The sequence below is a fragment of the Psychrobacter fulvigenes genome (assembly GCF_904846155.1).
GTDB classification, from domain to species: domain Bacteria; phylum Pseudomonadota; class Gammaproteobacteria; order Pseudomonadales; family Moraxellaceae; genus Psychrobacter; species Psychrobacter fulvigenes.
Map to the genome: position 1 here is coordinate 1,037,321 of NZ_CAJGZP010000001.1, position 57,671 is coordinate 1,094,991.

A 57,671-nucleotide genomic window follows, 5' to 3' on the forward strand; every position below is an offset into this window, starting at 1 on the left:
CGCTTGCTCAAAGCTCGGCAGACGAGTCAGAGCCGCACGTTGACGCTCTTGACTCAGGTAATGACTGACGCTCTTATCACGAGCGAGAGCGTCCGCCTTGACCGTGTCAAACACCGTATTATTATTTTTATTAAGCATGACGCGCTCCCTTATTGGTTTGTTTAGCAGTGTCTTTTTCGGCTTGATGCGACGGTGGCAAAGGCGTTTCGGGGTCATACACGATCATATCCAGATTGCCGTCATAGACCTTCTTACCGCGCTTGACTTGTGGCGCTTTGGGGCCAGTGTCTTGCAGTAGTTGATAGACTGCCAGTTGCTTGGCTTGACCTGCGACGCGCAGTTGTAGGTATCCTGCCAGATAGAGCTGACGCAGATACTGACGCACACCGCTAGGCTTAAGCACCATGTCAGGCGTGTTGCCAGAGGCGATGATTTGATTGGCATTGAATGTTTTTAGGATGCGAGCCGTACGCCACACCACCTCATTCATCGATTGTCCGCGGGCAGCGCCCTTGCTGTCGATACGGGGTGGCTCTTGTCCGATATCACGGATGAGCGTATAGCGATAGGTTGGCAGTTTACGAGTCAGCTTTATTTGCTTGCGAGACACATAGCCTGCGCTGTCGAGCGCCGCAAGCCATGCTTTTGCCTTATCGTAGCTGATACTAGGGATAGTGCGTGGCACATCACGAACGATGATGCCATCTTCAGCATGACGCAGCATATCCCAGAGTTTTTCGTAGTCGCTGCGCTTGATAGCAGTGCCTTTGCTAGGCTTTAGCAGCGGGTTTTCAAAGTGATTATTACTCATACAGTCACTTTCGATAGAGTTTTGATAAGCAGTTTTTTGACAACAACACATAATGATTATCCTAAATAGCAAATGAGCGCGGTTTTGGTGATTGACCAGTGATAAAGCCTTGCGGTAGCAGGGTCGCAAGATCATTCATAGTGACCGAGCGCATACCGCACTCCAGCGCGCGCTGTCCGAGCATCTCAAGGTTAGTACAAGTTCGACGAGTGGAGCCGCGTACTGCACCGACCAGCTGCTCTAGCACCTGCGACTCGATAGTGATTTTTGGCGCATATACTTTTGCCAGTAGCGCTGCATCATTAGCCGTCGCTGGCTGTGCAGGCACCCAGCTGTGCACGCGGCCATGAAACCGCTCCCAGCGCTCAAGCTTCTTCGGCAGCATCTCCTCACCGATGATCAATATCGTCCCCTGACTGCTCTCGTAGATATCACGCACCAGCTCGATTTTATTCCCCTTCACCAGATGGTCGGCCTCATCGATGATGAGTGGACGGCCCGACTTGGCCAGCTCCTCCGCGATTTGTCCCAGCATCTCACTTGCCGTTTTGGCAGGCGGTATCGTCATCTCCCGCAGCACCGACTCAAGGAAGCTTTTCTTCGTCCCGATACTCGTCGCTTGCACATAATAAGCGCGGGTACGGTTGGCGATATAGCCCGCGGCTACTGACTTACCATCACCGCTACGACCATAAAACACCCCAATACCTGGCAAGCTTGGATGACGGCTTTGGATACGCTCGATCGCCTCAAAGCACACCGCCACATTCGTGACTTGCGCCACACCGACCGCGCCTATAGCGCCACTATTGACATTATTACTATCGTGATTCATGATTGAATCTCCTTTGATTGAGTCTGATGACTCGATTAAGACGGCGGTCACTCCACATGACCGTCGTCACCTTTTGAGCTAATTAAAGCTAGCCCAACTTAAAAAACACTCTGGTACCATGCTCATCTTCATGAGCCGCCTGATACGCCTTCATTTTTATCTTAAAAATATTAGAGTCTGGATACAGCTCATAAAAATCCTGATCCGCTGTATCCAGTACAATCCCAGTCTTTACCTGCTCAGCCAGACCAAGCCAACGCTCAAACCGCTCATCCTGCGTCGGCTGTGCACTTTGCTCAGATTTCACCTTTGGCGTAGGCTGAGGCTGTGTTGTAGGCTGTGGCTTTAGCCCAGCATCTAACTTATTCAACTTATCAAACGTCGCCTGATTTGCCGTTGCTGCACTTGGCACACTCTCAACGACCTGTGCATCTTCCATCGCCAGCCGCTCAGACAGCAGACTTTGCGCACGCTCAATATCAGCCATCGGCATCATCTGGTCTTGCACATGTTCCAGCACTCGGTGCGGACGCATATTTTCCAGCGCGGCATCCACATGCACTTGCGCCCGTTTCACCTGATTCTTAGCACGGTTTTCACGCGCATCACCCAGTGCCGACTGTGCAAAATAACCCTTCTTATTCGCTTCAAACTCAGCGATACAGATCAGTCGATGCGTCGTATCACGCACCCAAATCTTAGAGCCGTCATGGATGTCATAGCCGACCAGCATCGTCTCACCGTGGTATTGTTCCAGCGCGCGGCTGAAGTACTTATTACTAAACAAATTGATCTCACCGCGCAGACATTTACGCTCAAGATAAGGACGATACAAATCATCACGCTCATGCTCTGACACCGTCACCAGACCAGTGCCAGCGTTAGACATAGCCGTCACTTGCTCATTCCACATCATTTGTGGCGTCAGATGCTCGCGGCGACCAGTGGTAGCGTTATAGCGTCTAGGCAGACCACTGTGTGGCTCATTGTTGTAGGCTTCTACGGCATCATGAGCGACTTGCAAAAACTCATTCCAGCCGATCAATGCCTTCGACTCACCGAATTCTCTAATCTCTTTCCGCGTTTTCTTAAACACCGCTTGTTTCGCTTGGCTATCCATATCTGCCCCTATATAAGTAGGCAGCTTTTTAGCCAGGCGTATCCATACCGTTTGATGCACCCGCTCAATCATCCCGCGTGCCTGTGAGTTATAGGCAATAGAGTGCTTTACCTCAGTGCCCATCCGCGTCATCACCCCCACAGATTCATCCTTCATCATCGCGTTTTTATAACCCGAGCCGTTATCCACATAAAATATCGCAGGGATACCATAGTCAGAGGCCGCGCTCGATATCGCGTCTAACACCGCAAGGCCACTCTCTGCCAGATCTACGCTATACCCCACGATCATACGAGTATGCACATCCATCACCGTCGTGATCTCAGGACGGAACGGCTTGCCTGTATCAGGGTGTGCCACCTCCGCATCAAACGTATGCCCATCTGCCGTATACACATCAGACGGCAGCAGTACTGACGCATCACGGCGCACAAACGGCTTAATATTCTTAATCTCACGGCTACCCATACGGCCGCGCGCGCGTTCAACATTACCGATATGATTTTCTAGGAAATATCTAGCCTGATGGTAGCTTGGCACCTCCACATCACTATCAGCATAGGCCGCTTCGATACGGCGCATCACCTCAGCCAGCTCAGGCTTAGCAGGATCACTCCATAGCTTGAGCAATATGCCAGCCCATGGCGGTATCTCAGTCGTACGTGACTTAGGTGCCAGTAGCGCCACCGCGCTAGCATTGCCATCAGCCTCCGCAGTCTCAAACGCCTTTACCCAATCAAACAGCGTGCGACGGCTCACATTACCGCGCCCATCCTTACCACCTGATTTTGCATTGGCACGTTTGATAGTGGTGATCAGCGTATCGTCTAAGCGTTTTTCCTTACTCGCTTTCGCAAACGCTTCAATAGCTTTGGTTTTACCCGTCAGCTCAGCTGCCTTTAGCACATAACGCACCACAGCCAATCTTGCGATAGCACAGTCACGCTGCCAGTCAGCCAGTAGTGCGGCATTGGCAACGGCGTGAGTAGTCGTGGTCACCAGTTCAGTTGATGCAGGTTTTACAGCATCTGGTACCACCGCCGCGTCCGCTAACTTTTGCAGCGCTTGCAGCTTGACAGTCTCAAACAGCTCAGCAGGTAATACATACTCACGGCGCACACCGCCACGACCTGAGCTAGGCACTTCTACAAATTGCCAGCCATTCTTATCAGCATACTTATCCATACCACGGCGTGATTTTGGCAGCCCTGATAGTTCGAAGTTCATAATTTCAGACATAGTGAACTGATTTTTCATGACAACATCTCCGCAACCGTGGTATATTTGTCGGCATACCTTGGTCTAACGCGCTTTTTGTCCACCGTCCAGCGCGTGGGGAACAGCAATTGCACTGGTACCTCAAGGTATTGCGCAATAGCGATTTCGCCTTGAGTAAAGGGTTCAGCCAGCGCCTTACTAGCCGAGCTTTTAGGTACACCCACTGCTTGACACAGCTCAGCCATCGTCACCCCAGTTTTACGGATAGCAGTTTTGATATCCTCTGGGTGCCAGCTACCATCAGGCAGGCGTTCAAACTGTTTAAATAATGGATACTGCTCAAAGCTCAACATAGTAATAACTCCAATCAGTCCTGCTGATTTATTTTTATAGGGTTCGATTTAGAGTTCGCCCTTTCAACTTGTAAACATCTTAGTTCATAATTGGTTCAATGTAAACAGTTCATAATAGAAATATTGAACTTTTTTATAACTATTTTAATTTAACTATATATATCAACGGCTTATGAATATGGAACTAAATAGGAGTATTTGGCATGAGTTCCGAATTAAACGAAAATAATATGGAACTGGATACGCCACTTAAAAAACGGCTATACCAGCTTATGACCGACGAAGAGAAACGACAGCCATTTTCTTTTGCTACTCGCATTGATATAGGCAAGTCCACTTTTCATAACATCTGGACAAAGGGCAGCACCAGCATTCATAGAGGCACAGCCAAAAAAATAGCCGACGCTACAGGAGTAGACGTCGACTGGTTACACAAGGGTATTGGTGAGCCATATAAGAGTAGCGATACAGCAGAGAAGGGTATTGACCATAACGTTGAGAGTCAGCCGCAGCCAGTCACGCCCTCGCTTGCGACAGTAGACACAGACGGTATCGACATGCAGATGATGATAGAAGCCCTGACTATAGTGGACAACTATCTGAGTGAGCACCAGAAGCGCATGGCACCTGAGCGCAAAGCCGAGCTGGTAGTCGCCATCTATGACCTGCTTTGTAAAAGCCCCGAGGCAGGCAGCACCATTGCCACCATGCTCAAATTTGCAGTTTAAGGGCACCACGACAAGCACTGTCGCATGTTTTGCCAATCCCTATTGTTGATAGTGATTTAAGCAGTTACCATAGCAGCCTCATCACTCAACCCAATAGAGGAGGACAACACAGCATGACCCTATCATTCCCAAAGCCCATTGATCAGCCCTGTAGCAGCACCAATGCCACCAGCGCTGATTTTCAGGCACAAAAAAAGGGCATAGCCGCCTTATTAAGCAACCATACCCAACCCAATCACAATACGACTGTCACCCTGTCTGACCGCTCAGGCAAGACCGTCAGCATCAACTGCAACACTGACGACCCAGCCCAGCTGCTGACCTTAGCCATAGACTACCTAAGGATATAGCACCTCTCAGAGCCGACGCATAGTATAGATACCGATAATAATAGCCAAAAAACCACTATATCAGCGAAACAATAATTCTAGCCAAATACCATCTATACTATTTGCACTATATATAGGTATCGATATCGCGATTCTATATCACCCAGCGCCCGAGCTTTGCACATTCAACCAAACCCACTCGTTCCGATTTAGTGCAGAATAACTTACAACTATCTTTAAATCCTACTTGCACCACCATTTTAGTGCAGAATAACTTACAAACAGCCCTTTTTAATCCCAACCAACTTCAAACCGTCTTATCCCTTGTCATTACTGACCTTCATCCCACTCCAGCCCGTTTTATCTCATCTAGTCTCACTTCCTTCTAGTGCAATATAAAGTACTAACTCACATTGGCTTCTGTAGAGACTGCTTATTCATAGAAGCGACTGATATAAATATTGCCTGCAAATGCTACTTCGAAAGGTTGTTGGTGAATTTAATCTTTTGACCATCAGCTAAGGTGATGACACCGTCGCTGATTTCTATTTTCACGTCTTGTGCATTTCTAATGGCACGCATGACGTTAATATCTTCAATACTGCTTTCAATCACAATCTTACCTGATTGTTCAGGCGCTATGGGCGGTTCGAACCTTGTGAGCGGTATATTGAAACGTTTGCCTTTGGTCAGCTTGGCATCCTTCATCAGCAGTGAACCTCTAAAGCTGTTAATGGCAACCGTGCCATCATTAGACAGCATAAATTGTAACTTCACTTGATTCAAACTATCACTACTGCTGGTCTTCACGGGAAGTAGAGCGACAGAATAGGTTTGTGCCTGATTAGTACCAGTTTGTTGATTGATGATGACGGGGCTTTTTTTACCGGTTGGATTGTTAGGGTGCCGGCGTTCATATTCACGCTGTTGTATCAACGCTTGCTTGATAGTGATGCGCGGCATCGCTCCTGACTCGTATGCACCGCTAAGCTTCATACGCAGCATATAGCGGCTAAGAAGCTGTCTGTCGCTCTCAGGTAGCTGCTCAAAAGTATCCCCTAGCTTTTTTTGCCAGTGATCAGAGTCAGTGGGTATGGTTCTTTTGCTAGGATCAACTTGAGGCTGTGAGCAGCCATGCACGATCGGCAGAGCTGCTAACATGATCGTTAATAATAAAGCCTTATGAAAACGCTGATACAAACCCGCCATCGTATACCTCCTTGTATACTCATTAACAACAACGACTGCTTTGTTAATATACCTCGTTTGATAGCATGTTGGGTTTAATTATAGCTAAATATAGTCTTAAACTTAATGTAGGGTGAGAGACAGTTATATTTGAGCATAAAAAAAAGGGCTAATAAGTAGAGAAATGATAAATAAGAGAATATAAAAATAACAAAAAAGACCAAGCGCAATTAAGCAAACTTGGTCTTTCAATATTGGAGCGTGTTCTAAAAATAAAAAGTTTTAATCGTTGTTTTGAAGTTCAGACAATGGGTGAGTAATGCTATTGTCGTGTGTCACTACGATAGCTTTATCGATGATATGCTGGCTAACACCGCTTTTGCGCAGGGTCTCAATGAATAGCTCATCATGCGCTAAGGTATAGTCTTGATGGTCACGGTCGAGACCTTGACGAATGTAGAGGCGGATTAGGCCTTGAATGCGTTTGAAACCAAGCTCTGATGAGGTTGATTCTAGTAACTCAATCATCTCTTCAGAAAGACGAATACTAACTGGGCGCGTGACTTTTTGCGGATGATCAGAAAATTTATTTTTTATGCGTACAGGTATCATAGTAAACCATTACTTATAGTGAGTAGGAATAAAGGGTTTTGATAAAAATGATGGGCAACCTGTCATATGTCTTTATGATACGAATGATTGCTCAAGAGTATTCTAGATAAGTACTATAAACTGGAATTTATCAACACCTCTTACCATACAACAAAATCGTCTAAAAGAATACCAGCGCCCGCAAAAACAGTTAGCCATAAAAAAACCTTCATCAATATAGATGAAGGCTTTTTATAATATGGCTCCCCAACCTGGGCTCGAACCAGGGACACACGGATTAACAGTCCGACGCTCTACCAACTGAGCTATTGGGGAATAAATTGTTATAACGGTAAACTTGCTAAGCTTGTTTGCGTTATGTGGAGCGTATTTTAGCCAAGTAGTTAGGGTCTGTCAACCTTAATAAGCGATTAAAGGCAGTTTTTTCTTTTAATGCCTTATTATCAGGTGTTTGGTGCTATTTATTAGCTCGTTAGTTGCCAGAGACAGAGGGTTGGCTGATAAAAGACAGCGTCATGAAAGTGACAGACATAAAAAAACCCTCAACAAACTGATGAGGGTTTTGGCAAATGCCATAATTGAATCTAAGATGATTCAAAGTACTTATGTTCGCAGAGATAGCTGAGCATATATAAGGCAGCTACTTGCTAAAATATGGCTCCCCAACCTGGGCTCGAACCAGGGACACACGGATTAACAGTCCGACGCTCTACCAACTGAGCTATTGGGGAATAAGGCGTGAGGGTTAATAATCTCACAGTTACTTAACGTAGACGCTTGAGAATAGACTCTTCGAGTTGTTGCTAAGTGGGGCGTATTCTAGCAAAGATAAAAAATACGTCAAGCCTTTTTTGTACAATCTCTTAAAATTAGAAGTTTTTGCTTAAATAAGCGCCATTAATAGCATATTTACTATTAGTAGACCTAAAAGAGCAGACCTAAAAGTTGTGTAAAAAGACGACTATGATAAAAGTGGTGAATTAGAAGTGGGAAGGCAGTTTTTGGCTTTAAGTGCTTTTTAGCTTTAAATACTAAGCGTCAATCATGAAGGCTGTATGAAAATGGCACACTTACTTGCGAAGTCACAACATTAATTATAGAGCGTTATATTATAATTATTTTGATTTTATCAATATAGATAACGTCAAGATAGCTAACGGAAAGGCGTATTAAATATGCACAAGATAGCCCTCTGATTGCGAAAATTGATATCCGATAATTCTATGTCAAAACTATTCCTAATAGAACATTAATAAAAAGGACATTTCTAATGACTGACTCTCCTGAAAAATCACACATCCTCATCACTGGCGCGACTTCTGGCATTGGTTATCAACTGGCTAAAGATTACTTAGCAGCAGGCCACGAGGTGTACGCGGTTGGCCGTGATGACGACGCCTTATCTGAGCTAAAAAAACTAGGCGCCATACCAATCGACTTGGATCTCATGGATCGTGACAAAGTCATTGAGGCCTTTGATAAAATCGACCAGATTGATTTAGCGATTTGTGGTGCGGGGATGTGCGAGTATTTAGACATGCCAAATTTTGATAGCAGTGTCTTTATGAAAGTGATGTCTGTCAATATGGGCACGTTATCGCATGCCATTGAAGGGGTATTACCCAAGCTGATTGCGTCACAGGGGCGTTTGGTTGGCCTTGGCTCTGCATCGGCCTATGTCCCATTTGCTCGTGCCGAGGCCTATGGTAGCTCAAAGGCAGCGATTCATTATTTGATGAAAACCTTACAAATTAGCTTAGCGCCACATAACGTCGACGTCAGCCTGGTAGTGCCAGGGTTTGTAAAAACGCCAATGACCAAGCAAAACGACTTCCCAATGCCATTTATTCAAACCACCGAGCAGGCAAGCCAAGCCATTCGTGACGGCATCGAAAATGGTGATGAGGTGATTGAGTTTCCCAAAAAGCTTACCTTACCTCTTAAAACGCTGGGGCTGCTACCAGACCTGCTATGGCAGCAAGTCAGTGAAAAGCTTTATAAAGATAATTAATAGATTTTTTGGCGTAGGCTGGGTTTTTAACCCAGCATTATTACTTGTAAACAACCAAATAGAAGAAGCTGCAAATATGTCATTCATCCGTCGTAAACATTCAGCAGATAAAAATAATAATCAAAATAGTAAGATTGCAAATGCTACTACCAATGCTGATGAAGTACCTGCCAAAAAACGCATCGCTATCATAGGCTCTGGTGTATCTGGATTGACTTGTGCCCATTATTTATCTAAGCCGCCTTTGGCCAGTCAATATGCAGTGACGATATTTGAGGCCAATGATTATATCGGTGGCCATGTAAATACCATCGATGTGACGCTGCAGTATGGTAAGAAGGCAAAAGCCAAACACGTAGAAAAGAGTGCGATAGATACGGGGTTTATCGTTTTTAATGAGCGTACTTATCCTAACTTTTTTCGTCTGCTTGATGATTTGCAAATACCCTTTCAGGCAACGGACATGAGTTTTTCAGTTAAAAACAGCGCCCAAAAATTTGAATACAACGGACATACAATCAATACGCTGTTATCGCAGCGCAAAAATGTATTGAGTCCTAAGTTTTGGCGGTTTATTAATGACATTTTGCAGTTTAATAAGCATATCAAACAGCTACGTCAAGAGTTTGAGACCGCGCGTATAGAAGGGCAAGACACCAGTGTTTTCACCGAGCAAACCCTTGGTCATTATTTGGCAAGTAAGCGTTATGGGCGGTTGTTTACCGATAACTATCTGCTACCCATGGTTTCCGCGATTTGGTCGACCAGCCTGGAAGAAGTACAAGACTTACCCTTGATATTCTTTGCACGATTCTTTGACAATCACGGTCTACTAGACATTGTCAATCGTCCGCAGTGGTTTACGATTAAAGGCGGCTCCAAGCAGTATGTCAATAAGCTCATTCCACGCTTTGTTAAGGCAGGGGGCACGGTTCGAGTCAATACTCCTGTGCAGTCGGTGGTGCGTCATGAGAGTCATGTCACACTAACCGTCACAGATAATAATATGACGACTGCTAAAGATAAGGTAGATGCGCAAGAGTTGATTTTTGATGAGGTTATCTTTGCTTGCCATGCCGATATGGCGCTGAAGCTATTAAAAGATGCAAGTGTAGATGAGGCTGAAGTATTGGAGAAGTTTCGTTTTACTAAAAATACGGCGGTGCTACATACGGATAGTAAGGTGTTACCGAAAAAGCCGTTGGCATGGGCAAGTTGGAACTACTTGCTTGATGATGAGCTGCTTGATGGCGAGCTGCTTAATAGTAAGTTGGACAAAGAGCAGACGCTAAAAGATCAGCAACTAGCTTCAAAGCCAACAGCATCAAAACAAGCAGCTGCAAAGCAGACAGCGTCAAAGCCAGTACTGACGTATCATATGAATATCTTGCAGCGTCTGACCAAGCAGCATAACTATCTGGTTACTCTCAATCCGTCTACACTCAACAGCAGTATTGACGAAGTACAAGCCATTAAAAGCATTCATTATAGTCATCCGATTTTTGATAAAGAGATGATTGCTGCGCAAAATGAGTGGTCACGCATCTCTGGCAATGGTTTACAGACGCATTTTTGTGGTGCATATTGGTTCAATGGCTTTCATGAAGATGGAGTGCGTAGCGGATTGCGAGTTTGTCAGGCGCTCGGTAGCGCAATTGACATCAAAGAGACAGTAGATCCAAGCCATTTGCCTGATGGCGATAGCGCACATACGCCATTTCGTTATAAAGATATGCCTGTCAAAGCAGACAGAAATACTCGTAAGCTGCAAAAGCGCCAAGTGATGAGTGCGACTACCAACCAAGGGCTCAATGACTATGTAGCTAGCTTGCAGCAGGAGCCACAGGCGCCGATCAAGCAAAAGCGTGGTCTCTTTGGTCGCCGTAAAGTGAAGAGTTAATGAGGTCAAATTGTTGGGTGTCGAAGGATGAGACCCAACAAATTATCCATAAAAGAGAACGTTATGCCCACCAAAGAGCAGTCGTCTGACCCTACAAAAACTAAAACAGCAACCTTGATGCCGCATCAAATATTTCATGGCACGACATGGCATAGTCGTTTATTGCCAAGTGTGCATAAGTTTGCGTATCCGTATCGCTACTGGGGCATCAATATCAGTGCTTTGGCAGCAGGGCAGGCATTACCTGAAGTGAATGCAGCAGTCGATAAAAGCAAGTTTCTAAAAAAACTGCCCTTTAATAAAATGCTAGCAAAAGCGTTGCCGCTGTTTTCTGCTCAGCATAAAGCTTTGCAGCAATTTTATCCTGATGACTATTTGCAACAATTAGAGCAAAAGGATGTAGGTAGTACTGATGATACGACTAATGAAAGTAGGGTTAATCCAATCAATGACGACGTTAATCCTATGCAAGCTTTGCAGCAGCGGCTAATTCAGGCATTTATTGAGCAGACGGGTAGTGCGCCTACAGGTGATATGATCGGTATGATGGTTTGTCGCAATGCGGGCGTGTACTTTAGCCCAGTCAATTTTTATTTGGGCTTTGATAAGCAGCGAGTGCCGACTCATCTTTTGGCTGAGGTATCTAATACCCCTTGGGATAAGCGTCATTATTATGGGTTTTTACTTGATGGCACGGACACAGAGTTTTGTCATGATAAAGACTTTCATGTATCACCCTTTAATCCTATAGACCAGCTATATCGCTGGCAGGTAAAAGTGACAAAACAAGCAGATGACTGCCTACAAGTCCGTATCGCCATCAATATCAGTGATGTGCGTGGTGAGGTGCTTAAAACAGGTATTAAGATGACAGGCGTACCCATGAGCGCGGATACGGTTCGTGACAGTCTACGGAAAAACCCGCTAATGAATATCACCTCACTGACACGAATCTATTGGCATGCGCTTAAGCTCTATGCGATTAAAAAAGTACCTTATATTAACTATGATGAAAAGCTGGTAGACAGTCAGCAGGATGACTCAAAAAGTCCCAGTTAGCTATTTGGTTTTAGCATAGCAAGCGCAGTTAAGAGAGTTTTAAACAGCAGGTGAAGAAATAAAAACGTATGAATAAGGATGTTAATACCATGCCAACTAGGCCAACCGACCGCACACCTAACTCAAAGCTAGAGAAGCTTAGTGCTCATGTGAGCAAAACAGTGAATGACAGCGCTTTTGCCAAGCCTGTAAGTAACAGTGTGAACTATTTGGCGAGACAGGCGATATGTCGCGCATTAAAAAACTTACAGTTTGGGAGTTTGACTCTCATTGAGGCCTATGGCAAAGGTACTGCCAATCGTCAAACCTTTGGTGAGGACGTCAAAAAATCTAATGGAAAAACCCCCGCTCACCTTAGTAGCTCAGCGGTAGGCCGACATCCACTACATGTCACTATGAAAATTCATGATGCCAATGTTTATCGCCGACTGTTATTTGGCGGCTCGATTGCGCTTGCCGATAGCTATATTGAGGGTGAGTGGGATACGGAAGATTTAACAGGTTTGATACGACTGGCTGCACGTAATCTAGCCGTGTTTAATGGTCTGGAGAATCGCTTCGCTGGGTTGAGTAAAGCTCTAGAAAAAGCCAAGCATCGACTGCGCGGCAATGACAAGGCAGGGTCAAAGTCCAATATATTAGCGCATTATGATTTGGGTAATGCCATGTACGAGCGTTTTTTGGATCCGACCATGATGTACTCATCAGCGGTCTATGTAACGCCTGATACGTCTCTAGCGCAGGCACAGCAACATAAATTGGCGCTCATCTGTCAGCGCTTGCAGTTGAGGGAAAATGACCATGTCATAGAGATTGGTACTGGCTGGGGAGGCTTTGCTATTTATGCCGCCACCCATTATGGCTGTCAAGTAACCACGACGACCATCTCTGATGCACAGTATACTGAGGCGCAGCGCCGTATCGAAAAAGCAGGACTGTCGAGCAAAATCAGACTGCTCAAGCAAGACTATCGTGAACTAACAGGGCACTATGACAAACTGGTCAGTATTGAGATGATTGAGGCCGTCGGTTATGAATATCTACCGACGTTCTTTGCAAAATGTAATAGTTTACTTAAACCAACAGGGCTGATGGTGCTGCAAGCCATCACCTTTAACGATCAAAACTATGAAGACTATTTAAAGTCAGTGGACTTTATTCAGACGCATATTTTCCCTGGTGGCTGCTTACTGTCCAATCAAGAGCTAACTAAGCAGTTTACTGAGCAGACTGATATGGTTATCAAGCAACTACATGATTACGGCTTTGATTATGCTCATACCTTGCGTGATTGGCGTGCTGACTTTTTGGCACAGCGCGACGCTATCCGCGCCCTCGGTTATGATGAAGCCTTTATTCGTTTGTGGGCGTTTTATTTTGGCTACTGTGAAGGTGGGTTTTTGGAACGGACGATTGGCGTTGTACAAGTCACTGCGGTGAAGCCAGATAACACCGACACGCTGCATTTTTCTGATTTACCAGCTGCAGATACGTTGACCGCTTGATCAATGAATAAGTTAACTTAATGATAAGCATAAGTAGACAATAGATAGATAGGCAATAAGTAGGTGATAAACAGGTGCAACCGTCATCGATACTTAGCTGCCATTATAAAACAATGTTGTAAAAGGAGACTGTCATGGGTTATGTATTTGTCTATCTAGCAGCTGTCGTTATATTTTTGGGTATTGATGCGGTCTGGCTCAAAACTATGACAGGGTTATTTTACGAAAAGCGCATCGGCCACTTGTTGGCTGATGAGCCAAACATGATAGCTGCAGGCGTGTTTTATATGTTTTATTTATTCGCTCTCTGCATATTGATCTTGTATCCGCAAATAAAAGCAGGCAGTTCGATCGGTTATATATTTTTATTAGGCGGTTTGATAGGTTTGATGGCTTATGGCACTTATGACTTTACCAGCTTAGCATTATACAAAGGCTTTACTCTAGACACGGCACTAGTGGACTTTGTGTGGGGCGGACTGCTCACAGGGACGGTCAGTGCGGTTGTGGCATGGTTGGCATATCAGTTTAACTGGCTCAACTAAACCTTGTAAGCCTCTTTAGTATACTAATTACAGTCGGCTCACTAGTGCTGACTGGCGAATAATGACCAACAAGACACTGTGATAAAATGCGTGATTCGCGCTACACTAGGGCGTGTCCTCATTTTGAAAATGATGATAAAAATGAGATAAATTGAAGTCAAAAAAGGAAAATAACGCAGATAATATCGGGATATTAGCCAGTTATTTGACGCCGTTTGGCAAAATTTAGCCATTTTTAGCCCATTTAGATGCAATAGCTCAGATTGAGGACAGGCCCTAATGATCTATCGTTTATACAGCCCTAACAGAGCACTGCTAAATAAGGAATACTATGGCACAGTCCAACACTTCTTCAACCGCTAAAAAAGCCCCTCTAAACCACGAATTATATATGTCAATACTGATGACGCCTGACATGGCAAACTTCATTGGTAATGTCCATGGTGGCGATCTACTGAAAATGCTCGACCAAGTCGCTTATGCCTGTGCCAGTCGTTATAGTGGTAACTATGTAGTGACGCTATCGGTTGACCAAGTCATGTTTCGTGAGCCTATTTATGTCGGTGAATTGGTGACTTTTGCTGCCAGCGTCAACTATGTCGGTACGACATCGATGGAAGTAGGGATACGTGTTGAGGCCGAAGATGTGCGCGCGCGTACCATTCGCCACACCAATAGCTGCTATTTCACCATGGTCGCCATCGATGACAATGGTAAACCAACGCCTATTCCACCGCTAGATATCAAGACACCACTACAGCAATGCCGTGCTGATGCGGCACTTGAGCGTAAAAATATGCGTATGGGAAGCTCAAAGCGCCCCAGCTGTGATCTCGATAATGCAGATAATGAGCACGAGTGATGTTCTGAATAAGAGTCGATGCCAAAGATGCAAGCAGAGATTGAGGCGTTAGCGCTTGAGAACTGAGCATATCGTCTGGTTATTATTTATCCGATAGTGCACAAACAAAAGCCACCTTCATGGTGGCTTTTTGGTGGCATCTGCTGTTTTTATATTGGTTGTTAATAGGCTGAGATGAAGGATGAAACCTGCAATTATCCTTTAAAAAGAGCAGCTTGACCCCCATACTGTTGTAAACCTTACTTCATTATAACCTTTTATAAATACCAGGAAGAAAGCCATTATGCGAATGCCTGAACCGCGCTCGTCGCGTCAGTTAAACCAATTGGCCACTCAGCTGCAAGACGAAGCTGAAATCAGTGGTGTCAATGCCTCAGGGACACAAATATCAAGTCGTGCTTTTGAGATGGTCACCGACTTTGAGCCAGCTGGTGATCAGCCGCAGGCGATAGAAAAGCTGGTAAAAGGTATCAATGCTGGCATGGATGAGCAGTTGCTGCTTGGGGTTACTGGCTCTGGTAAGACGTACACCATGGCAAAAGTCATCTCTGAAAGCCAACGTCCTACCATTATCATGGCGCACAACAAAACGCTTGCCGCGCAGTTATATGGTGAGTTCAAAGCCTTCTTTCCGAACAATGCGGTTGAGTACTTTGTCAGCTATTATGACTATTATCAGCCTGAAGCTTATGTCGCAGCCAGTGATACCTTTATCGAAAAAGACAGTGCCATCAATGATCATATTGATCAAATGCGCCTATCAGCCACGCGGGCACTGTTAGAGCGCCGTGATGCCATTATCGTCGCATCGGTATCTTGTATTTACGGTCTGGGTGATCCAGAAAGCTATTTGAAAATGCTATTACATATCGTCGTCGGTGATCGCGTAGATCGCACGGCAATGATTAAGCGCTTAGTTGAGATGCAGTATACGCGTAACGAGCTTGACTTTGGCCGTGGTACTTATCGTCTGCGTGGTGAGATTTTGGATATCTATCCAGCAGAGTCTGAGCAGCTGGCTGTCCGAGTGCATTTGTTTGATGATGAAGTCGAGAAGATCACTTGGTTTGATCCCTTAACTGGCAAAACAGTGCGTAGTGTGCCACGTATCACCCTGTATCCGAAGTCGCACTATGTGACTCCGCGTAATAAGCTCGAGGCGGCAAGCCATACGATTCGTGATGAGCTTGAGCATCGTTTAGAGTATTTCCGTGACAATAATAAGCTGATTGAGGCGCAGCGTATCAAAGAGCGTACTCAATATGATCTCGAGATGATTCAACAGCTCGGCTACTGTAACGGCATCGAAAACTATTCACAGCACCTGTCTGGCCGTCCGTCAGGAGAGGCGCCGCCGACCTTGTTTGACTATATTCCAGAGGATGCGCTGCTATTTATCGATGAGTCGCATGTCACTGTGTCACAAGTTGGGGCAATGTATAAAGGGGACAGATCGCGTAAAGAAAACCTCGTCAATTATGGCTTTCGTTTGCCAAGTGCCATGAATAATCGCCCAATGAAGTTTGAAGAATGGGAGCGTATCAGACCTGCCACGATTTATGTGAGCGCCACGCCAGCGTTATACGAGCTTGAACGTAGCGAGCAAGTCGTCGAGCAGGTCGTACGTCCGACGGGTTTGATTGATCCTGAGATTGAGATACGCCCTGTACTGACGCAGGTAGATGATGTGTTGTCTGAAATTACCAAACGTCGTGAGCTCGATGAGCGCGTACTCATTACCACCTTGACCAAGCGCATGGCAGAGGATTTGACCAGCTATCTCAAAGAATATGATGTCAAAGTCGCTTATTTGCATTCAGACATCGATACCGTTGAGCGTATGCAGATTATTCATGAGCTGAGGACTGGCGTTCATGATGTATTGGTTGGCATTAACCTACTGCGTGAAGGTCTTGATATGCCTGAAGTGTCACTGGTTGCTATCTTTGATGCGGATAAGGAAGGCTTCTTGCGTTCTGAGCGTTCTTTGATTCAGACCATTGGCCGTGCAGCGCGGCATTTGAATGGTAAAGCCATTCTTTATGCTGATCGTATTACACCTAGCATGCAAAAAGCCATCGAGGAGACTGATCGTCGCCGTGAAAAGCAAGTCGCCTTTAACCTTGAACATGGCATTACGCCAAAAGGGGCGCGCCGAAATGTCACAGACAAAATCGATACTGGCGAAGACTTGGACGCCAACGACAATCAAGCCATTCCAGTCAAAAGTCATCTGCCTGATGTCGATATTAGCATATTACGTAGCCCTGATTTGCTTGCCAAAGAGATTAATCGTCTTGAGAAGCTCATGAAACAGTTCTCACGCGATTTGAAGTTTGAGGATGCTGCTAAGACAAGGGATAAGGTGCTAGAGCTAAAGGCACATTTGCTTTAGTCATAAATAACTTAGACTCTCATGCATATTAAAAAGGTGGGTTGCATATTTTTTTGCAGCTCACCTTTTTTATTTGATTAGCGCTTGAAAAAAATAGCTTTTTATCTATTCATATTAATAACTAATATTTGGCGTTTAGATAACTTGTAATTATAGTAAATGCCACTTAATATGATATCAATCAGCTGCATGGGCTTTATTACTCACGGACGACTTAGGCGGATTATATATCATGCTTACTAATACCAATAATAATACCAATAATAATACTGATAAATTACTCAAATTAGACTTCAATGAAAACTCCTTAGGCATGTCAGACTCTGCCAAAGCAGCCATCATCAACGCCTTAGGCAGCGCTGCTCGTTATCCAGATAAACAGCGTAGAAAACTATTGACCAAAGTAGCCGCTATAAATGGCGTGCCTGAAGAACAAGTTCTATTGGGTAATGGGTCCATTGAGAGTATCAGGGCTGTCGTACAAATGCTGCATGACAAAGCATTAAAGACAAACGTAGCGTTCCAACTGGTCATTCCAGACCCAACCTTTGGGTGTGCAGCGCTGTATGCAGTTTCCCTTGGCGTACCAGTGGTAAAGGTACCGTTGACTACCGATAACTATGATTTTGACTTTGAAAGATTGCAGGAAGCTGCCGATGAATTTGCCGGTATCAGCCTGTTTTATCTTTGTAATCCCAATAACCCAACAGCAATCATTACCGCAACGGATAAGCTGAAAAATTGGATAAAAAACGCCCCAGAAAACCATTACTTCTTACTGGATGAAGCCTACTTTGGATATGTCACAGACCCAAGTTTTGAGAGTGGGGTTGAGTGGATAAAGCAGGAGTTGTCAGATAACCTGGTTGTCGTTCGTACCTTTTCAAAATTATTTGGGCTTGCAGGTTTGCGAGTAGGCTATGCGATTGCAAATCCGCAAACTATTTTAGAAATTGAATCCTTAATGTCTACGGATAATATTAATTTATCAGGTGCCGTTGCCGCGATAGCCACACTAGAAGATGAAGCGTTTTTGGCGCACAGTTTGCAAACCACCAATCAAGCAAGGCAGATGATGGAGGCGACACTCGATGAGTTGGGACTGCGTTATTTGCCATCGCAAACTAACTTTATTTTTCATGAAATTAAAGGCGATGTACAGACATATATAGATAGAATGAGGGAGCATGGCATTGCGGTTGGTCGAGAGTTTCCTTCTATCCCAAGTTTCAATCGTATCACGCTTGGTACGCCTGAAGAGATGACGGTTGTTATTGAAGCATTGAAGTTATTTCGGGAGAAAGGTTGGGTCTGACTGGTGGATTAAAGGATTAGTGGGTTAAAAAAGCTATTTTTACCTATTGAGAAAACTGCTGAGACAATGGCCTAAATAGTATCTGATGTTTGTTTGTGAGAACCCTTGTAATCAAATCCAATGCCACTTAATATGGCACCCATTAATCCCATAAATTACTTACCAATTAGGCTTATTACCCATTGTGCATACTCATAACTTACTAGAGTTAAACTCTAACGAAAACTCACTTGGCATGTCAGACTCTGCCAAACAAGCCATTCTAGACTCTTTAGATATCGGCTTTCGCTATCCAGATGATCAACGCGCTGCCCTCATTAGCAAAATAGCCGAGATAAATGGCGTGACAGAAAGCCAAGTCTCGCTAGGTAACGGCTCAAGCGAAAACATCCGAGCCGTCGTGCAAATGCTACAAACCAAAGCATTAAAAGACGGCAATCAATTCCAAGTGGTGGTACCTGATCCTACCTTCGCTTACGCAGAATTGTATGCACTCTCTCTCGGCGAGTCTGTTGTAAAAGTACCTCTGACAGCTGAAAACTATGATTTGGATTTTGACAACTTGCAAAAAGCCGCCGATGAGTTTGACGGTATCAGTCTATTTTATCTTTGTAATCCTAACAATCCAACGGCAACCATTACCGCGACGCATAAGCTGAAGGCTTGGATAAACAACGCCCCTGCGAACCACTATTTCTTATTGGATCAAGCTTATTCAGAATACATTACGGATCCAAGTTTTGAGAGTGGGGTTGAGTGGATAAAGCAGGAGTTGTCAGCGAACCTAGTCGTCATTCGTACCTTCTCAAAGCTATGTGCGCTAGCGGCTATGCGCATTGGCTACGCTATTGCTAGTCCACAAACCACCGCATCTATCGAAGCCTTTATGTCGATAGACAACACCAATTTGTCAGGTGCAGTTGCTGTGCTAGCGACCTTGGACGATGAAGAGTTCTTGGCACACAGTTTGCGCACCACCAACCAATCACGGCAAATGATAGAAGAGACGTTAGGTGAGCTGGGGCTGCGTTATTTGCCTTCACAAGCCAACTTTATTTTCCATGAGGTCACAGGTGATGTAAAAACTTACATCGATAGAATGCGAGAGCATGGCATTGTGGTTGGTCGCGAGTTTCCACCTATTGAAGGTTTCAGTCGCCTCACGCTTGGCACACCCGATGAGATGGCAGTGTTCATTAAAGTGTTAAAATTATTTCGCGAGAAAGGCTGGGTTTAGTTGATAGGCTAAAAGAGGCTAGCGAATACTAAACCAGCAGTATATGTCTCAACACTAATTCTAATCTTACCAACCATAAACGCAGTTTTACACATCTAATCTTCAATGACAGTCGTTTTTCTTATAGGATAAATCAGTGGCACAGCAAGTGATCTGAGATCAAAAAACCTATAAACCTGAATCACAAGGATATAAGAATGGATGTCAAAGCGTTATTCAAAAAAGGCATAGAAAAGCAACTACTGGACGTTGAAGACTATATTTTTACCCCCAAGCGTATGGATATGAGTGTCGATGAAGGCGAGCTGGCTTGCATCTTGAACAGTGATGGCAGTGTCAATATCTTCTATAGTAAGCACGGCATAACTGACGTTAGAGCCGCGGCTCGTAAGCATCCGTTTACTGACTTTGAGACAGAGTTACATCATGGGATATATGATGATGTTATCGAAGACTTGATTGATAGCGTAAATGAGATCATAAACAGTCATTCTAAATACTTTCGCAGCACCAAAGTCTTGCCGACAACTGCTCCATTACCAGATAGCTCAGTGATTACAGAAGCAGACAAGTAATAAGACGTCACTCTAAAAAACCTATCAATATTCACTCTTCATAAAGTTGTTATTTATATAAAAAAGACACCAAGCGCAGCGTTGAATAATGTGCTCTGTGTCTTTTTTAGTGAATTTACGCCTATGACTGCACAATGCTACCGTAGCAGCTCTGTAGCGATTTGGCGACAACTCTCGTGACCAGTTGTGCACGATACGCTGGGTCTATTGCTGCATTGCCCATATCAACGAGAGTTACTTGTTGCGGTGCTTGCTCACTGACGCAGCCACACACCTTACTTTGTATCGCTTCTTGTTGTGCATCTGTCATGGCAGCACTGGCAATGCGCCACGCACTTTGCTTTTCAATCTCGATGCGACACTGATTATCGACTGCCGCTTTGAATACGTTCATACCGATCTCGTTTGCAGTGCCGATAGCATTGCCAGTATTGTTGTTGACGCCGCCTGTGGTGGTACATCCAGCTAGGGCAAAAGTAGCAAGCATAGCGCTAGAAAGTAAGATTTTCTTCATGATTTAGTCCTTTAGTAAATGTCATAGTTTGGGTGTCAAGATATTCACAAGAATCTGTGATTATACATTTTTATAGCATTGACTCACATAACAAATAGCTAAGGCGAGGCCTATTTATGAGTTACCTTATCGGCGAGTAAATGAGTAAATGATTGATGCTAGAATTAAGTAAGCAAGTCTATCGATTATTCTAAGTTCTTAACAGATTGGCTAACCATGCGACCAACTCACGAGCAGGGGCGTCAATCAAGCACTGTGGACAATTAAGATAGGTCATGACGCAATCATTTAAATCGGTCAGCATATGTAATATGAGCCCTAATCCAATGATCCGATAGGGTTTCTTTAAAAACAACATGCCTACATAAACCAGCATCGCATAATAAGTATGCAATGGATGAAAGTTAATACTACAGCGATTGGGTGAGAAGATGGGGGTGGCGAATAGATGGTCTAAATCGACCAACATGGTGGCTAGCAATATCAAATAAACGCGTTTATAGTCGCTACGGAAAAACACATAGGCAATGATCAAAGGCATACCAAAGTGTAGGAAATAATGCACAAGCGTCTGAGTCATTGGTTTTCCGATTCAAAATAGGGCTCTGAGTGAATGCTATTTAACGATAATAAAACAAAAAATCCAGTTAAGAAAATCATCTTAACTGGATTTATTTGTATAGCACGAATATTTGGATTTAGATATTCTTACCATGCTGTTTTTGCTGAATGTCTTTTGCCAGATTGTAGCATTCGTTGATGTGGTCAGTCGCAATCTTTTTAAAGATCATATAACCCATGGTTGCTGCAACCATTTGCCCACCAAGCGGGATGAACTTGGTCACTTGTTTGGCAGCGATACGGCCACCGAAACCTTGCATGGTTTTTTTGATGATGCCACGTGTCGCCATTAAGCCAGCAAAGTCTACCGTACGGTCTTTTAGCGCTTGCCAGTGAATCGCGCGTGACTCTAGATCGACTGCTGACTCACGACCTTCAATTAGGCCAAAGCGTTCGCTAATATCAGGTAGCAGTTGGGTTAACATGCCCGCATCGACAGCCACATCAAAAAAAGGCACTGGTACGATAGCCACACCGGCAGAGTACTTGGCGCGTTTTTTGACCAGTTTTTGACATTCTTTTTTTACTTGATCTAAATCCAAGTTTGGATCGATGGTGTTTGGGAGTTTTTCAGCTGCTGGAGTGGTTTTCATAAAGCTTCCTTATCTAAGGTTAAATACAAAAATATTAATTTTATTAAAATAACAAGTCTTTCAGATGGTTACTATTTTATGGATTTATAGATGACATACAATCATTGCTTTGTAGCAAAATGCAGAAAAATACTATGGCTATGCAGAGTTTTTGTAAATTTAGAGCGGTTTGGTTAAATATAGCATTGTTTGATATTTTTTGGCGTAGCCATCTAATAGGTATAGTACGCTTCAAGCTTCAGCCCACTCATAAGCATACTCTCCAAAGCAATGTGATGCAATGATGAAGGCTATACCGAGACGCTATAAATTGCCATTGTGACCCTGCGACAAAGCCAGTAGAATACGCTCATGCTAAATTTGATTCCCCGTTATACTGGCACTCGCATTGACGAGTTGCCCGCCGCATTGCAACCCCTTGCCGCTCAATCAGTGACGCTTGCCAGGCTTTATGCTGGTCGCGGTATCACGACGCCTGATGAGCTTGAAACTGGACTGTCAGGTTTATTGCCCGCTGAGATGCTGCACGGTGTCACGACCGCAGTGCGTCTACTAGATGCGGCGATTGATGAGGCTCAGCGAATTTTGATCGTCGGTGACTTCGACTGTGATGGTGCGACCAGTACCGCGCTGATGATGCGTGCTTTGACTGCCATGGGCGCGGTCGTTGATTTCCTAGTCCCTGATCGCTTCAAATACGGCTATGGTCTGACGCCTGAGATTGTCGAGTTGGGCATTGAAACCTATCAGCCCGACATGATAGTGACGGTGGATAATGGTATCTCAAGTCGTGAAGGCGTCGCCCGTGCACAGGCTGATGGTATTATCGTCATCATTACCGATCATCACCTCACCACCAAAGAGACACCGCCTGCTGAGGCCGTGGTCAACCCAAACCAGCTTGATTGCAACTTTACCAGTAAGGCATTGGTTGGAGTGGGCGTGGCGTTTTATGTGCTGGGGCGACAGGCAAAGCTGCGCCGTGAGGCGGGCAAGTCCACTGTACAGGTCAGTCAATATCTCGACTTGGTCGCGCTTGGGACGATTGCAGACGTTGGCGTACTCGATAAAAACAACCGCATTCTAGTACATCATGGGCTGAACGCTATCCGACAGGGACGCTGCGGCCTAGGTATATTAGCACTGCTTGAGCAAGCAGGCCGTGACCCCAAGCAACTGCATGCGCAGGATTTTGGTTTTGTCTTAGGGCCGCGTATTAATGCCGCGGGACGCATGGATAATATGCGCATCGGTATTGAATGCTTATTGACGGAAGACTGGAGCACAGCTCAGCGTCTGGCGCAGGAGCTTGAGCAGCTCAACCGCACGCGCCGTCAGGTAGAAGGCGAGATGCGTGCGCAAGCGGATAGTATCGTGCAGGCGTTGGCTGCTGATGACTCTAACAGCAACTGTTCTGACGACAGCCATTCTGACGCCAATAATGATGAAATAATTAGCCATGCTCGCTCTGTTAACCATAAACCTAACAGCCAACCTAATAATAATAGCAATCGCAGTATTATTTTATATCAAGACGATTGGCATCAAGGCGTCATCGGTATCGTCGCTGGACGTCTAAAAGAAAGTCATTATTTGCCAAGTATCGTCTTTGCGCCAGCAGACACACAGCGAACGGGTGACGACGATGCGATTAAAGGCTCAGCACGCTCTATCGCTGGCGTGCATATCCGTGATGCGATTGAGCAAGTTGCTGAGCGCCATCCTGACTTAATCAGTCACTTTGGTGGTCATGCGATGGCAGCTGGCTTGACTCTTAAGCGTGGGAACTTCGATGGCTTTGTGCGTGCTTTTGATGAAGTCATGGCAGAGATAGATGATGAAGTGTTTGCCGAGCAAAAATTCACCGATGGGGCGCTACAAGCCAGTGACTTTAGCTTATGGTTCGCTGAGCATTTAGCCAATGCCAGCATTTGGGGGCATGGCTTTGCGCCGCCGATATTTGATGGAGTGTTTGAGGTGCTTAGCTTTAAAGTTTTAAAAGATAAGCATCTCAAACTTTCACTGCGCTATCCTGATGTGCAGTATCCGATAGAGGCGATTTATTTTAATTTTGATAGTGAAGTTTGGGACTATCGCGCTGAGCAAGTGCATGTATTATTTGAGCTTGACATCAACGAGTGGAATGGCAAACAAAGCTTGCAGCTGATGGTGAAGGATTTAGCAGTCGTTAAACCTTAATCCACTAAGCGGATAGACGGCAGATGCCAGTCGAAACGCAATGCCAACATACGTACCCAAAAAATAATACCGAGCATGATAAATTCATTGACGCCTGCATGCACACCCAAGTAATCCAGCAATAAGTACGCCACTGAGCCAACAATGCTGGCGGTGATATATATTTCACGCTGCAGTACCAGTGGTATCTGATTACAGATAATATCACGTAATAAGCCACCGATAATCGCCGTCCAGACGCCCATCATAATGGCAATCAGTGATGACATGTCTTGGTTCAAAGCTACTTTAAAACCGATAACGCTAAAGGCAGCAAGACCAATAGCATCAAACAATTTAACCGCTCTATCAATTTTATGATAAAGATGGAAAAAGGTCTGCAGGATAAGAGAGGTTGCCGTGATGACAAACATGTAGTTAAGATCTGTCATCCAAAATAGTGGATGGCGCTCCAGTGCCAAATCGCGCAAAGTACCGCCGCCAACAGCATTGGCCATGGATACTAAGATACAACCTGTGACATCAAAGCCTTTATGCTGCGCCAGTAAAGTACCGGCAATAGCGCAAGCAATCACGCCCACCATATCCAGTAGATACAATAAGATGTCAGGGAATATTAAATCATTAACCATGGTTATATTACCAAGTAGTGACCGTTAAAATGGATGGGTGCTTGAAAATTCTATAATGATTTGGAAGGCGTCGACTTAACATGAGAATGCTGTTTAGCCATCTTTTGCAAACAATATCAGTCCCAGCATAATCAGAGCGATACCAACCAGTCCCATCGCTGAAGGTAAAGCATTACCTAAGAGCAATATACCACCAATCAACGCAAATACCACTTCGCTGGCTTGGGTTGAGTCAACACCCGCAACTTCACTTGAAGTCTGTGCTTGCTCACGCGCGTACAAAAAGATGGTCGTCGCTGCAACCCCTGCCAGTAACGCGATAAGCAAGGTGTTAAATAGCTGTGAAGTATCGGGCGCTTCAGGTCGCACTATCATGCCCAAAAGCAACCAGAAAGGCAAACTACCAACAGTCATTAGCCATACTTTATTAAAGGCATTTTGCAATAGTGGCGTTTCGATGGTAGGAACGCGTGCGATGAGTGTTTGCAGTAAAGACTGAGGTTGGACAGCAAGGGAGTTGCTAGACTGCATGGTGTCAGTTTCGCTTGCTTGCTGCTGCATAGCATTGATTTTCTTGGCATTAAAAGAGACTTGCCAGACCAATTGGTTACCGATGGGATAGCTAAAAGCCGCTACTAACGCAGGCAATGCACCATAAAGCAGTACTTCTGCCATTGGCGCAGCATTGATATCGGCCAGAGCAGAGGCACGGAGGCCTTCGCTGACATTGACCAGTACCACACCAATGAAGACCAGTAGCGCGTAACCAATAAACTTTTTATCGAAGCGCTGGCCAAACGCCAGTAGCACGAGCAAGCTGGCGACGACAGTGAACATAAAAGTCGCGGCGACCACCCAACCTGCGACATGGTCAGCTGCATAGCAAATGCCAGTATAAAAAACCCCAAAGCCAATACTTCCGGTCACGCACCAAAATCGCCAATGCTGCCAAAAAATAGTCGCTAACTGTTTAATGCGCGCAAAGCCGTGTTGCTTAACGATAATGGCAGTGAGGATGAGCCACATAAATACATAACGTAGACTTGCAGACCAGAACCAATGGCCACCTGCTGCGCTCATGAGCTCGTTTAAAATAAAGGTTGAGCTAAAAAACGCGCCAGCCAATAAGCCCAGTAAAATCAGTCTGACCATTTTGCATCCTTGTAACGATTTTGAGGTGAGCAGCGATATTTATTTGTATTTTCTGCGCTCGTTATTTGCCTTTGGCATCTGCCCAAATGATTTTGTGCAGTTGCAATTGGAAACGCACAGGCAAAGCATCAGCCAACATCCACTCTGCAAGCTCTCGTGCCAGTACGGGCACGTCAGGGCTGGTTATTTCTTTACTAGTAGTGACATCCTCTGTAACATTGAACATCGGCGAAAACCAAACGGTACCGACGAGTTCATTTAGCTTATGCTCAAACAGCTTTTCTTTCGCCCAGTCATAATCGGTGCGATTCATAATGACAAACTTGATTTGGTCATGTTGAGTCAGGTAGTCGAGATTTGACCATAGGTTTTTATCTGCTTCGCCAGAGCTTGGGGTTTTGAGATCCATCACTTTACTGACGGCTGGCGGGACGTTTTCGACAGTGAGTGCGCCTGCGGTCTCAAGCGATATCTCATAACCGTCGGCCAGTAAGCGTTTCATAAGTTCAATAGCGTTTGGCTGGGCAAGGGGCTCGCCGCCAGTCAGACAGATGCGCTTACACGGGTAGCTTTTGATGATGTCGATAATGGCTTCTAACGACTGGCGCTCACCGCCACTAAAGGCGTATTCGGTGTCACAATATACGCAGCGTAGCGGGCAGCCTGTTAGGCGTACAAATATCGTTGGCAGACCTGAGGTCAAGGCTTCACCTTGCAATGAATAAAAAATCTCAGTCAGGCGAAGACCAGCTTCAGGATCAGTGACGGGGATGGTAGCGTTGCGTAAAGATAGCTCAGTCATAATATTTTCAAATACGGTTAAGGGTTGATAAAGCGTTTAAACATTTATCAACGAAGATAAGAGGGGAGCTCATTTTGATAGCAGGTATAAACACTTAGTGCTTATCTATAGTCATACCATTTCCAAAAATTAGAGTAACGCGGAAAACCTGCGCAAGCACTACACCTAGTAGGCTTAGCAAGTTTGACAAAGTTAATCGCACTTTTTGGGTTTGGTGTCAATTCGAAATAAAATCGATACATTGATATTGTCGTGCTACTGGTACAAATTTTCCTTGCTTGCTGTGCACTTCGCGCTGTTCGATGCTGCGCAAAATTTATCCCAGTAGCACTGTATCGGTTTTAAAGTGTATCAACTATATGCTTAAATACTGTCATGTTTAAATAAAAGAGAGATTATAACGTAAGCGCTCATATTAAACCCAAAAAGTCTCTGTCAGTACCATGGTCGCATATACAAACGTCTTAAGATTAGATGATACTGGCTCTGATGCTTATCAATGCGTCATGACTTCTCTGACAATATATTCGGCAATCGCTAAGGATGAGGTTGCACCTGGCGATGGTGCGTTACGAATATGGGTAATATTGCCCTGTTTTCTAATAACAAAGTCGTCCACTAAAGAACCGTCAGCCTCCATTGCTTGGGCACGGATTCCTCTGGTAGCAGGTGTTACGGAAACTTTCGCTAGAGAAGGTACATATTTAGCAGCTTGTTCGACGAAGTTCGTTTGACTCAACACCGTACGTAGCTCACGCATGGCCGCAGGCATATTTTTCGACGAAAATTTCCAAAAGCCTTTATAAGTAAGAAAATCATAAATATCTGCAGCATTATAATCTTTACCACTGTAGTTTTCACGACCCAAAGAGATAAATGCGTTTGGCCCTATAGTCATTTGGCCATCAATGCGCTTGGTAAAGTGGACGCCTAAAAACGGATAATTAGGATCGGGCACAGGATAAATCAAACCTTTGACATGGGCTTTGTAAGTTTCATCAATCACGTAATATTGACCAAAAAAAGGCACTATTTTGGGTGTTTCTGTATCACCTGAGCCAGCTGCTAACCGATCAGACTGTAAGCCGGCACAACTAATCACCTGATCGAAATCATTATCGTACCGTTCATTGTTTGAAGGACTACCTGATAAATGCACAGTAACCTTATTATTTTTCTCCGTTAAACGAACGACTTTTTTTCCGAGAATAATATGCCCGCCTTTTTGCTGAATCTCTTCAGCAATTTTTTTGGCAATATCCCCATAACTTACGATAGCGGTACGCGGAGAGTAGAGGGCTTTAGTACCAATACAATTGGGCTCAATCTCTTTAATCTCTTCGGCATTTAGCATGCGAACATCTGGCACCTGATTGGCGATCGCTTTTTGATAAATGCTCTCTAACCTAGCTTCTTCGACTACGTTTAATGCTACGACTACTTTTCCGCATTCATCATAGGCAATATTATTTTCTAAGCAATATTGTTTGACTAGTTCAGCACCTCGGCGACATAAGCGCGCTTTAAGACCACCAGGTTCATAATAAAGGCCAGCATGTACGACGCCAGAGTTATGGCTTGATTGATGCTGAGCTACGCCATCTTCTTTTTCAAACACTGTGACTTTAGATTCTGGAAAATCCAAAAGTAGTTGCCGTGCTACAGCAAGTCCATTGATGCCTCCCCCAATGATGGCATAGTGCTTGTTTATCATATCAATTCCCCTGATGAGCCGTTTGAAAGTAAATGATCAGCCGTTTAAAAGTAGACAGTAGGTAACGTATATAACCACCAATAACTTAGAAAAAAGCCGACTTGGCGTAAGTCGGCTTTTTTAAACTATATTTAACAGATTCTATATTTATGCCAGGCGTAATAGCTCATTCACTGAAGTTTTTGCACGGGTTTGTGCATCGACCTTCTTTACAATAATAGCAGCATACAGGCTGTGCGTACCATCTTCTGATGGCAAGCTACCTGGTACCACAACTGAGCCAGCTGGTACACGGCCGCGATGGATCTCGCCAGTTTCACGATCATAGATACGCGTAGATTGGCCGATGTAGACACCCATAGAGATGACTGCACCTTCTTCTACGATTACGCCTTCAACGATCTCAGAGCGCGCACCGATGAAGCAGTTGTCTTCAATAATAGTTGGGTTGGCCTGCAGTGGCTCAAGTACGCCGCCAATACCGACGCCGCCTGATAGATGGACGTTTTTACCGATTTGAGCACATGAGCCAACGGTTGCCCACGTATCAACCATCGCGCCTTGATCGACATAAGCACCAATGTTGATATATGAAGGCATAAGTACTGCACCCGCTGCGATATAAGAGCCTTTACGTGCAACAGCTGGTGGCACAACACGTACGCCAGCTTCTTTGAACTGTGCTTCAGTCCAGTCCGCAAACTTAGTGGGTACTTTGTCATAGAACTGCACATGTTCGCCAGCTGGTTGGACGTAGTTATCATTTAGGCGGAATGATAATAATACTGCCTTTTTTGCCCACTGATTGACGACCCATTCACCCTCTTTCTTTTCAGCGACACGCAAGCTACCATTGCCTAGTTGTTCAAGCACTTCATTAATGGCGTCGCGTACGTCTTGTGGCATAGTAGCCGGGCTGTAATCGTTACGGTTTTCAAAGGCTTGTTCGATGGTTTGTTGCAATGACATAAATATTCCTAATAGGCAGTGGGTAGGGGTAAATGAACGTGAACTTTATATTTAAATGAATCGTACGGCTTAGACTAAAAAATGGCTTGCTGTATTGTCATTAATTTAGCAAGTTTAGCAAACCATCACAGTAACCGCTACTTACTTAGATGATGTAGCCAGCTTAAGATATCTTGGTAGACCATGGTATGGTGCTGCTCGTGTAGAGGTTCGTGACGCATGTTAGGGTATAAGCGCGCGTCTGTTTTGTTAAATCCTTGCTTGTGCAAGTGGTTGATTATATTACGAATACCGCGCCCCATATTACCGATAGGATCGTTTTCACCGCTGACAAACAGCATCGGGAAGTCCTTGTTAATGGTACTTGCCCAACCTTTATGAACGCCTGCTTGCATTAGAGTGAATAAAGTTAAAAAGCCATTATTGGTAAAGTCAAAGCCTGTTAAAGGATCGGCTTCATAAGCTTCAATAGCAGCAGGATCTTCATTGAGCCACGCAAACTTCGAGGCAGAGATGCGATTATCAAGCTTGCTATTGAGTATCTTATTCATGAGATCGGCAAACACGCTATTGGGCTTTTTCGGTGAGGTTTTTGCTAGGATACCATTGATAGGTAATATCGCCTTTATCAAGGGATTGGCATCGGACGTACCCATCAAGATAGCACCAGCAAAATCTTGGGCATGATGCTTGAGCACCGTACGCACGATAAATGAGCCCATGGAGTGGCCCATGATAAAGTGTGGCACCTTTGGATGACGACGTTTTAAGGTGTCTGCCATGACGATGACATCCTTTAATAAGGTCTGTACTGGATGTTCGCTTGCAATAAAGCCAAGCCCTTCAGGTGTTTTTACCGTTTTTCCATGACCGAGCTGATCATAAGTGGCCACTGCTATTCCATTATCCGCTAAGAACTGTGCAAAGTCTGCATAACGACCGCTGTGCTCTGCCATACCATGGACTATCAGCAAGGTGGCTTTGACGTTGTCATCTTTTGGCTCAAAAAAACGATGATGTAGATAATGGATTTTGTCAGAGGAGATGATTTGCTCGGAGGTAAACATAGGCAATTCCTTAAATGGGTAATGATCTAAAAACTGGACTAACAATAGATAAGATAACGATAGATAAAATAAAGAGGTATCCGCTAAAAACGCTTATTATAAAGGGCTCTGATAAATGGTCTTACCCTCTTTGATTGTTTTTATCACTTTGATATCACGAATTTTATCGCTATCTACCGTCAATGGGTTGGCGTCTAAAATGACCAAATCAGCAAGCTTACCTTCGACCAAGCTGCCTTTGCTGTCTTCTTCAAAAAACTCATAAGCGGCATGGCTGGTAATGGCTTTTAATGCTTGATAGGGCGTGGCTCGCTCTTCTTGACCGATGATGTTGCCTGAGCGTGACGTGCGATTGACTGCTGACCACACTGAAAACAAAGGGTCTAATGGCGTTACGGTATCATCAGAATGGTTAGTATATATGATTCCCATTTTATCCGCTGTCGCAATTGGGCTTGAAAAGTAGGCGCGTTTTTCGCCTAAGTTTTGGACGTGCACATCGCCCCAAAAATAGGCATGATTGGTAAAGAATGACGGCAGCATATTGTACTTTTTAAAGGCTTGTAGCTGGTCGGGGCGCACAAACTGCGTATGAATGGGTACAATGCGGCGGTCTTTATCAGCGGCTTGTCCCGTCTCTTTAACCGCATGTTCGTGCGCTTTGAGAATCATATCGGTTGCGGCATCGCCATTATTATGGATAAATAATTGATTGTCACGCTGATAAGCATTTACAAACATCTCGTTCATCTCATCTTGACTGATGCTCGGCAGCCCTCGGCAATCACTCTTACAATCTGCAACTGGCGTCAGATAAGGCTCGGTAAAGTAGGCAGTTTTGCCTTGCGGTGAGCCGTCAGCGATGATTTTGGTGCCTTGCACTTTAAAGCCATTCTGATAGGTTTTCCATCTAAAGTTTTTATCCGCTAAGTTTTCATCCAAGTCGCTAACGCCTGCCAATGCTATCAAGTCAATTTTGAGCTTGCCTGCATCCGCTTGTGACTGGAAAAACTCAATAGCATCGCGCGTGGTTGAGCCATCATTGGCGGTGGTCACGCCGTTTTTGGCATAATAATCTTGAGTTTGCTCAAAGAACTGAGCTTGTTTGGGCGTCATTATCTGCAGCAGGTTGTACATAAACGGATACATTGCCGTTTCTTGTACCAAACCATTTGGCTCATTGGAGCCTGCCACTCGGGCGATATTACCACCAGCGGGCGCTTGGCTGTCAGCGGTGATATTCATAGCCGCTAAGCCTTTAGAATTGGCGACGCCCATATGACCACTGGTATGCTGAAGATAAACGGGATTATTTGGCAACACACTGTCGATCTCATCTTTGGTCGGATGACGCTCCTCGCTCAGTTGCGTCTCATCATAGCCCCATGCAAATATCCATTCGCCATCGGCAATGCTATTGTCCTCTTTGTAAGCTTTTAGCGTTTGCAGCATTTTATCTATACTATCGACATCACCGATGGGTGGTGGATTGAGGTTCGCTTGCCCCATGGTATTGGACACCAGTCCAAAATGGCTGTGCGGATCGATAAAGCTTGGTAGCAAAGTTTGGTTTTTTAAGTTGACTTGCGCAGCGCTTTTATACTTGTTTTGTGCCTCGGTTAGGCTACCGACATAGGCGATCTTGCCTGCTTTGGTCACTAAGGCTTCTACCATTTCTGGTTCATCGCTTGCCATCGTAATAATATCGCCATTGTAATAAACGGTCGCTTGGCTCGCTGCCGTTTGCGTCATTGGTTGATTTGCTGTTTGATTAACGGCTTGATTGGTCGTACAACCAATTATGCTCATCAACCCAAGGCTTAATAAAGTTGGTTTAGCCAACATGCTTATCGTCATTATTATTTCCTTAGTTATTTTTTTAGAAGTCGTTCCGTGAGTAGGGTCTTATTATAACAGAAGGGCATAAAGACAATATTTGCCTATTTCTGATGGAGATAAAAATTATTGAGCAAATTGTGGCTGCAATTTATGGGAATTTATGTCTAACGTTCAGCGTAAATAAATTAAAATGCCCCCAACATATGTTCTGATAAAGGTTTACAAAACGTGTGAATTTTGTTTAAATAATGTTTAATAATGTGAAAGTAGGTTTTGCATGGTGAAACAATCCTTGGTTTTTAGAGATAATTTTTATTATATTTACAATTACAGTAGATTTATGTTGAATAACAGATTCTGATTTAGGATGTTATTCAATGCAGATTTATCACTTATTATAATGTTATGATGAATGAGTGTTTTGTGTAACACTACTTTGTTCTATTTTATCAAGGAAGGAAAATATGAAATCTATCACCAAACTATCTCTAATCACGGCAATGATCGCGTCTAGTATGGCGTTCACTGCGTGCTCAAATTCAGAAAATGAAACGGCGAGCGTTGATGATTCAGCAGTCGCTGGTGAGCCAGAATCTACCGCGGCCACCGCTAATGATAAGCTTGATACTAAGTTTCTGACCATAGCGACAGGGGGCGCGTCTGGCCCTTACAATATTATTGGTACTTCCTTATCAGAAGTCTATGTCAAAACCTTTGGCGTCAACTCAAAAACCCAAACGACTGGTGCCTCAGTAGAAAACGTCAACCTACTAACCCAAGGCAAAGTTGATATGGTGTTGGCGCTGAGTGATGTGGTCACAGATGCGGTGGCTGGTGAAAACAACTTTGAGCAGCCGATAGATAATATCCAGCAAATTGCTGTCCTGTACCCGAACGTGGTACAAATCGTCACTACTCAAGGCTCTGGTATCATGAATATCGAGGACTTGCGCGGCAAGCGTATCGCTGTTGGCGATCAAGGCTCTGGAACTGAAGTGAATGCGCGTACGTTATTAGAAGGATTTGGCATTACTTATGACGACGTTACGGTTGATTACTTAGGTTTCGCTGAAGCAGCTGATGGTATGAAAGCGGGTAAAATTGAAGCGGCGTTCTTTAGCAGTGGTCTACCAAACTCGTCACTGATGGAGCTTGAGCAAGGTTTAGACTTGCAGTTGGTAACGATTAATCAAGATAAGCTCAATGAAATCATTGCGACCAAACCTTATTTCAAAACCTTTGAGATCCCTGTGGGCACTTATGGCAATGAAGCAGCGATTCCGACTGCAGCCATTATGAACGCCTTATTAGTAAGCTCTGATTTGTCTGAAGATGATGGCTATAAGCTGACGAAAACGTTATTTGAGAACTTAGAAGGCCTAAAAACTGCCCACCAAGCGGCCAATGACATTACTTTAGAAACTGCTAACGTAGGTATGGTAGCGCCCATTCATCCTGGGGCTAAAAAATACTATGACGAGCAAGCAGCCAAGTAGGTATCTATGGGTATTAACTGGCGCAGCACTGAGTGTGGCGTTGGTTTTTTTAATACTATGGATAACCTCATCACCTCAGTCTGTCATTGAAGTCAGGGTAGAGGAAGGTGTGGTATTTGGTGAGACTGATAAAAGTGTCTGTTATTTTGTCGAACCCAATTTTGAGCTACGCTGGATGCACTCAGTAGAAAAACAGTGGTGGGAGGAGCAGTATCAACGTGAGAGCGCTGGACTGCTATTGACCACCACTTATTTTGAGGCGTTCGGCGCCGGTACCCCCTCAACCGAAACATTGGCTGCAATACAAAAACCTGGATATCTGGGTTATCAAATCAATGAAAGGCTACCCAATTTGGATTGGGTAGTCTCAAGGCTCACCAAAGGTGAGATTAATTATGGCAACCGTCAGTTTTTGATTCATCAATGGCTGCCAGATTATTCCGCAGTCACTATTACGCCCAAGGCGTATGGTCTAATTGATAGATTAAAAAAGGACTTTTGTCATGAATTCTCAAGTGATGGATCAGGGCAGCGCGACGGCTCGACCAGATGATGATACTAGGCTGAACAGCACTGCTAGCTTGTCTGAGCAACCTGATATGGATAAGGCGACTGATGCTGAGACAGAAGCTCATAACCGAGCCATACTAGAAAAGTATGATCGAGAGTCAATTACCCGCAACATTACCCAAGGACCCGTAAAATACTTTATCGCAATCATTTGTATTTTATATTCTATCTTTCATTTGTATATCACCTTTAATCCCATGCCAGCACTGCTACAGCGTTCTGTGCACGTAGGCGTTGGGTTTGCATTAATATTTTTGATTTTTCCCGCCAGCAAGAAAAGCAGCCGCAAGCAGGTGGCTTGGTATGACTGGATTTGGTTTGCGTTGTCCTTATCTGGTATGGGTTATCTGATATATGAGTATCAAGACATCGTTACCTCGCGTGGCGGCATGGCCAATCAGGTCGATGTCATATTTTCTATCATCACCGTGATTTGTGTGCTTGAAGGCAGTCGTCGGATTACGGGCTGGATTTTGCCTATACTGGCATCGATATTTTTGGCTTATCCGTTTGTCAGTCATTTAGATTTTATGCCTGATCGGCTTCTCACACGTCCTTATGATATGGGTGATATTTTCGGTCAGTTATTTTTAAAGACGGAAGGTTTGTATTCTGTGGCGATTGGTGCCTCGGTTACTTTCATCTTTTTGTTTATTCTATTTGGCGCCTTTTTATCGCGTTCTGGAATGGGGCAGTTGTTTAATGATTTGGCACTCGCGCTAGCGGGTGACAAAAAAGGCGGCCCTGCCAAGGTAGCGGTCATCTCAAGTGGGTTTATGGGTAGTATCAATGGCTCAGCCTTGTCAAACGTCGTCAGTACGGGCGCATTTACCATCCCGCTGATGAAAAAGGTTGGCTACGAAAAAGACTTTGCAGGGGCAGTAGAGGCGAGTGCCTCAGTGGGCGGGCAGATATTGCCACCCATCATGGGCGCCAGTGCTTTTATCATGGCAGAGACTACAGGTCTGCCCTATAGTACGATTGCGCTGGCAGCATTATTACCAGCGGTGCTGTACTATTTAGGGGTCATTGCACAGGTGCACTTTCGTGCAGGGCGCCGCGACCTAAAAGGTATCGCCAAAGAGAATTTACCACAAGTAAAAGCGGTGCTAAAAGCGCGCGGTCATATGCTGCTGCCGATTGTGTTTTTGATTTATTTATTGATTGAGAACGTACCAGTAGGCTACGCTGCTGCTTATACCATTGGCTTCACAGTCGCCATCAGTATGATACGCAAAGAGACCAGAATGGGAGTTGCTGATATTTTGGGCGCTCTTGAAGATGGCGCTCGACAGTCGCTCGCCGTGATGGCAGCTTGTGCGGTGGTTGGCGTTATTATTGGTGTTGTCAGCTTGACCAGTTTTGGTACGGTGATGACTTCCTCTATCGTGACGCTTGGTGCAGGATCATTATTCCTTACGCTTATTTTGACGATGCTTGCATCGATGGTATTGGGCATGGGGCTACCGTCTATTCCTGCCTACATTATTACGGCAACCATGGCTGCACCAGCTCTAGCAGGGTTTGATATTCCGATTTTATCAGCGCATATGTTTGTGTTTTATTTTGGTATTTTTGCCAATATTACACCGCCTGTGTGTTTGGCAGCCTTTGCGGGCGCGGGTATCTCAGGTGGCGATCCGATGAAGACAGGATTTTTATCATTAAAACTGGCACTGGCTGGATTCATCGTGCCCTTTATGTTCATCTATAGTCCCACTATGCTGATGATAGACCCAACTGGTTTGGCCGTCACTGCCAAGGACTTCCCGCTACCGCCTGTGATGGATATCATAACGGTAGTATTGACTTCGGTCACTGGTGTCATTGCGCTAAGTGCCGCGTTAGAAGGGTATTTTAAAGGTGCAATGAACCCACTGACTCGTGTAATACTGGCAGCTGGGGCTTTATTACTGATTTATCCTGAGATTACGACTGGTATAGTAGGCGCGGTGGTAGTCGTCATTATTGCGTTATTTAATATAAAAACAGCCGAGAAGCCAACGCCTACTTTAACGGTTTAAAGCGTTAGATATCTATATTAAGAGGTTGGTTAATGTCAAAAGGGTGAGTAACAAAATCTGTTACTCACCCTTTTGACATTCTAAGCTTGAAAACTGGACTCTAAAAACAGCCACTAGCGTTTAGCCACTCTTTTATATAGGCCCTGCGCAAGCGCTTTCACGATTATTGCCTGACTTTGTACAAAGCCATTGTACTTGGGCAAGTCATCGTCCATATCGCTGGCACGGCGATTATAAAACAGATGCATGGTCGGCTCAGGCAATGCAGCTATATCAGGGTAGTTGGTGGTCGGTACCAAGATGAGGCTGCCACCCAATGCCATCTCTATGCTGGGTTTATTACAGCGCGTACAAAGCCCGCGGCTAATATTTGGCGGGAGTTTCCAGCGGCGAAATTTGGTTCTGATGAGGTTTAACTGACTCACATCTGACTTAAGTAAAATCGTCACATCATTATAAGCTTGGCCTGTGAATTCTTGGCAAATACTGCAGTGACAGATAAAGCGGCCAATGGGGGTATTGTTAATCATATAAGTATTGCTAAAACAGTAGCAAGAGCCTTCTTGTGGGATAAATTTGCTGCTCATTGGTCAGTCCTTTTTTAATAGGAAGTAAGAGTGGTATTAATTTACTATATTTACCTGACTCTCAATTTAATATGCACCATTGTAGGCTGTGGCTTTAGCCCAGCAACTTACTTCTGCAAAGTTATAATGCTGGGCTAAAGCCACAGCCTACGCAAATAATCTTAAATAGTTGAAAGCGGAGTTATATTTAAAATATAGCACTATTCTCATTTGCGAGTGTAGGTGCTTTGAATAGAGCGCAATAAAAAAGGAGACCTTTGTGAGTCTCCTTTTTATATCAATAGCTTTTAATAAATGGCTTAATCAGTCGAATATTAACAACCAAGTTTGCCTTCAGCTTCTAATGCTTTTTTGCTACGAATGGGCGCTGGGCAATCTTCGCCATAGTACTGACGGTCAGCAAAATAGCTTGAGCGTACCATCGGGCCTGCCCAAATACTAAAGAAGCCAATCTTTTTGCCATAATCCATATAACGCTGAAACTCGTCTGGATGCACGTAGCGGTCAACTGGGGCATGGTTCTTACTAGGTTGTAGATACTGACCAATAGTAATCATGTCTACGTCATGCGCCTTTAGGTCATCAAGCAGCGCATAAATCTCTTCTTCGGTCTCGCCAAGACCAACCATAAACCCGCACTTGGTCGCAATATCAGGGCGACGCTCTTTATAAAGCTTGAGCAAATCTAGCGAGTGCTGATAGTCAGAACCTGGACGGAAGGCTTTATACAGACGTGGCACTGTTTCGATGTTGTGATTAAAGACATCTGGCGGCGTCTCACACAATAAGTCTAGCGCGACGTCCATACGCCCACGAAAGTCTGGTACGAGTATCTCAATCAAGCAGTTTGGGCTAAGCGCTCTTGATTCATTGAGGACATCAACGAAATGCTGCGCGCCGCCATCTTTGAGATCATCACGATCGACAGAGGTAATAACGGCATATTTGAGCCCCAGACCTTGGATCGTCTCAGCAGTATGACGCGGCTCATCAGGATCAAGATTATTCGGACGACCATGTGCCACATCGCAGAACGGACAACGACGGGTACAGATATCACCCATAATCATAAAGGTGGCCGTACCATCAGCAAAGCACTGCGGCAAGTTTGGACAGGCGGCTTCTTCACAGACGGTATAGAGCTTTTGCTCGCGCAAGGTGGCTTTGATACGCGCCACCTCAGCAGGTGAAGACATCTTTACCCGAATCCAGTCTGGCTTTTTCTTCGCTTCGACAGTCGGAATAACCTTAATAGGGATACGTGCTACTTTGTCGTAGCCACGTAGCTTTTCGCCTTGAACGGCTTTTTTGGGCTTTGCTCTGGCAGCAGGGACATGGGTTTGGACGGCAGTTGTCATAATTAAATCATCTCTTAACCCTCTGTATAGTAAGGGTTTATGGAATTATCAGTATGTTTTATGAGTTGAGATATTATAGCAGATAATAAGCGCTAGGCGCTTAATCAATCTTGTTAAGAATGCTTGCTCTTACTATAGCTCATCTCTTTACCCTAGCTTTATTAATCGATATCTATGTCTAGCTCATTCAGTATTTCTATGGCGGCACGAAACGCCTCTTGGGTAGCAGGCGCACCGCAGTAAGGTAGACTGTGCATTAATACTTCTCGAATCTCAGCGACACTTGCACCGTTATTGATCGCGCCGCGGATATGTCCTTTTAGCTCATTTGGGCTTTTTTGAGCGATTAAAAAAGCGATGGTGATTAGAGAGCGATACTTACGCGGCAGGACTGAATCATCTTGCCAAGTACTGCCCCAAGCATGCTCAATGATCCAGTCTTGTAGAGGCTGGGTAAACGGTGTTGCAGAGTCAAGAGAGCGTTTTACATGTGCCTTGCCCATCACTTCGGTGCGCACTTTTAGTCCATTTTCATAATTAGAGGGCTTGTCCATACTGTCATCCTTTTTTAAATTCAATAAACCATAAAAGCTATCGCTGTTGGTCTCGTTTTTTGTGCGCTGTTATTTGCCAAATATCATTTGCTAGAAGTATAACAGCCACCTTGATTTTGGTTAACCTCATCTTGAAGATATTAAAAGTAGGTAGGGCTGGGCTGGAATATAAAAGAGCGGGATGAGCTAAAAAGGCTCTACAATCACCTGATTGATACCACCCATTTTTATAATAAATGTTGGCTATGTGAGTGATTTTGCCCTCGCCCCATTAACTTTTTAGCCATTATAGGCTATATTAGCGGGGATAATTATTCAATATAGTGCATCAACGCAGGCAGTCATACTGACTACTCACGTAATGTGCTGATCACCAACCGACGAGGACGACTATTGTGTTAGAAGCTTATCGTAAACATGTCGCAGAACGTGCTGAGCTAGGAACTGTACCCCTTCCACTGAATGAGAAGCAGGTAGCAGAATTGGTTGAGCTACTCAAAAACCCACCAGCGGGCGAAAATGAGTTCTTAATGAATTTGTTAGAAAACCGTATCCCAGCCGGTGTTGACCAAGCTGCTTATGTTAAAGCTGCATTTTTAGCCGCTATCCTCAAGGGTGAAGCTTCATCACCACTTATTAGCAAGAAAAAAGCTGTTGAAATCTTAGGTACTATGCAAGGTGGCTACAACGTTCAGCCATTAGTCTCTGCATTAGATGATGCCGATGTTGCACAAGACGCAGCCGAAGCGTTAAAAAAGACCTTGTTGGTATTTGACGCATTCAATGACGTCACTGAAAAAGCCGAAGCTGGTAATGACATCGCAAAAGAAGTCGTTCAGTCTTGGGCCGATGCTGAATGGTTCCTAAACCGTCCAGAAGTACCACAGAAATCGACTTACACGACGTTTAAAGTGACTGGCGAAACCAACACGGATGACTTGTCACCTGCGCAAGATGCGTGGAGCCGTCCTGACATCCCATTGCATTCATTAGCCATGCACAAAAACTCTCGCGACGGCATCACTGCTGACGAAGAGGGCGTTGTTGGTCCAATGAAGCAGATCGAAGCGCTAAAAGAAAAAGGCCATCCACTTGCCTATGTTGGTGACGTTGTTGGTACGGGTTCTAGCCGTAAGTCTGCGACCAACTCAGTACTGTGGCTCATGGGTGAAGACATTCCTAACGTGCCAAATAAGCGCGGCGGCGGTTTAGTATTGGGTAACAACATCGCTCCTATCTTCTTTAACACTATGGAAGATTCTGGTGCATTGCCAATCGAAAAAGTAGCGGTTGATAAGCTAAACATGGGTGATGTATTTGACATCTATCCGTACGAAGGCAAAATCACAAAGCATGACTCTGATGAAGTGTTGTCAACGTTCAAGCTAAACTCACCAACACTGCTTGATGAAGTTCGTGCTGGTGGCCGTATTCCATTAATCGTTGGTCGTGGCCTGACTAACCGTGCTCGTGAGTACATGGGTCTTGGTCATTCAGACGTATTTGCTAAGCCAGAAGAGCCAGCTGATACTGGCAAAGGCTTCACGCTTGCACAGAAAATGGTTGGTAAAGCTTGTGGCCTAGAAGGCGTACGTCCGGGTATGTACTGTGAACCAAAAATGACTACGGTCGGGTCGCAAGATACCACAGGTCCGATGACCCGTGATGAGTTAAAAGATTTGGCATGTTTGGGCTTCCAAGCAGATCTAGTGATGCAGTCATTCTGTCATACGGCGGCTTATCCAAAGCCAGTTGACGTTGAGACTCAGCACACCCTACCTGACTTCATCATGAACCGTGGCGGCGTCAGCTTACGTCCGGGCGATGGCATCATTCACTCGTGGTTGAACCGTATGCTACTTCCAGATACCGTTGGTACTGGTGGTGACTCGCATACTCGTTTCCCAATGGGTATCTCGTTCCCAGCTGGTTCTGGTCTGGTTGCATTCGCAGCAGCGACTGGTGTTATGCCACTTGATATGCCTGAGTCTGTGCGTGTCCGCTTCGTTGGCGAGCGTCAGCCTGGTATCACGCTACGTGACTTAGTCCATGCGATTCCTTATCAAGCAATCAAAGAAGGTCTATTGACTGTTGATAAGAAAGGTAAAATCAACGAGTTCAACGGTCGTATTCTTGAAATTGAAGGCTTAGAAGACCTAACCGCTGAGCAAGCGTTTGAGCTATCTGATGCCTCAGCTGAGCGTAGTGCTGCTGGTTGTACTATCACGCTATCTGAAGAGTCAGTGACTGAGTATCTAAACTCAAACATCACTCTACTTAAGTGGATGATCTCAGAAGGCTATGGCGATGCGCGTACTATTAGCCGTCGTATCGAGCAAATGCAAGAGTGGCTCGCAAACCCAAGCCTCATGCGTGCTGACGAAGATGCAGAATACGCCATCGACATGATTATCGACATGTCTGAGATCAAAGAGCCTATCCTTTGCTGCCCGAACGATCCAGACGATGCAAAAACCTTAGGCGATGTGGCTGGTGATACCATTGATGAAGTATTCATCGGTTCATGTATGACCAACATCGGTCACTTCCGCGCTGCCGGTAAACTCTTGCAAGACGTACCAGCAGGTAGCCTCAAAACTCGTCTATGGATTGCGCCACCAACCAAAATGGATGCGCGTCAATTGATGGAAGAAGGTTACTACAACATTTACGCTCAAGCCGGCGCTCGTACTGAAATGCCTGGTTGTTCACTATGTATGGGTAACCAAGCACGTATCGCACCGAACTCTACTGCGGTATCGACCTCAACGCGTAACTTCCCGAACCGTCTAGGTCAAGGCGCTGACGTTTATCTAGCGTCTGCAGAACTTGCAGCAGTCGCAGCGGTACTTGGTAAACTGCCTACCAATGAAGAGTATCAGCAGTACGCTGGCATGCTCAACAGCATGGGCGAAGAAGTGTATCAGTACATGAACTTCGACCGTATGGAAGAGTACACTGAAGAAGCGGATAAAATTAACGTTGCTCAGTTGACTTAATATTTGCCTTAAAGCTAATTAGTAAGATAAAAATAAACCCCGTATCGGAATGATGCGGGGTTTTTTTATAAATTTAAAATACAACGATAACGGTTTGCAAACCTTTATTGAGTGCTTATAATCAAAGTCGCTCATTTACCTTTGATTACCAACTCTCATTTTAGAGACTGCGAATCACTTAACCTATGGAAAATAGAAATATGCTTGATAAAGCGACGCCGCCACCCTTACCACAGAATACTGTCAATAATAATCATGCTGCGGAAGCAAACTACGGGATTATTGATTGGTTTAAAAAAGGCTTGAGAAATTACGTTAACTTCTCTGGTCGTGCTAGACGTAAAGAATATTGGTATTTCGTATTGGTACAAATGGGTCTGTTTTTTGTAGCGATGATGTTAGATAGCATGATATTTGACTCAGAAACAGGGCTGTTTTATGTGGTTGTAGCACTTGGTTTATTTTTGCCAGGTTTGGCAGTGACTGTTCGCAGGTTGCACGATACCAGTCGTTCAGGATGGTGGTTTTTGATATCCATTTTACCTTTGATAGGCTCTATCATATTATTGGTATTTTTGGTGAGCGATACCAAGCGTGAAACCAATCAATGGGGTCCGCCAGCAAAATAAGCGCTTCCTTGCCAATTAGACGATAAGTGCAGCAGCTGATTTCTTTCATGATCTTAGGTATAATATAAGCGCAGGCGGAAACCGTGGCTCTGCACTTAATCTATCTTTTCTATCTCGGGACGGACCGATACTTTGATCATGCACTTATAAACTTATGTGCTTTGGAGTTTTGGTTGATTACTTTATCCCCGCTCAAACGTCGCATCGTCTATGTGATTATCTTTGAAATTATCGCCATCATTGCATCTACCTTTGTCCTGATGCTGCTTAGTGGTGGTGATGCGGCAGAATCCTTACCAGTCGCTGTAATGGTTTCATTGGCAGCGGTCATCTGGAACTTTATTTATAACACCGCTTTTGAAGCTTGGGAGCGTCGCAAGCATGTGACCAAGCGCACATTTTGGATACGTAGTATTCATGCTTTGGGTTTTGAAGGCGGATTGGTTTTAATTTGCCTACCACTTTATATGATTTGGTACGATGTGAGTGTGATAAAAGCCTTTACGATGGAGGCGGCATTACTGCTCTTCTTCTTGGTTTATACTTTTATCTTTACCTTAATCTTTGACAAGATATTTACCTTACCGCATCAATATAAGACAGCTTCTGCCACTTAATGTGTCATTAGACTCATGATAATGGTACTGAGCATTTTCTATAGGGTTTTACCCAAATAAAAGGCTGCCAATTGGCAGCCTTTTTAATGATATTGCAAACCTGAGTTTTATTAGGAGACACCCTAATCTATTATTTACCTTGATAAACGGGCTTGCGCTTTTCAATAAATGCGGTAACACCCTCAATGAAATCATCAGTTTTAGCCAATCTTGCTTGTTGGTGCACTTCCATATCGAGTGCTTCATTCAAGCCTGAGTAAGCGTGAGTATTGAGCATGTCTTTCATGCTAGAGAGCGCCTTACCTGGCAGTGCACTCAGACGAGAGGCAAGCTTTAATACTGCGGCATCAAGCTCTTCCGCCGCTACCACTTGGTTGACCAAATTTAAGTCAGCCATGTCTTTCGCGCTGATTTTGTCGCCAAGCATCACAAGCTCAGTGGTCTTAGCCGGACCAACTAATTGATTTAATAAGTATACACCGCCAGCATCAGGTACGAGGCCGATGTGTACAAACGCTTGCACAAACTTCGCATTATCTGCGGTGATACGAAAATCGCAAGTTAGGGCCAAGTTCATACCTGCGCCTGCAACCGCGCCTTCTAGTTTGGCAATAATTGGCTTATGGATTTTACGCAGCTTTAAGCTGACTTCTCCAGCGCCTTCTACCATGCCTTTTAGTTTATTTGAGATCACTTCCTTATCGATACCCTCAGACAGCATCTCTTTGATATCGCCACCGCTTGAAAAGTTACCGCCTGCACCCTGCAAGACAATCACACGCACGTTCTCATCAGCTTCAGCTGCATCTAGCGCTTTTAAGACGTCTGCTTTTAGAGGTGTGCTAAACGCATTCAGGCTTTTTGGGTCATTTAGCGTGATGGTAGCAATATGGTTTTCGCTTTGGTACTCGATAAGAGATGCTGACATCTTGGATTTCCTTATTCTGTATGGCTATATGAAAGTTGATGGTAAATAAAAACTAATGTAACAAATGGGTCAGTGCTAATTACTAATGTTAATGACTAGTGTTGAATACTATAGCAGCTTGCCCTGATTATAAAAGCAGGTTTTGTAGGCGCTAAAGACACACTTGTACGTCTTGCAATATGTCCTAATAAAATGTGAATAGGCACAAGAAACATCGAAGATTTCATCGCCCAATAGTTCTTCAAAACACAGCCATTGAATATAAACAGTAAAAAACGTTACTATATTTCAGCAACTATAAAATAAATACAGTGCTACTGGGATGAATTTTGTGCAGCCTCTGGAGTGACAAAGTCGCACAGCAAGCAAGGAAAATTTATACCAGTAGCACGCCGTAATGGCTGTACTCTCGTTGTTTAAAATTTACTATATCAATGATGGTTTTCATTAAATAAACAGTGTGTTTATGCTAAAGTAAATTAGCGTTGCGCTAATCACTTTTCAATATAAATGATGGCAATATAAGGAAGTAACTATGCCCCATATTCAGGTAAATGATGTCAATATTTATTACGAAGACAGTGCACCAGATGATACGCAAAAGCCCGTTATGGTGTTTGCGCATGGACTGCTGTGGAGTACACGAATGTATGACAGACAGGTGGCGTATTTTCAAGATAAGTATCGCTGCATTGCTTTTGACTTTCGCGGGCAAGGGCAGTCGCAAATTACCAAGTCTGGCTATGATATGGAAACTTTGACTGAAGATACCCTTGAGCTGCTCTCAGCACTCAATATTGATAAGTGTCATTTTGTTGGGCTATCGATGGGTGGTTTTATTGGACAGCGCATCGCTATCAAGCGGCCAGAGCTTTTATTGTCACTAATGTTAATAGCAACTTCAGCCGATCCTGAAGATCCAACAAACATACCAAAGTATCGAAAGCTGATGACTGCGATTCGCTGGCTGGGCATGAGGCGTGTGAGCAAAAAGGTGCTGCCTATCATGTTTGGCAGTAGTTTTTTGGCAGATAAGGCGCGCAGACCTGAATGTAAAGAATGGTTGGCGCTGATGCAAGACAATCATAAGACTGGTGTGATAAAGGCCACACTGGGTGTCATAGAACGCTCAGGGACTTATGAGCAGCTTGGCGATATTAACACGCCGACACTGATTGTGGTCGGTGATGAAGATGCAGCGACGCCTTATGCCAAATCAGAACGTATGCATTTTGCAGTTGCAGGCTCTAAACTGGCAGTCATCAAAGGCGCTGGCCATACTGCAACGGTAGAAGAGCCCGAGCAGATCAATCGAGTAATGAGTCAGTTTTTAGAATGCTGTGTATAGCGTTTGAAAATGAGCACACGTCCAAATAAAAAGCCGCTATCAAAAATAATAGCGGCTTTTTAAATTGACATCGAAGTTAGATTCTTAACTGCTACATGCGTGAGCTATACTCACTATTACCGTCATCAATCGTTCCAAACACCTCAGCACGATTGACAATTTCAGCTGCCCAAGCGCGATGGGTGGCAGGCTCTAGCATGGTGTTATTATATTTAAACACCGCTTTGGCTTCACTATGGAGTATCGCTTGTGCTTCATCTAGCATGCTTTTTGGCACGCAATAAGCTTGTTGTACCAAGGCGATTTGGCTTGGGTGTATGACCGTTTTTCCTACCAGTCCCAAGCTCACATCGCGGGTCAGCTCTTGCATAAATAGCGTTGGCTGATCTAAGTACTCAAAGACAGGCGCGCTTAAATAAAAGCCGTGCGGTACGAAGCAGCCAAGCAGCTGATAGACCAGTGTGCCAATCGGTGAAGCGTAGATGATACTATTTTTAGGACGACGCAGGCGCAATGCGGCAAATAAATCATTGCCACCGATACGCAAGGCAAAGACTGGTTGATTAAAGGCTTCTTTAAAACCGATCGCCAGCTCTTGGTTATGATGCGGGTCAAATAAAGCCGCGGTCTCTAAGGTTGGCATCAATAGCTGGTCTGTGCTTAAGTTCTGACAGGCCATTCGCCAATTGGATAAACTATACATATCGACTTTAGGCAATACAAAACCATCAATCAGATCGATATGAGAAAACCCTGCTAGGTGTTCTAGCATCGCTGGATTACGTGGCCGTACAAAGACTAAGGGCCGTGTTGGTTGCTGATTTTTCTGACCTGTTTGCTGCTCTGAATGAAGACCAGCTTGCTTTGAAGGGTCATTGATACTGTCAACATGCTCAGCCCACGTATGAAGTAAAGCTTGCAAACGTTCAAGTGCCAACTCAACATGGCTATGGCTAACAGCATCTTCTAAACAAATAATAATGCTGTTAATGGTCGATAGCTTGTCACGCTTGATGACTTGCCAGATATCTTGGCGAGTAGCAGGCATATAGAGACTGGCGCCTAACTGATAAGGGTGATGAGCACGTGGCTTAAGCATCGCATGACGTTCAGTAATCAGATGCTCGTAAGACTGAGTATGACTATAGATATTGGATTCGTTGTTTGGCATGTCGGACATAATTGGCATCGTAAATAGTAATAAATAAGGGGTTATCTGGTTATCGGCGGTTATAAAAGGCAGGACATATCAATGAGTCGATGGCAATGGCTTAACTGTCTTTGCTACGCTGCTTGATAAGGGTGATGGCTTGATAGGGCAGTATTTTATCATCTAATACACTGATATTGATGTTTCTTTCGTCGCATAAATGTCGCAATAATACCGTATCAGGATGATCAGCGGTAGCGAGTAAAATGCGCTCTGGATCGCGGCGTAATATGGCGCGTGTTGCCTCTGCAATTGTCGGCTTAATACGATTGCGATTACTGATTTGATAGGTAATTGCCAACTCATCAATTAAATCAGCAGTCTGATAGCGTGGCTGCGTAAATGTTGGCAAACGTTTTAAAGGTATCGTCAATGCACGCCGTGCTGTATCAATATGATCGATAAACGCTAAGCTATGATCTGCTTCTACTAAATTATCATAAAAGACACTGCGATGCAGACCCGATTGCGGCTCAGTATATAGACTACGAGAAATCAGTCCAGATACCGTGCTATTTAATAAACCTGATGGAATCAACCAGTCTTCCTCACTAGCAGCCAACCAAGCGACGCCCGCTGGATCAGCGAGTGTAAGTAGCGGGATGGCGTCTTTTCCTTGATGGAATATATTGGCAAAATTGGGATGGCTAGGGTCACTAAAGACTTCTAAGCTACGAGCAAGCTCTTGATAAATGGCGCCTTTCCCTGTCCAGCCATCAACGAATACGATGGGGCTGTCTGGATAAGCGTCCAATATCATTTGCAAGGCTATGGGATCAAGCCCACGATCACGGATGATGCTAATACCGTAATGCACACTGGGCAGAGAGTAGTCGCTATCGGCATCGGCATCTGACCTTTCATTATCTGACCCTTTCCTATCTGATAAGGCACGCTGTAATAACACGCCAATGGGCAAACCTGCTCGTACTAAGCTGACCAATACTAATGGGCGCTCAGTACTGACCGTTTGCTCGAAAGTATGGTGTAGCGTATGCGCTAAATTAGCGATATCAGTCGCGGTTCTATTTGTGCCTTGCTCTAATGCCTGCGCGTATAATTGCTCATGCATAGCTGACGGCGCTTGCTCTAAAGTCAGCATATCTGAATAATGACGCTGCCCACTTTGGATAAGCGCTTCTTTTTGGCTGACTGGCACGTCTGCAACCGCGTCTTTATCGACAATATCGAGTAGCACTGTTACATCGCTGGCAAGGTAACTGCCTGAGCCGTATTTATCGAGTTTTTGAATATTGGGAGTGGTCATAGAAGGTTTTTTACTCATATAAGCTGCTGTCGTTATTATAATTATTAATATTTGAGAATTATTAAGAGCTGAGAATTACTAAGAACTAAGATTGTCGTGCAGTTGACCATGATTGGGCATACCGTACCAGTCTAGCAGTTGCAGAAACGGCAAATCTGCCAGACTGTCACCAAAGCCAAAACTCGGACGTTGACTATCTAAATGATGGTCTAATAGAAACTGTACCGCATGGTGCTTATGTACTGCATGTGGCAGTATCGCGAGATTGTTGGCGTTAACATGGACATAAAAATCCTGATCAAAATCACGTATTAATGTAGGTAGCTTTTTGGCTAATTCTGCCAATGCTTGATGGTCTTTTTGCGCATGTTTAATAGCCAGATAAATGGTCAATTCTTCATTAACAGAACCATTATTAAAACTATCAATATGCGGTGTAAATACTAATTGACTGTCATCTTTTCTACTGTAATCCGCGAATAATAGGCTTAGCTGGTTAAGTTTGTCTTGCAAGGGGCTAAGCTGCTCATACATATGCTGTTGCCATGCGCTTAATAGTTCGCCATCAGCTGTTAAAATAATCGCCCCATGAGTCAAAACTTGCCAACTGTCAAAAGGTAGCTTTACACGTTTGATTTCACTACGGTCGCGCGCGGTGACCACTATCAATTCGGTACTAGCAAGCAACCAATTAAAGAACGCAGCTTGCCGTTGGCTCATAAAGCTTAATGGTTCGGCTTGTTTGTTTACCGTGGCGCAGACTAAGCTTTCAGATTCAGCGGTAGGTAAATCCCAAGCGTCGATCTTACGCTGCGTCTGAAATAGGGTATCGTCTAAATCCATTAAGGCGTAAGGTTTGATAATGTTGGGGCTAGTCTTAAAGAAAGGGGTGGTCATAAAAGTGTCCGTACATAATGGATTTGAAAATCAGATAGTGGCTTAGTGGCTAAGTTAAATCGATGGACTCACCACCAACACATTATCCAAACCTTGCCACATCTCATCTACGCTATCAGAAGCCGTTTCTACACATAGCACAATCAAATCCCAATCGCTAGGTTCAACGTTATAAGCAAAATTGGTCATACCTAGACCATAATTGTCGCTAAAGCTTAGCATGTTGGTAATCGCACCACCAAGGGCAATCGGTGAGCGTGTCAAAGCACTAAAGTTCACTGTAGCCACTGGTTTAGAGTGTTGAGTTTTCGCCTCAAGCCATTCCGTCAATAAAAATGGCAACCACACAAACTCATTACTACCCAATACTAAAATACGCTCAGGCAGTTGTTCTTTATCAAACGGTGCTTGCCCACTAAAACGGGTAAATGCGGATTGAAACTTCGCTAAATAATTATTAAATCCATCTGTGCTATCCAGCGTTGGGAAGCGCCCCCAGTTACCAGTATCACCTAGAGCCTGACTGCCAGCCTCAGTCGTATCAACCGACGGCATGGTAATCGGCTCAGGATTGGGTGCATCCGTCCATTGCCACGCGCCAGATAACAGATGATGACGATAAAAGTCAATATTAGGTAGGCGTGTAGATATTGTATCCTCCATATCGGCTGCATCCTGATTCTGATTTAGCGACCAATCAACCAAGGTGGTTAGGTGTACCTGCCCTAATTGCGAAAGCCCAGCACTACGTAGTGCAGTCACGACATTGACGCAAGTATTGCCTGTTGAGGCTTCGTCATCCACCATAATTAATGTCTTGCTAGCAAGTAATTGCTCTTGCGTAGCTTTGTTAGAACTTTGATAAATTAAATGTTGGCTGGCGTGACTGTGGTCTTCGCTAAAAGTCGTTAATAACGTTTCACTATTATCATCATTGTGTTGCGCATGACGCGTGGAGTTTAATAATAAAGCATTAGGATAGCGTGTTTGTAGCGCTTGATGCACACCAGCAGATAACCCAACAGCAGTCTCTGCCATACCAATGACTAAAATCGGCTCGGGTAAATCGCTAGGTACTAAATTTGCTAAGTCAGTAAAAGCCTTGCGCATGCTACTAGCCGTGACTGGGATATGGCGACCTAAGACTTTTGAGACGAATAAAAACGCGCGTTTGGGGTTAATGCGTTGGGCAAACCCAAGCAAGTCTTCTAGTTGATAAGTCGTATCATTGTCTAGTGTGCTATTGGTTTGATAGGTTAGGTCAAGCGTACCGCGAGGTAGGGTGATGCTAGTCTCATACACTTTATTGGATGGTAATTTGTTTGTAATATCAGTCATCGCTTAGTTCTACCCCATATTTTTCACAAAGATAACGTAGATCGCCATCTATATTTTGATGCTTTGGTGCAAATTGCCATTGTTTGCCTGTTCGGTTTAAGGTAAATAATATTAGGCTTTTACCTGATTTGTTTTGGACGGAAAATTCACCTGAAAATAATAATGTGTTTTGCTGTTTATCAGTGATGCTTAATTCAATAGGTGCTTGCTGAGGGTCGGTCGCTAAGCTTTCAAGCTCACTTGATAATACAAAGTTAAGTTGTTCGATATTAGTAGGTTGGAGGTTCAAATCACAACTGAACTCAGATACTGACTTATTACCTTCGAGACGTTGATCTAGCTCGACTGCGCCATCTTCACTATGCGTCTGTCCATAAAATATCATATCTTCATCGCCACGTACTTTTGCAGTAGCATTTACTCTAAATAAAGCAGCATCAGTAGTAGGCGCAGTCGCTATTTTGACAATAATAGGGGCAGCAGGGAAAAGGTTTGCATTAGGTTTAGTAGTCGCTAATTTGTCAGTAGAGACTTGGAGCGAGGTTTTTTTATTACTAGCTGTAGAAGCTGTCGATTTTTTTTGTATTTTTAGCTTTGCCCACATGCCATTAGATTGTCGTCTTATATCGTATAAACGTAGAGCGACAATTAAATCAGAAAATTTTGTATAGCCATATTTATCTAATTTAATATTTTCATGGTTTTGGTGAATTTGACTGGCGATATAAGATAAGTTTGACCAACCATTATCAGCATTAGGATTTTCATTAATAAGCTTGTTTATCACACTGATTAAGTGGTTTTGTGTGTGTAGCTGCTTAGTTGTCCAGCGTGTCGGCGAGTTGTTTGACAAGGATGCGGTTTTGCTAGAGCTACTTTGCGCAGCCAGCAAATCTTCTACATAAAAAAATTGATCGCAAGATTTGGCAAAAGCGTCAACAGTACTGCGTTTACCGAAGCCAAATACTTTGACACCATTTTTGCGAATGCGTAGCGCCAGCGAGGTAAAGTCGCTATCACTCGATATCAGGCAAAAGCCATCGTAGCGCTGACTATAAAGTAAATCCATCGCCTCAATCACCATGCCAATATCTGTGGCATTTTTACCTTTGACATAAGCAAAGTGCTGCATGGGATCTATAGCATATTTGAGTAGCGCCTCTTGCCAGCTTTGAATATGAGCATTGCCCCAATCACCGTAGATCTTTTTACAAGTGATGTGACCAAATTTTTCTATCTCTTGCAAAATGTGGCCAATATTTTTTGCAGAGGCGTTATCAGCATCGATAAGTACAGCGATATTGTTGAGTTTAGCTGGCATTTATATTCCTTAACACACTTTCTCAAAGTGACTATTTTATATGTTTTTATAATTTACTTTTTATTTCTTAACCCTGACAGCCAACCAGCCATAGCGCACCGTGCTTGTTCAATTACGGTGTTGGCGCCTAATGCTAATGTGGTCTGTGCTGTCATCGCTTACCCTCTGATCAAACTTACATTCGGGGCTTATCTGTTTTAAGGAGATATTTTATTCAGCAGTCGCTTCTTCAATTTTTACACTCATCATAATTGATCGTACCTGACAAGGCGTAATCTGCTGACTAATATCAGCCAGTTTGGGTTTATCCGTTAAACCAAGCCAATAGGCAAACCCCACTTGCGTTAAGTCCACACTGCTATGAGCGGTGTAGCCAATACCGCCTGAGGGGCGAGAGTTGATCTCAAGGACACGGTGTTGACCATCGTCGTCCGCCTTGGTTTGTACACTGACGATGCCATCACAGCCAAAGGCTTCAATCAGTGGGATGACGACCTCCATCACTGATTGCTCATAACCGATATGTTGGATTTTCCCCGTCTTATGGCGAGTGACTGCTGCCAATACTTCACCATGTTCGCAGACGACATCGATAGAGTACTCTTGCCCTGACAAATAAGGCATCAGCAGCATGGGAATAGGGCGCTCATGTACCATTTGGCTATTGGCGTAGGCGTTTATGAACTGTGTGGTATTTATTTTTTTCTCTTCAGTAAAGTATAAATGCTCAAAACTATCATACTGCTCACCTGAAGGTTTACCAGTATCAAGTCGCCAAAATCCTTGCGCAAAAATACCAGTGACTGGTTTGACACATAAGGGCTGATGACCGTGCTGCGCCAGTAACGCTTCAAGCTCAGCAGTATTATCAAAACGCCAAGCATCAGCCACTGGGATGTCATGGGCATGGCAATGCTGCATAAAGGCAAATTTATCATCAATCGACTCCAATGCAGCGACGCTCGTCGCACCTGTCAATAAGCGAATGCCTGCTGCCTTAAATGTCTCACGATGCGCCTCATAGTCAATACCGTTACGACCAGTCAGCAATACTTTCACGTTTTGACGCTGAGCCTCTTCAAGTACAAACTGCCAGCGCGGCAATATGGATTCAGCCTGCGTATGCTCATCATTATTTGCAGCCGTATTGACTGGCTCGCGATACACTAAGTCAGCAAATTCAAAAATCTCAGGTCTATGATGGCGATGTGATGCGATTATATTAAAAGGGGTAGTCGATTGTGTCTTCAGCGCTTGTAGACTGGCTAACATGTCGCGCTGGCTGGACTGACCTTCAGCCAACCAAGCTGCTATTGGCATCGTGCGGTGGTTAGGGTTTGCAGGGTTATCCATAGTCTTCTCAGCGTGATGATAAGTTTTATAAGTAGTTGGTATAAATAGTTGGGTCACTTGATGCAGCGATTCTAAAGCTATTATTGATAGCAGAGTCTATTATATACAAATGGCACAGGTTATAAATGTTCCTGATAAAATAGCGTCAGGGATTTGTAAGAGGGTTTTTAACACTCAATCAATGAGCTTGCTTATTAAAAGTCTCATGATATCCATGCTACTATATGGCAATGTCTAAAATGGCAAGTAAAGCTATAAATCAATAAGTGTTATCAATAATTATAAGGACAGATTATGAGCCAAAACCAACCGCAAAAGTTAATTGCAGGTGCCAATGCGCCCCTACCAAATGACAATATCAGTATCCGAATTCTGAGCCAAAACGCGATTGATTGCGCCGCTTACCGCTTGACTACCGATGGTAAAGTCCGCGGTGATGGCGATATGATATTTTATGGTCAGACGCGTAGCGATGATGGTAATGTGAGCTTTCGAGGTCACGATAGTGATGGGTTTTTTGATATTAACTTGCCTGCGCAGCCTGCAAGCATTGATAAGATTGCCTTGGCCTTTTCAAGTGCGCAGACTTTGGCTCAAGTCGGTGATGTGGATATTCAGGTATTGCAAGGCAGCCAAGTGCTAATGAGCTGCCAGTTAAGCAGTGCTGGTCGTAGCGAAAAAGCCATTATCTTAGCCGAATGCTATCGTCGGCAAGGCAGCTGGAAGTTTCGCTTCATTGCTCAAGGTTTTGACGGCGGTCTTAAGCCGTTATCAGAGCACTTCGGCGTTGAGATTGCTGATGAAGCACCCGCTCAAGCCCAGAACCAATCACAAAGTCAGTCTCAACCTATTAATACGCAGCGGCCAATCAATACGCAAAAAGCGGGTAGTGCCCCTCAAGCAAGCACTCCACCGCCGATTCCTTCTAGCCCTGCGGTTAATTTAAATAAAATTACGCTCACCAAAAACCAAACCAGTATCAATCTAAAAAAACGTGATGACTTTGGTAAGATCTCAGTCAACCTAAACTGGAACCAACGTCCAGATATGGACAAGCAAGCGCCCAAAAAAGGCTTGTTGGGCGATCTGTTTAAGCAGCATAAATCTGGCGGTATCGACTTGGATGTCGGTGCGATGATTCATCTAAAAAATGGTGAAAAAACACTCATTCAGGCCTTAGGTAATCGCTTTGGAAGTTTGCAATCCGCGCCTTACGTTTTATTACGTGCTGATGATAGAACGGGGCAAGTCAGTGGCGGTGAATGGCTCGATATCAATGGCCAACAGTGGTCACAGATTGAGGAAGTATTCATCTTTGCTTTCATCTACGAAGGTGCACCAAATTGGGCGCAAACGGATGGGGTAGTGACCATTCATGTGCCTGAGCAGCCGCCGATTGAAACCCGTTTAACGGAAGGCACTGGCAACTTGCCAATGTGCGCCATCGCGCGTTTGGTGAACCAACAAGGCAGTATCAATGTTGAGCGTATCAACCAGTATTTTAAAGGCCATCAGGAGATGGATAAAGCCTTTAATTGGGGTTTTAGCTGGAAAAAAGGGCGTAAGTAGCAAGCATAAAACATAAGAAGTTCTGGACAAAAAATACTAGCCTACATCAATAAAAAACCGCCGAACGACATGTCGCTCGGCGGTTTTTTGAAACTATTGATAGTATGAGCTATGCATGCGGAGAGATAGAAGGCATCAAGTCATGGAAGGTGCGACCAGAAGCGGTCTCGCCAATAGCATGCATTTTCCATTCATTGTCATGACGATAGACTTTTGCCATTATCATAGCTGTATGACCGCCCTGTGCAGATAAATTATAACGGGCGACCTCCTGATTGTTGTTGGCATTGACGATACGGCAAAAAGCGTTTTCTACCGTCTCAAACGTTTGACCAGTAAAGCTATTGACAGTAAACATCAGCGATACCACGTTTTCTGGTATTTTTGATAGGTCAACCTTGATGACTTCATCATCGCCATCGCCATCACCCGTACGGTTATCACCAGTGTGGAGGATACTGCCATCTTTTGATTGTAGCTGACCGAACCAAATCGCATCGATTGGCTGTTTGTTACTATCGAACATGATGCATGAAGCATCTAAGTCAATAGTGTCACCGCCACTACCACCACCAAATAACTTGCCTAAGAAGCCACCTTTTTTAGCTTGCGGGCCTTGTGCGACATCCCAACCCAGACCTAAATTAACTTGGGTAAGCGTGCCACCAGCTTCTTTGCTTAAGGATATTTTTTGTCCCTTTTGTAGACTGACTGTCATGTGAGAATCCTTATAAAATGAGTTAAAGAGAAATGAGCTAAAGAGTTTTATGTTTATAAAATATTATCTAAAAATCCGCCACCACCACCGCGTCCACCTGAGCTACTGCCTAGAATGCTTTGTAACCAGCCTTGGTAGCTATCGCGATTGCGTGAACAGATGACGACTTTGCCAGAGCCAGAGAAGTTGAGTACCATGCCTTCGCCACTGGTAACGGAGTTGATAATGTTACTCATGATGCCTTTTTTCTTGCTGGTAGAGACGGACAGCTTATATTCAAGCTGAGAATCCCAACACACCACATGCCCATTGTCGATGATGACATCTTTGCCCGGTGTGACTTCAATCTCAAATAGCGAGCCGAAACCTGATACCACGACTTGACCTTGACCTTGGGTTTGCATGACCATAAAACCACCAGTATCACCAAATACTGCCCCGCCAAGGTTGCGTTGGATATTGGCTCTGATATCGACACCCGTTTGCGCGGCGACAAATGCACCATCACTCAGTGTATACTGCTGCGCCCCGACGTCCAAGATTTGCATATCGCCATCTAGGGTAGGGGCAAGTAGACAATCACCTTCACCGTTGACCGCTTCAATCTGTTGTTGAAACAATGATTCATCATTCGCAAAACGGCGCATCAACGACTGCATGAGTCCGCCTTGTAGCTTACCTTTTAATTCAAGGTTTGACTCCATCATCACCATCGCATTGGCTTCGCAATATATCGAATCACCCTTTTTGAGGTTGCAATGCAAAAATGGTTCAATCGTACCGATTAAGCTAAAAGTTGCGGCCATGAGATGCAGATCCTTATTCTATATTCTTAAATATGGTTCTTTTATTTTTTTCTAATTACGGTTTTTAATGAATGCTTGTAAGTATGGTTCTTGAATAATACTACTTAAAGTAGCTACTTACGTTATCAGGTATTTTGGTATGCCATTAATGTTAAGGCCATCAAATGCGATGATAGGATACACTTGATAGCCTTATTGGGCGCAATTTACTTTATAAATCACGCCTTATTATTGCGTTGAACTTAGAGTCTACATTCTAAAGCGTAAACTCTCATGCGTAACTGTAGCTGTTAAAAGCTTACACATTGACGCCATAAGAAGCGGCTAATGGTCCAAGACCACCGCTGAAGCCTTGACCAACGGCGCGGAATTTCCAGTCACCGCTATGACGATACAACTCGCCAAATATCATTGCTGTTTCAGTACTGCCGTCTTCTGACAAGTCATAGCGCGCAATTTCAGAGTTGCCATTGTCATTCACGACACGAATATAAGCTTCACCAACTTGACCGAAGTTTTGATTACGGGCTTGACCTTCATAGATGATAGCGCAGACAGCTACTTTGCTCACGTCAGCAGGGATGCTAGCAAGATTGATTTTAATTTTTTCATCATCACCATCGCCTTCACCCGTACGGTTATCGCCAGTGTGCTCAACCGCGCCGTTGTCTGACTTTAAGTTGTTGAAGAAAATGAAATCTTGATCGTTACGTACTTTGCCTGCTTCATTGACCAAAAATCCGATGGCATCTAAGTCAAACTCTTGACCGTCAGTTGCACGTGGATCCCAACCCAGACCAACAGTGATGTTGGTTAAACCTGGTGCTTCTTTTGATAAGTTTACGTTGCCGCCTTTCGTTAAGCTAATAGCCATATAGATATCCTGTTTATTAATCGTTAATTATTAGTGAATGGTTGATAGTTAAATGATGCCCTACTCAAAGCACATTTACAGAGTCATAGCATGATAAATACTATAGCAACTCGTATTATGCATCTTAAATAGTGTTGTATTTCACTATACTAAGCACGCCGTTACTAAGCAAGGCGAATTTTGTGCGCTTAGTCATAAGTTTACTAAGGGACACAGTAATTTTATATAGCTGATAGTTTTTTAACAAGTTTTGTTGCCGTAAATAAGAGTATATAAAGTTTATAAATAGCCATTAATCATCGTGTTTTTGAATGAGTTGTAATCACTTATTATAAAAAAGGCCATATCACATGAGTGATATGGCCTATATATGCTACGTGCTACGATATGATTTTAAAACAGTTTACAGTTAATGTTCAGTAATGTTTTTGGCTTGTCGTTTACGGTACTGAAGTGAGGCCACAAATGCCCAACCGATAAAGGCAATACCAATGAGACCAGTAATCAG

At 44.2% G+C, this 57,671-nt stretch carries 52 protein-coding genes and 2 tRNA genes (2 of these 54 running past the window's edge); 21 read left to right on the forward strand and 33 right to left on the reverse strand.

Features of this window, described 5'->3' with window-relative positions:
• The 5 genes from JMX03_RS04670 to JMX03_RS04690 form a co-directional block, all read right to left on the reverse strand.
• Nucleotides 1–138, reverse strand: partial view of a hypothetical protein gene (locus tag JMX03_RS04670; RefSeq protein ID WP_201594847.1) — the 5' portion only. Its footprint begins 129 nt before the window's first position; only the first 138 of its 267 coding nucleotides appear in the window; the start codon lies at nt 136–138; its stop codon lies beyond the left edge, outside the window.
• Nucleotides 131–811, reverse strand: a complete 681-nt coding sequence (locus JMX03_RS04675; protein ID WP_201594849.1) for a hypothetical protein — start codon at nt 809–811, stop codon at nt 131–133. Before JMX03_RS04675 ends, JMX03_RS04670 begins: the two co-directional genes overlap by 8 nt.
• Nucleotides 812–872: 61 nt before the next feature.
• Nucleotides 873–1,646, reverse strand: coding sequence for an AAA family ATPase (locus JMX03_RS04680; protein ID WP_201594851.1), 774 nt, complete (start codon nt 1,644–1,646; stop codon nt 873–875).
• A gap of 88 nt (nt 1,647–1,734) precedes the next feature.
• The gene (locus JMX03_RS04685) at nt 1,735–4,023 is read right to left on the reverse strand and encodes a Mu transposase C-terminal domain-containing protein (protein WP_201594853.1); all 2,289 of its coding nucleotides are present in this window, start codon (nt 4,021–4,023) and stop codon (nt 1,735–1,737) included.
• On the reverse strand, nt 4,020–4,337 hold the full coding sequence (locus JMX03_RS04690) for a helix-turn-helix domain-containing protein (RefSeq protein WP_201594855.1): 318 nt from the start codon (nt 4,335–4,337) through the stop codon (nt 4,020–4,022). Before JMX03_RS04690 ends, JMX03_RS04685 begins: the two co-directional genes overlap by 4 nt.
• Before the next feature lie 203 nt (nt 4,338–4,540).
• On the opposite strand from JMX03_RS04690, the gene JMX03_RS04695 reads away from it, so the two are divergent.
• Nucleotides 4,541–5,065, forward strand: a complete 525-nt coding sequence (locus JMX03_RS04695; RefSeq protein ID WP_201594857.1) for a helix-turn-helix domain-containing protein — start codon at nt 4,541–4,543, stop codon at nt 5,063–5,065.
• A gap of 113 nt (nt 5,066–5,178) precedes the next feature.
• A complete protein-coding gene (locus tag JMX03_RS04700; RefSeq protein ID WP_201594859.1) occupies nt 5,179–5,415 on the forward strand; it encodes a hypothetical protein in 237 nt (78 codons plus the stop codon).
• 453 nt (nt 5,416–5,868) lie between these two features.
• Here JMX03_RS04700 and JMX03_RS04705 read toward each other — a convergent pair whose 3' ends face one another.
• The 4 genes from JMX03_RS04705 to JMX03_RS04720 all read right to left on the reverse strand — a co-directional run bounded on the left by JMX03_RS04705 (nt 5,869) and on the right by JMX03_RS04720 (nt 7,925).
• Nucleotides 5,869–6,603: a hypothetical protein gene (locus JMX03_RS04705; protein ID WP_201594861.1), complete on the reverse strand. Its 735-nt coding sequence runs from the start codon at nt 6,601–6,603 to the stop codon at nt 5,869–5,871.
• 261 nt (nt 6,604–6,864) lie between these two features.
• Nucleotides 6,865–7,194, reverse strand: a complete 330-nt coding sequence (locus JMX03_RS04710) for a CopG family transcriptional regulator (RefSeq protein ID WP_201575207.1) — start codon at nt 7,192–7,194, stop codon at nt 6,865–6,867.
• Nucleotides 7,195–7,433: 239 nt separating this feature from the next.
• Nucleotides 7,434–7,509: transfer RNA gene (locus tag JMX03_RS04715), tRNA-Asn, on the reverse strand.
• Nucleotides 7,510–7,849: 340 nt separating this feature from the next.
• Nucleotides 7,850–7,925 (reverse strand) — tRNA-Asn (locus JMX03_RS04720).
• Between the two features lie 539 nt (nt 7,926–8,464).
• Here JMX03_RS04720 and JMX03_RS04725 point away from each other — a divergent pair.
• From JMX03_RS04725 to JMX03_RS04770, 10 genes are all read left to right on the forward strand, one after another.
• The gene (locus JMX03_RS04725; RefSeq protein WP_201594863.1) at nt 8,465–9,205 is read left to right on the forward strand and encodes an SDR family NAD(P)-dependent oxidoreductase; all 741 of its coding nucleotides are present in this window, start codon (nt 8,465–8,467) and stop codon (nt 9,203–9,205) included.
• Nucleotides 9,206–9,281: 76 nt separating this feature from the next.
• Entirely contained in the window at nt 9,282–11,105 is a 1,824-nt protein-coding gene (locus JMX03_RS04730) for an NAD(P)/FAD-dependent oxidoreductase (RefSeq protein ID WP_201594865.1), read from the forward strand.
• Between the two features lie 63 nt (nt 11,106–11,168).
• Nucleotides 11,169–12,164 carry a DUF1365 domain-containing protein gene (locus tag JMX03_RS04735; RefSeq protein WP_201594867.1) on the forward strand — a complete coding sequence of 332 codons (996 nt, stop codon included), beginning with the start codon at nt 11,169–11,171 and terminating at the stop codon, nt 12,162–12,164.
• Nucleotides 12,165–12,253: 89 nt separating this feature from the next.
• Nucleotides 12,254–13,669, forward strand: coding sequence for an SAM-dependent methyltransferase (locus JMX03_RS04740; protein WP_201594869.1), 1,416 nt, complete (start codon nt 12,254–12,256; stop codon nt 13,667–13,669).
• A gap of 134 nt (nt 13,670–13,803) precedes the next feature.
• Nucleotides 13,804–14,214: a DUF2177 family protein gene (locus JMX03_RS04745; RefSeq protein WP_201575202.1), complete on the forward strand. Its 411-nt coding sequence runs from the start codon at nt 13,804–13,806 to the stop codon at nt 14,212–14,214.
• 331 nt (nt 14,215–14,545) lie between these two features.
• Nucleotides 14,546–15,076, forward strand: a complete 531-nt coding sequence (locus JMX03_RS04750) for an acyl-CoA thioesterase (protein ID WP_201575201.1) — start codon at nt 14,546–14,548, stop codon at nt 15,074–15,076.
• A 283-nt stretch (nt 15,077–15,359) separates the two neighbouring features.
• Nucleotides 15,360–17,471 carry an excinuclease ABC subunit UvrB gene (gene uvrB, locus JMX03_RS04755; protein WP_201594871.1) on the forward strand — a complete coding sequence of 704 codons (2,112 nt, stop codon included), beginning with the start codon at nt 15,360–15,362 and terminating at the stop codon, nt 17,469–17,471.
• 232 nt (nt 17,472–17,703) lie between these two features.
• Nucleotides 17,704–18,786 (forward strand): pyridoxal phosphate-dependent aminotransferase, encoded by a 1,083-nt coding sequence (locus tag JMX03_RS04760; RefSeq protein ID WP_201594873.1) that lies wholly within the window; start codon nt 17,704–17,706, stop codon nt 18,784–18,786.
• 184 nt (nt 18,787–18,970) lie between these two features.
• Complete coding sequence (locus JMX03_RS04765) at nt 18,971–20,023, forward strand: pyridoxal phosphate-dependent aminotransferase (RefSeq protein ID WP_227695318.1); 1,053 nt, start codon at nt 18,971–18,973, stop codon at nt 20,021–20,023.
• A 197-nt stretch (nt 20,024–20,220) separates the two neighbouring features.
• Nucleotides 20,221–20,598, forward strand: coding sequence for a hypothetical protein (locus JMX03_RS04770; protein WP_201575195.1), 378 nt, complete (start codon nt 20,221–20,223; stop codon nt 20,596–20,598).
• A 121-nt stretch (nt 20,599–20,719) separates the two neighbouring features.
• On the opposite strand, the gene JMX03_RS04775 is transcribed toward JMX03_RS04770, so the two are convergent.
• The 3 genes from JMX03_RS04775 to JMX03_RS04785 all read right to left on the reverse strand — a co-directional run bounded on the left by JMX03_RS04775 (nt 20,720) and on the right by JMX03_RS04785 (nt 22,326).
• On the reverse strand, nt 20,720–21,112 hold the full coding sequence (locus tag JMX03_RS04775; RefSeq protein ID WP_201594875.1) for a hypothetical protein: 393 nt from the start codon (nt 21,110–21,112) through the stop codon (nt 20,720–20,722).
• 190 nt (nt 21,113–21,302) lie between these two features.
• On the reverse strand, nt 21,303–21,692 hold the full coding sequence (locus JMX03_RS04780; RefSeq protein WP_201594877.1) for a DUF6122 family protein: 390 nt from the start codon (nt 21,690–21,692) through the stop codon (nt 21,303–21,305).
• Between the two features lie 118 nt (nt 21,693–21,810).
• Nucleotides 21,811–22,326, reverse strand: coding sequence for a hypothetical protein (locus JMX03_RS04785; RefSeq protein WP_201575193.1), 516 nt, complete (start codon nt 22,324–22,326; stop codon nt 21,811–21,813).
• A 351-nt stretch (nt 22,327–22,677) separates the two neighbouring features.
• Here JMX03_RS04785 and recJ point away from each other — a divergent pair, with 351 nt between their 5' ends.
• Nucleotides 22,678–24,525 carry a single-stranded-DNA-specific exonuclease RecJ gene (gene recJ / locus JMX03_RS04790; protein WP_201594879.1) on the forward strand — a complete coding sequence of 616 codons (1,848 nt, stop codon included), beginning with the start codon at nt 22,678–22,680 and terminating at the stop codon, nt 24,523–24,525.
• Here recJ and JMX03_RS04795 read toward each other — a convergent pair.
• The 7 genes from JMX03_RS04795 to JMX03_RS04825 form a co-directional block, all read right to left on the reverse strand.
• The gene (locus tag JMX03_RS04795) at nt 24,522–25,157 is read right to left on the reverse strand and encodes a trimeric intracellular cation channel family protein (protein ID WP_201594881.1); all 636 of its coding nucleotides are present in this window, start codon (nt 25,155–25,157) and stop codon (nt 24,522–24,524) included. The two genes, recJ and JMX03_RS04795, sit on opposite strands and share 4 nt — an antisense overlap.
• Nucleotides 25,158–25,250: 93 nt before the next feature.
• Nucleotides 25,251–26,309 carry a multidrug resistance efflux transporter family protein gene (locus JMX03_RS04800; RefSeq protein ID WP_201594883.1) on the reverse strand — a complete coding sequence of 353 codons (1,059 nt, stop codon included), beginning with the start codon at nt 26,307–26,309 and terminating at the stop codon, nt 25,251–25,253.
• Nucleotides 26,310–26,370: 61 nt separating this feature from the next.
• Nucleotides 26,371–27,111 carry a 7-carboxy-7-deazaguanine synthase QueE gene (gene queE, locus JMX03_RS04805; protein WP_201594885.1) on the reverse strand — a complete coding sequence of 247 codons (741 nt, stop codon included), beginning with the start codon at nt 27,109–27,111 and terminating at the stop codon, nt 26,371–26,373.
• Between the two features lie 496 nt (nt 27,112–27,607).
• A complete protein-coding gene (gene lhgO, locus JMX03_RS04810; protein WP_201594887.1) occupies nt 27,608–28,825 on the reverse strand; it encodes an L-2-hydroxyglutarate oxidase in 1,218 nt (405 codons plus the stop codon).
• A gap of 147 nt (nt 28,826–28,972) precedes the next feature.
• Nucleotides 28,973–29,794 carry a 2,3,4,5-tetrahydropyridine-2,6-dicarboxylate N-succinyltransferase gene (gene dapD, locus JMX03_RS04815; RefSeq protein ID WP_201594889.1) on the reverse strand — a complete coding sequence of 274 codons (822 nt, stop codon included), beginning with the start codon at nt 29,792–29,794 and terminating at the stop codon, nt 28,973–28,975.
• A gap of 137 nt (nt 29,795–29,931) precedes the next feature.
• Entirely contained in the window at nt 29,932–30,861 is a 930-nt protein-coding gene (locus JMX03_RS04820; RefSeq protein WP_201594891.1) for an alpha/beta fold hydrolase, read from the reverse strand.
• A gap of 96 nt (nt 30,862–30,957) precedes the next feature.
• Nucleotides 30,958–32,718 (reverse strand): amidohydrolase, encoded by a 1,761-nt coding sequence (locus JMX03_RS04825; RefSeq protein ID WP_227695321.1) that lies wholly within the window; start codon nt 32,716–32,718, stop codon nt 30,958–30,960.
• Nucleotides 32,719–33,164: 446 nt separating this feature from the next.
• Here JMX03_RS04825 and JMX03_RS04830 point away from each other — a divergent pair, with 446 nt between their 5' ends.
• Genes JMX03_RS04830 through JMX03_RS04840 form a run of 3 tightly spaced genes read left to right on the forward strand, consistent with a single transcriptional unit; the run spans nt 33,165 to nt 36,790 of the window.
• Nucleotides 33,165–34,196, forward strand: a complete 1,032-nt coding sequence (locus tag JMX03_RS04830) for a TAXI family TRAP transporter solute-binding subunit (protein ID WP_201575185.1) — start codon at nt 33,165–33,167, stop codon at nt 34,194–34,196.
• On the forward strand, nt 34,174–34,749 hold the full coding sequence (locus JMX03_RS04835) for a DUF1850 domain-containing protein (RefSeq protein ID WP_201594893.1): 576 nt from the start codon (nt 34,174–34,176) through the stop codon (nt 34,747–34,749). The genes JMX03_RS04830 and JMX03_RS04835 overlap by 23 nt, the downstream gene beginning before the upstream one ends.
• Nucleotides 34,750–34,795: 46 nt before the next feature.
• Nucleotides 34,796–36,790: a TRAP transporter permease gene (locus tag JMX03_RS04840; protein ID WP_201577414.1), complete on the forward strand. Its 1,995-nt coding sequence runs from the start codon at nt 34,796–34,798 to the stop codon at nt 36,788–36,790.
• 113 nt (nt 36,791–36,903) lie between these two features.
• Here the strand turns inward: JMX03_RS04840 and JMX03_RS04845 are convergent, their stop codons facing one another.
• From JMX03_RS04845 to JMX03_RS04855, 3 genes are all read right to left on the reverse strand, one after another.
• Nucleotides 36,904–37,377: a GFA family protein gene (locus JMX03_RS04845; protein WP_201594895.1), complete on the reverse strand. Its 474-nt coding sequence runs from the start codon at nt 37,375–37,377 to the stop codon at nt 36,904–36,906.
• A gap of 314 nt (nt 37,378–37,691) precedes the next feature.
• A complete protein-coding gene (gene lipA / locus JMX03_RS04850; protein ID WP_201575182.1) occupies nt 37,692–38,735 on the reverse strand; it encodes a lipoyl synthase in 1,044 nt (347 codons plus the stop codon).
• A gap of 161 nt (nt 38,736–38,896) precedes the next feature.
• Complete coding sequence (locus tag JMX03_RS04855) at nt 38,897–39,289, reverse strand: carboxymuconolactone decarboxylase family protein (RefSeq protein WP_201575181.1); 393 nt, start codon at nt 39,287–39,289, stop codon at nt 38,897–38,899.
• 395 nt (nt 39,290–39,684) lie between these two features.
• Between JMX03_RS04855 and acnB the strand changes: the two genes are divergently transcribed.
• The 3 genes from acnB to JMX03_RS04870 all read left to right on the forward strand — a co-directional run bounded on the left by acnB (nt 39,685) and on the right by JMX03_RS04870 (nt 43,534).
• A complete protein-coding gene (gene acnB, locus JMX03_RS04860; RefSeq protein ID WP_201594897.1) occupies nt 39,685–42,288 on the forward strand; it encodes a bifunctional aconitate hydratase 2/2-methylisocitrate dehydratase in 2,604 nt (867 codons plus the stop codon).
• 200 nt (nt 42,289–42,488) lie between these two features.
• Entirely contained in the window at nt 42,489–42,917 is a 429-nt protein-coding gene (locus tag JMX03_RS04865; RefSeq protein WP_201575179.1) for a DUF805 domain-containing protein, read from the forward strand.
• Between the two features lie 173 nt (nt 42,918–43,090).
• Nucleotides 43,091–43,534 carry a PACE efflux transporter gene (locus JMX03_RS04870; protein WP_227695329.1) on the forward strand — a complete coding sequence of 148 codons (444 nt, stop codon included), beginning with the start codon at nt 43,091–43,093 and terminating at the stop codon, nt 43,532–43,534.
• A gap of 130 nt (nt 43,535–43,664) precedes the next feature.
• Here JMX03_RS04870 and JMX03_RS04875 read toward each other — a convergent pair whose 3' ends face one another.
• Complete coding sequence (locus JMX03_RS04875) at nt 43,665–44,462, reverse strand: enoyl-CoA hydratase/isomerase family protein (RefSeq protein ID WP_201594899.1); 798 nt, start codon at nt 44,460–44,462, stop codon at nt 43,665–43,667.
• Between the two features lie 535 nt (nt 44,463–44,997).
• On the opposite strand from JMX03_RS04875, the gene JMX03_RS04880 reads away from it, so the two are divergent.
• Nucleotides 44,998–45,810 (forward strand): alpha/beta fold hydrolase, encoded by an 813-nt coding sequence (locus JMX03_RS04880; protein ID WP_201594901.1) that lies wholly within the window; start codon nt 44,998–45,000, stop codon nt 45,808–45,810.
• A gap of 91 nt (nt 45,811–45,901) precedes the next feature.
• On the opposite strand, the gene JMX03_RS04885 is transcribed toward JMX03_RS04880, so the two are convergent.
• The 6 genes from JMX03_RS04885 to JMX03_RS04910 all read right to left on the reverse strand — a co-directional run bounded on the left by JMX03_RS04885 (nt 45,902) and on the right by JMX03_RS04910 (nt 53,196).
• Nucleotides 45,902–46,990: an HpcH/HpaI aldolase/citrate lyase family protein gene (locus JMX03_RS04885; RefSeq protein WP_201594902.1), complete on the reverse strand. Its 1,089-nt coding sequence runs from the start codon at nt 46,988–46,990 to the stop codon at nt 45,902–45,904.
• A 91-nt stretch (nt 46,991–47,081) separates the two neighbouring features.
• Entirely contained in the window at nt 47,082–48,287 is a 1,206-nt protein-coding gene (locus tag JMX03_RS04890; RefSeq protein ID WP_201597811.1) for a cysteine protease StiP domain-containing protein, read from the reverse strand.
• Nucleotides 48,288–48,365: 78 nt separating this feature from the next.
• The gene (locus tag JMX03_RS04895) at nt 48,366–49,184 is read right to left on the reverse strand and encodes an HAD hydrolase family protein (RefSeq protein WP_201594904.1); all 819 of its coding nucleotides are present in this window, start codon (nt 49,182–49,184) and stop codon (nt 48,366–48,368) included.
• A 54-nt stretch (nt 49,185–49,238) separates the two neighbouring features.
• Nucleotides 49,239–50,522 (reverse strand): phosphoribosyltransferase domain-containing protein, encoded by a 1,284-nt coding sequence (locus tag JMX03_RS04900; protein ID WP_201594906.1) that lies wholly within the window; start codon nt 50,520–50,522, stop codon nt 49,239–49,241.
• Nucleotides 50,515–51,843: an NYN domain-containing protein gene (locus JMX03_RS04905; RefSeq protein ID WP_201594908.1), complete on the reverse strand. Its 1,329-nt coding sequence runs from the start codon at nt 51,841–51,843 to the stop codon at nt 50,515–50,517. Before JMX03_RS04905 ends, JMX03_RS04900 begins: the two co-directional genes overlap by 8 nt.
• Before the next feature lie 210 nt (nt 51,844–52,053).
• Nucleotides 52,054–53,196: an ATP-grasp domain-containing protein gene (locus JMX03_RS04910; protein ID WP_201594910.1), complete on the reverse strand. Its 1,143-nt coding sequence runs from the start codon at nt 53,194–53,196 to the stop codon at nt 52,054–52,056.
• A gap of 294 nt (nt 53,197–53,490) precedes the next feature.
• Between JMX03_RS04910 and JMX03_RS04915 the strand changes: the two genes are divergently transcribed.
• Nucleotides 53,491–54,765, forward strand: a complete 1,275-nt coding sequence (locus JMX03_RS04915; protein WP_201594912.1) for a TerD family protein — start codon at nt 53,491–53,493, stop codon at nt 54,763–54,765.
• 109 nt (nt 54,766–54,874) lie between these two features.
• On the opposite strand, the gene JMX03_RS04920 is transcribed toward JMX03_RS04915, so the two are convergent.
• The 4 genes from JMX03_RS04920 to JMX03_RS04935 form a co-directional block, all read right to left on the reverse strand.
• The gene (locus tag JMX03_RS04920) at nt 54,875–55,483 is read right to left on the reverse strand and encodes a TerD family protein (protein WP_201594914.1); all 609 of its coding nucleotides are present in this window, start codon (nt 55,481–55,483) and stop codon (nt 54,875–54,877) included.
• A gap of 53 nt (nt 55,484–55,536) precedes the next feature.
• Nucleotides 55,537–56,289, reverse strand: coding sequence for a TIGR00266 family protein (locus JMX03_RS04925; RefSeq protein WP_201594916.1), 753 nt, complete (start codon nt 56,287–56,289; stop codon nt 55,537–55,539).
• A 298-nt stretch (nt 56,290–56,587) separates the two neighbouring features.
• Nucleotides 56,588–57,163 (reverse strand): TerD family protein, encoded by a 576-nt coding sequence (locus JMX03_RS04930; RefSeq protein ID WP_201575168.1) that lies wholly within the window; start codon nt 57,161–57,163, stop codon nt 56,588–56,590.
• A gap of 409 nt (nt 57,164–57,572) precedes the next feature.
• On the reverse strand, nt 57,573–57,671 hold the 3' portion of the coding sequence (locus JMX03_RS04935; protein WP_201575167.1) for a DUF475 domain-containing protein. The gene runs 969 nt beyond the window's last position; only the last 99 of its 1,068 coding nucleotides appear in the window; its start codon lies beyond the right edge, outside the window; the stop codon is at nt 57,573–57,575.

Coding starts and splice junctions, on each gene's coding strand:
- JMX03_RS04920 (WP_201594914.1), bottom strand. CDS start 55,483: ATGACAGTCAGTCTACAAAAGGGACAAAAAATATCCTTAAGCAAAGAA.
- JMX03_RS04775 (WP_201594875.1), bottom strand. CDS start 21,112: ATGAAGAAAATCTTACTTTCTAGCGCTATGCTTGCTACTTTTGCCCTA.
- JMX03_RS04910 (WP_201594910.1), bottom strand. CDS start 53,196: ATGGATAACCCTGCAAACCCTAACCACCGCACGATGCCAATAGCAGCT.
- lhgO (WP_201594887.1), bottom strand. CDS start 28,825: ATGATAAACAAGCACTATGCCATCATTGGGGGAGGCATCAATGGACTT.
- dapD (WP_201594889.1), bottom strand. CDS start 29,794: ATGTCATTGCAACAAACCATCGAACAAGCCTTTGAAAACCGTAACGAT.
- JMX03_RS04770 (WP_201575195.1), top strand. CDS start 20,221: ATGGATGTCAAAGCGTTATTCAAAAAAGGCATAGAAAAGCAACTACTG.
- JMX03_RS04690 (WP_201594855.1), bottom strand. CDS start 4,337: ATGTTGAGCTTTGAGCAGTATCCATTATTTAAACAGTTTGAACGCCTG.
- JMX03_RS04745 (WP_201575202.1), top strand. CDS start 13,804: ATGGGTTATGTATTTGTCTATCTAGCAGCTGTCGTTATATTTTTGGGT.
- JMX03_RS04890 (WP_201597811.1), bottom strand. CDS start 48,287: ATGACCACTCCCAATATTCAAAAACTCGATAAATACGGCTCAGGCAGT.
- JMX03_RS04680 (WP_201594851.1), bottom strand. CDS start 1,646: ATGAATCACGATAGTAATAATGTCAATAGTGGCGCTATAGGCGCGGTC.
- JMX03_RS04725 (WP_201594863.1), top strand. CDS start 8,465: ATGACTGACTCTCCTGAAAAATCACACATCCTCATCACTGGCGCGACT.
- JMX03_RS04845 (WP_201594895.1), bottom strand. CDS start 37,377: ATGAGCAGCAAATTTATCCCACAAGAAGGCTCTTGCTACTGTTTTAGC.
- JMX03_RS04685 (WP_201594853.1), bottom strand. CDS start 4,023: ATGAAAAATCAGTTCACTATGTCTGAAATTATGAACTTCGAACTATCA.
- JMX03_RS04705 (WP_201594861.1), bottom strand. CDS start 6,603: ATGGCGGGTTTGTATCAGCGTTTTCATAAGGCTTTATTATTAACGATC.
- JMX03_RS04700 (WP_201594859.1), top strand. CDS start 5,179: ATGACCCTATCATTCCCAAAGCCCATTGATCAGCCCTGTAGCAGCACC.
- JMX03_RS04710 (WP_201575207.1), bottom strand. CDS start 7,194: ATGATACCTGTACGCATAAAAAATAAATTTTCTGATCATCCGCAAAAA.
- JMX03_RS04915 (WP_201594912.1), top strand. CDS start 53,491: ATGAGCCAAAACCAACCGCAAAAGTTAATTGCAGGTGCCAATGCGCCC.
- queE (WP_201594885.1), bottom strand. CDS start 27,111: ATGACTGAGCTATCTTTACGCAACGCTACCATCCCCGTCACTGATCCT.
- JMX03_RS04930 (WP_201575168.1), bottom strand. CDS start 57,163: ATGGCTATTAGCTTAACGAAAGGCGGCAACGTAAACTTATCAAAAGAA.
- JMX03_RS04880 (WP_201594901.1), top strand. CDS start 44,998: ATGCCCCATATTCAGGTAAATGATGTCAATATTTATTACGAAGACAGT.
- JMX03_RS04925 (WP_201594916.1), bottom strand. CDS start 56,289: ATGGCCGCAACTTTTAGCTTAATCGGTACGATTGAACCATTTTTGCAT.
- JMX03_RS04750 (WP_201575201.1), top strand. CDS start 14,546: ATGGCACAGTCCAACACTTCTTCAACCGCTAAAAAAGCCCCTCTAAAC.
- JMX03_RS04905 (WP_201594908.1), bottom strand. CDS start 51,843: ATGCCAGCTAAACTCAACAATATCGCTGTACTTATCGATGCTGATAAC.
- recJ (WP_201594879.1), top strand. CDS start 22,678: ATGCTAAATTTGATTCCCCGTTATACTGGCACTCGCATTGACGAGTTG.
- JMX03_RS04855 (WP_201575181.1), bottom strand. CDS start 39,289: ATGGACAAGCCCTCTAATTATGAAAATGGACTAAAAGTGCGCACCGAA.
- JMX03_RS04795 (WP_201594881.1), bottom strand. CDS start 25,157: ATGGTTAATGATTTAATATTCCCTGACATCTTATTGTATCTACTGGAT.
- JMX03_RS04695 (WP_201594857.1), top strand. CDS start 4,541: ATGAGTTCCGAATTAAACGAAAATAATATGGAACTGGATACGCCACTT.
- JMX03_RS04785 (WP_201575193.1), bottom strand. CDS start 22,326: ATGAAAACCACTCCAGCAGCTGAAAAACTCCCAAACACCATCGATCCA.
- lipA (WP_201575182.1), bottom strand. CDS start 38,735: ATGACAACTGCCGTCCAAACCCATGTCCCTGCTGCCAGAGCAAAGCCC.
- uvrB (WP_201594871.1), top strand. CDS start 15,360: ATGCGAATGCCTGAACCGCGCTCGTCGCGTCAGTTAAACCAATTGGCC.
- JMX03_RS04800 (WP_201594883.1), bottom strand. CDS start 26,309: ATGGTCAGACTGATTTTACTGGGCTTATTGGCTGGCGCGTTTTTTAGC.
- JMX03_RS04780 (WP_201594877.1), bottom strand. CDS start 21,692: ATGACTCAGACGCTTGTGCATTATTTCCTACACTTTGGTATGCCTTTG.
- JMX03_RS04840 (WP_201577414.1), top strand. CDS start 34,796: ATGGATAAGGCGACTGATGCTGAGACAGAAGCTCATAACCGAGCCATA.
- JMX03_RS04675 (WP_201594849.1), bottom strand. CDS start 811: ATGAGTAATAATCACTTTGAAAACCCGCTGCTAAAGCCTAGCAAAGGC.
- JMX03_RS04735 (WP_201594867.1), top strand. CDS start 11,169: ATGCCCACCAAAGAGCAGTCGTCTGACCCTACAAAAACTAAAACAGCA.
- JMX03_RS04865 (WP_201575179.1), top strand. CDS start 42,489: ATGCTTGATAAAGCGACGCCGCCACCCTTACCACAGAATACTGTCAAT.
- JMX03_RS04830 (WP_201575185.1), top strand. CDS start 33,165: ATGAAATCTATCACCAAACTATCTCTAATCACGGCAATGATCGCGTCT.
- JMX03_RS04730 (WP_201594865.1), top strand. CDS start 9,282: ATGTCATTCATCCGTCGTAAACATTCAGCAGATAAAAATAATAATCAA.
- JMX03_RS04885 (WP_201594902.1), bottom strand. CDS start 46,990: ATGTCCGACATGCCAAACAACGAATCCAATATCTATAGTCATACTCAG.
- JMX03_RS04760 (WP_201594873.1), top strand. CDS start 17,704: ATGCTTACTAATACCAATAATAATACCAATAATAATACTGATAAATTA.
- JMX03_RS04835 (WP_201594893.1), top strand. CDS start 34,174: ATGACGAGCAAGCAGCCAAGTAGGTATCTATGGGTATTAACTGGCGCA.
- JMX03_RS04900 (WP_201594906.1), bottom strand. CDS start 50,522: ATGACTGATATTACAAACAAATTACCATCCAATAAAGTGTATGAGACT.
- JMX03_RS04875 (WP_201594899.1), bottom strand. CDS start 44,462: ATGTCAGCATCTCTTATCGAGTACCAAAGCGAAAACCATATTGCTACC.
- JMX03_RS04825 (WP_227695321.1), bottom strand. CDS start 32,718: ATGACGATAAGCATGTTGGCTAAACCAACTTTATTAAGCCTTGGGTTG.
- JMX03_RS04895 (WP_201594904.1), bottom strand. CDS start 49,184: ATGACCACCCCTTTCTTTAAGACTAGCCCCAACATTATCAAACCTTAC.
- JMX03_RS04740 (WP_201594869.1), top strand. CDS start 12,254: ATGCCAACTAGGCCAACCGACCGCACACCTAACTCAAAGCTAGAGAAG.
- JMX03_RS04820 (WP_201594891.1), bottom strand. CDS start 30,861: ATGTTTACCTCCGAGCAAATCATCTCCTCTGACAAAATCCATTATCTA.